We start from the raw sequence: 57,671 nt of genomic DNA on the forward strand, positions 1-57,671 counted from the left end.
TTTTGATGGTTACGCACTCGGATTATGATGCTTCATTTTCTCAAAAAACGATTTTAATGAAAGATGGAATTATACTTTCAGAGAAAGTAAACAATAGAAATGTCGATGTTTTTGCAGTTACTTTAAATAATTAAGATCATGCTAAAGAACTGGACAAACATATTTATTTACCACATCAAAAACAATAAGTTCTTTACGGCGCTGAATGTTTTAGGTTTGAGTATTGGAATCGCAGGATTAATTTTTGCCATTTTATATTGGAATGAAGAACATTCGTATGATGAGTGGAATTCTGAAAAAGATAAAATTTACGTTGTTATGAATGATCTTGGCGGCGGAAATGTTTGGGCAGTAAACTCACCTGTTCCTGCTCCAATCTTAAAATCAACGAATTCGGCACTGCAGGATTATTGTTATTTCAATTCTAAGTATACGAAAGAAACGGTACAATATAATGGCAAAATAGAAGTAGTAGATAAGATTTTCTCTGCACAAAAAAATTTCTTTTCTTTTTTTCCTTATGAGTTTACTCGTGGTAACGCAAAAAGTGCACTTCATGATCGCAACAGTATTGCTTTTTCTGAAGAAGCGGCTTCTCGTATATTTAAGAATGAAAACCCAATGGGAAAGCAGGTTAAATATGCGGATAGATTTTTTGTAGTTCGTGGTATATATAAATTATCACAAAAATCTGCTGTAATGCCTGCTGCAGTTACAACCATAATCGACGAAGAATTAGAAAAAAAGAGGGATAATTGGGGCTTCAATTTTGGCTTAATGCTAAAACTAAAAAATCAAAGTGATACAACTTCGATTATCAAAAATCTAAACGAAATCTATATCGAAAAGAATTTCAAAAGACAGGCGAAAGAAGAAGGAATGACATATGAAGCGTTTTTAAAAATGTATGGAGAACCTACAAAAGCAAAATTACTTCCGTTTCGTGGTTCGAGACTTTTTCAGGGAAATTATGCTTTTCCGGAAGGAAACGGAAATCTGCCTTTTTTAAGAATATTAATGGGATTATCGATACTAATTTTAGTGTTGTCAATCGTAAATTATATTAATCTTGCCACCGCAAATGCCGTAAAACGTGCCAAAGAAGTTGGCGTAAGAAAAATTGTTGGTGCAACAAAACCACAAATCATTGCTCAATTTGTATTCGAAACTACATTAATTACGCTTTTCTCTCTATTAATTGCTTTGGTAATTGTCGAACTTTCATTGCCTTTTTACAATTCGCTTTTAAACAAAAATATTATCCTTCAAGGTTCTCAGTTTTACTTACAATTAATTCTAATATTTATAATTCTCATTTTAGTTTCGGGAGTTTTACCGGCAATCTATGTTTCAAATTTTGAACCGTTGAAGGTTTTGAAAGGAAATTTTTCCCGAAGCAAAAATGGAATTTGGCTAAGAAACGGAATGCTTGTCCTACAATTTGCAATAGCAACTTTTTTTATCATTGGTTCCTTTATCGTTTATCAGCAAGTAAATTATATGGCGGAAAAAGATTTAGGTTTTAAAGGAGCGCAGGTAATGGATATTTCTTTTAAATCGAAAAAAGATCAAAAACAATTTGAAAGATATAAAACAATCAAACAAGAACTTCTAAAAATTAAAGGCGTTCAGGGAGTTTCTGCTGGAGTATTTTCTATTGGAACTGATGTTAATTCATGGTCCGGAATGCATTATAAAGACAATAAAGAAGTCATTACCCAACAAATGGCAATTGATTTTGGAATGTTGGATGTTTTAGGAATTCGATTGCTTAAAGGAAGAGACTTATCTGAAAAATATGCTTCAGATACTCTTTCTAATGCTTTACTGAATGAAGCTGCTGCCAAAACTTTGATGGAAAAAGATCCTATAAATAAGGAAATCGTTTGGGGAGGCAGAAAATTTAGAGTTGTAGGGATTGTAAAAGACTTCAATTATTTTGGATTGCAAAATAGAATTGCGCCAATGATGTTTTTACACATCACTGCTTTTGACTATATGCAAAAAGATTTGCACAATATTTCTGTTAAGATTGCACCAGAGGAAATGCCTAAAACAATTGCTGCTTTGGACAAATTCTGGAGAACAAAAGTCGATGCTGAATATCCATTCGAATATAATTTTGTAGATAAAAATTTCGCCAGAACTTATAAAGAATATCAAAATCAAAGTCAATTATTTTCTCTCTTAAATGGAATTGTAATTCTAATTGCTGTCTTCGGATTATTTGCTTTAGCGTCATTTTCTATGGAAAGAAGATTAAGAGAAATTGCCATCAGAAAAACTTTAGGTGCTGAAACCAATGTTTTACTTAAAGAATTATCGAAACAATATGTGGTTTTCTGTTTGATTGGTTTTACAATCGGGATAGTTCCCGCCTATCTTTTATTGCGAAAATGGCTTGAAGATTTCGCTTTTAGAATTGATATTCCAGTGCTTCCGTTTTTTGTCGCATTAATTGCGTTGATGTTTTTGACTTTAACTATCGTTTTGGCAAAAGCATATCAGGTAACCAAAATCGATGTTTTGAAATATCTGAAATATGAATAAATAAAAAGATAGGTTTCTTTTTATTCTTAACTCCACAACTAAAACTATGATTTTAAATTATATCAACATATTTATTTACCAACTCAAGCACAATAAACTATTTTCATTTCTCAACATTTTTGGTTTGTCCATAGGAATTGCAGGATTAGTTTTTGCCTTGCTTTATTGGAATGACGAACAAAGTTACAATGCCTGGAATCCTGAAAAAGAGAATGTTTATCAGGTTTTGGTTAAACTAAGCGATATGCCCGCCCTGTCTGATTGTGCCTTATTCCTGAAACCGGCTTTAGACCAAGATCCAAATGTCAAATCTATACTTTATGCTGATAGCTGGTATCAAAAGGGTAAAATTATTTACAATGGAAAAAAGGAGTTTGTAGATAAAATTATCAATGTCGAACAAAATTTCTTTTCTTTTTTTCCTTTCAAAATTATTCAGGGCGATGCAATTTCAGCAATAAAAGATGATTCCAGCATTGCTATTTCAGATATTACGGCTAAAAGGATTTTTGGAAATGAAAACCCGATTGGAAAACAAATAAAATGTTTTGACCAGCTGTTTTCTGTAAGGGCCGTGTACCATATTCCAGGAAATTCTTCGATTGCGCCAAATGTCATCATCAATAAAATGAAACAATATACAACTTCCGGATTGACAGGTCCGTTTGTTTTAAAGTTAATACTAAAAGTAAAAGACCCGTCAAAAGTTGATCTGACAAGACAGAAACTCGAAAGAATTTACAACCACGATTTTATTGCGATGATTGCCAAACAAGCAGGTTTTACAGTCGAAGTTATGACTAAAAAAGTGGGGCATTTTACAGTTATTCTTGAACCTTTATCAAAAGCCAGATTACATTCGATAATAGATGGTTATCCTGAAACACGAGGAAATTATCAGTTTTTAATAATCATGATGGGATTGTCTCTTTTGATTCTCGTTTTGTCGATTGTTAATTACATCAATCTTGCAACTGCTAATGCTGTAAAGCGTGCGAAAGAAGTTGGAGTACGTAAAATTTCGGGTGCATCAAAAGGTGATATTGTGAAGCAGTTTCTTTTTGAAACGGTTTTAACCACGACTTTTTCTATTTTACTGGCGTTAGTAATTGTAGAGTTGACTTTGCCATATTACAACAACTTTTTAAACAAGAACATTGTACTTCTTGCGAGTCAGTTTTACATACAATTGATATTGATTTTTATCGTTACAATTTTGACAGCAGGATTATTTCCGGCCATTTATATATCCAATTTCGAAACGTTTAAAGTTTTGAAAGGAAATTTCGAAAGAAGCAAAAACGGTATCTGGCTGCGCAACGGAATGCTTATTTTTCAGTTTGCCATTGCTGCCTTTTTTATTATTGGCTCAAATATCGTATACCAGCAAATTAAATATTTACAGAATAAAGATCTGGGTTTTAAGGGCGATCAGGTAATTTCGGTTTCTTTAAATTTTCCTTCAGTTGATTACCAAGGAGAAAATGCAGCCCAAAATATTTACAATAAATACAACATCATAAAACAGCAACTCAGCAAAATTAAAGGCGTCGAACAAGTCTCCACGGGCCTTATTACGTTTGATGGTTCAGACAATTCTTTATCGGGGGTTTTATACAATGATGAACTGTTTAAACAACGCGTTATCCCTTTAGATTTTGGCATGTTCGAAATGTTGAACATCAAAATAATTAAGGGAAGAAATTTTGACAGAAAACTGGCATCAGACACCATAAATTCTGTGATCATAAACGAAAGCGCATTAAAATTAATGAATATTAAAGATCCTCTTGGCAAGGAACTTTTAATTCGAGAGCAGAAATTAAAAATAATTGGTATTGTACAGGATTTCAGCTTACTAAGTCCTGAATTAAAAGAACCGCCAATTGCTTTTTACAATATCAAAATGTTTGACATGACAAATAACATTAACAAAGTTTATGCAAAACTAAATCGGGATGATCTGGAAAATACTATTGCCAATATCGAAAAATTATGGTCGAAAGTCGATACTGAATATCCGTTTAAATATGATTTTGTAGATAAAGAATATGCGAGAACTTATGAAGCTTACATAAAACAAAAAAACTTGTTTTCACTGCTTAATATCGTTGTTATTTTAATTGCACTTTTTGGATTATTTGCTCTTGCATCTTATTCTATACAAAGACGCATGAAAGAAATTGCAATTAGAAAAACTCTTGGAGCAGAAACAAATACTTTATTAAAAGAATTATCGAAACAATATATCTTGTATTGCATAATAGGATTTTTAATAGCATTGTTTCCTGTGTATTACTTATTAAATAAATGGCTTGAAAATTTTGCTTTCAGGATTGATATAACTCTGCTTCCATTTATTTTAGGTTTTACAACTCTGTTAATTCTGACTTTAATAATTGTTCTTTCAAGAGCATATGCAGCAACAAAAACAGATATTTTGAAATATTTAAAATACGAATAGAAAAATATAATACCAATCCTTTTAAATAAATTGTTAATATTAGTCACGAAAAACTCCTTAATTACTTAAGGAGTTTTTTAGTTTTGATATACTTCAAAAAATTGATCCTTTCACAATACCTCTTTTTGAATTTCTTATAAAATCTAAGATTAAATCACGTTCTGTAGTTTGCTCAAATTGATTTTCAATTAAATTTAAAGCAAGTGCAGTATTTCTTTTTTCCTGAAAAATGATCCGATAAATATTTTTTAACTCTTCAATTTTATCAATTGAAAAACCGTTCCTTTTCAATCCAACAACATTTAACCCAACATAAGAAAGTGGTTCGCGAGCTGCCATAATAAAAGGCGGAACATCCTTAACAATTCGGCTAATTCCACTTATCATACTATGTCTTCCAATAATCGAAAATTGATGTATAGCAGATAAACCACTAATATTCACATAATCTTCTACAATTACTTCGCCAGCCATTCCCACACTAAAACCAATAATACAATGATCACCAATAAAACAGTCATGACCAATATGTGCATTTGACATTATTAAATTATGATTTCCAATTACTGTTTTGCCTTTAGAGGCAGTTCCTCTATTTATAGTTACAAACTCCCGAATGTTAGTGTGATTTCCAATTTCAAGTAACGTATATTCTCCGTTAAATTTCAAATCCTGCGGAATTCCCGCCAACACAGCTCCTGAATGTATTTGACAATTACTGCCTATTCTACAACCGTCTAAAATCGTAACATTATTTCCAATCCAGGTATTATCACCAATTACAACATCATTTTCAATTGTGGTAAAATTACCAATATGAACATTCTTTCCAATAATTGCATTCCGTCCAATTACCCTATTTTTCAAATTAACTATCTTTAAAATTAAGAGCAAATATGGAACAAAATAAAAACCTTTTATTTGACCTAATGTCAATTAATTGAAGCTCTAATTCTGCTTAAAGTTTCCTGACTTACACCAATTAATGATGCAATGTGTTTTAATTTTGCTTTTAAAATAATCTGAGGAAAAAAATCAAGTAAATACAAATACTTTTCCTGAGCATTCATTGCTCGAAATAAATGATGAAACTCATTTATTTTAGAAAGATAAACTCTTAATAGTTTAATATGAAATTTAGCGAATAGCGGATATTCTAATAAAATTTGTTCAGCGTCGTATGTTAACGAATATACAGTTGTTTCCTCACATGTTTGGAAACTTTCAAATGAAGGGTTTTGCTCAAAAAAACTACTCATAGAAGTCACAAATTGATTATCTGTATAAATCCACTTCGTTACTTCTATTCCATCTTCCAGACAAAATCGTCTAACAGCACCGGACTTTATAAAATAAACTTTATTACAGATTCTTCCTTCTTCAATAATCAATTCATTTTTCGTAAGTTTTTCGACAATAAAGTATTTACGGATTACTTGTTCTGTTTCAAAATCCATCACTTGAAAACTATTAATCACATCAATTAGTTCTGTCATACCTCAAATTATTATTCAAACAAATTTATCAATATAATTTAGATCCGAGTTTTAAAATGGTTGTACAAATCGGTCAAAAGTAAAACTGCGAAAAATAATCGATTTAAAGTATTTTTAAATTACTTAAATGCAGAATCATTAAAATTCAAAAACTGGCCTTAAAAGAATTTAAAAATCGCTAAATAACATAAAAATATAGCTCCAAATGAAGTTTGTAATATTTATGGCGTTCCCTTATGGGTCGAGCTGTGCGCTAAATCTTTTGTGATGGTAGTATTAGAAAATAAGAAGTATAGATTATCACAAAAGGACATCGCTCCTACCCCTGACGCGCTCTAAGATAATAGGAACAGCTTTTTGTAAAAAGCTATTTAAAAAAGGTATATAAACAAAAAAATCCTCATCAAGTAAATGATGAGGATTTTTCAAAAGAAAGGCGACGACATACTCTCCCACATAACTGCAGTACCATCTGCGCAGGCGGGCTTAACTACTCTGTTCGGGATGGGAAGAGGTGAGCCCCGCCGCAATAACCACCTTAAGGTCGTTAGTTGCTTTAGGCAACTTCTGCATTTAATTAAAAATTTAGAATTAAAAATTAAAATTGCAGTAATATCTTAACATACTGAGATAAAGAAAAGTACTTTTATTTACTATTTTAGAAAGTTTCTCCCCGCACCTTGCGGTGCGGGAAAAGGGTGTACATAAGCTTACGGATTATTAGTACTACTCGACTATGACATTACTGCCTTTACATCTATAGCCTATCAACGTGGTCATCTTCCACGATCCTTAAAAGAAATCTCATCTTGTGGTGGGTTTCGCGCTTATATGCTTTCAGCGCTTATCCCTTCCAAACGTAGCTACTCTGCGGTGCCCCTGGCGGGACAACAGATACACTAGAGGTTTGTCCAATTCGGTCCTCTCGTACTAGAATCAGATCCACTCAAATTTCTAACGCCCACAGTAGATAGAGACCGAACTGTCTCACGACGTTCTGAACCCAGCTCGCGTGCCACTTTAATGGGCGAACAGCCCAACCCTTGGGACCTTCTCCAGCCCCAGGATGTGACGAGCCGACATCGAGGTGCCAAACCCCCCCGTCGATATGAGCTCTTGGGGGAGATCAGCCTGTTATCCCCGGCGTACCTTTTATCCTTTGAGCGATGGCCCTTCCATGCGGAACCACCGGATCACTATGCTCTACTTTCGTACCTGATCGACCTGTATGTCTCTCAGTCAAGCTCCCTTATGCCATTGCACTCTACGCACGGTTACCAAGCGTACTGAGGGAACCTTTAGAAGCCTCCGTTACTCTTTTGGAGGCGACCACCCCAGTCAAACTACCCACCAAGCAATGTCCCCCGGTTTCCGGGGTTAGGCCTCAGATAAACAAAGGGTTGTATTTCAACAATGACTCCACAACGCCTGGCGACGCCACTTCACAGTCTCCAACCTATCCTACACATCATTTATCCAAGGTCAATACTAAGCTATAGTAAAGGTGCACAGGGTCTTTTCGTCCCACTGCGGGTAAACGGCATCTTCACCGTTACTACAATTTCACCGAGCTCATGGCTGAGACAGTGTCCAGATCGTTACACCATTCGTGCAGGTCGGAACTTACCCGACAAGGAATTTCGCTACCTTAGGACCGTTATAGTTACGGCCGCCGTTTACTGGGGCTTCAATTCAATGCTTCTCCGAAGATAACATCTCCTCTTAACCTTCCAGCACCGGGCAGGTGTCAGGCCCTATACTTCATCTTACGATTTTGCAGAGCCCTGTGTTTTTGATAAACAGTCGCCTGGACCTCTTCACTGCGGCCAGCTTGCGCTGGCGACCTTTCTCCCGAAGTTACAGGTCTATTTTGCCTAATTCCTTAGCCATGAATCTCTCGAGCACCTTAGGATTCTCTCCTCAACTACCTGTGTCGGTTTACGGTACTGGTACTAATTACCTGAAGTTTAGAGGTTTTTCTTGGAAGCCCTTAGGCGCACTATCTCTTTGTCCGAAGACTCCGAGTACTATCGTATTTCCCCAAAAGATGTGGATTTGCCTGCATCTCTTATAGGTAGGTACTTCAACGAACTATTCCGTCAGTTCGCGGCGCTTTCATCACTCCGTCACCCCATCACAGTAATTAGTAGTACGGGAATATTAACCCGTTAGCCATCGACTGTCCCTTTCGGGTTCGCCTTAGGACCAGACTAACCCACAGCTGATTAGCATAGCTGTGGAAACCTTAGTTTTTCGGTGTGCGGGTTTCTCGCCCGCATTATCGTTACTTATGCCTACATTTTCTTTTCTAACCAGTCCAGCATACCTTACGATACACCTTCAACCCTGTTAGAATGCTCCCCTACCACTTACAATTGCTTGTAAATCCATAGCTTCGGTAATACGCTTATGCCCGATTATTATCCATGCTCGTCCGCTCGACTAGTGAGCTGTTACGCACTCTTTAAATGAATGGCTGCTTCCAAGCCAACATCCTAGCTGTCTGGGCAGACAAACCTCGTTCTTTCAACTTAGCGTATATTTGGGGACCTTAGCTGATGGTCTGGGTTCTTTCCCTCTCGGACTTGGACCTTAGCACCCAAGCCCTCACTGTTATGAAACATTATATAGCATTCGGAGTTTGTCAGGAATTGGTAGGCGGTGAAGCCCCCGCATCCAATCAGTAGCTCTACCTCTATATAACTTTAAGCATAACGCTGCACCTAAATGCATTTCGGGGAGTACGAGCTATTTCCGAGTTTGATTGGCCTTTCACCCCTACCCACAGGTCATCCGAAGACTTTTCAACGTCAACCGGTTCGGTCCTCCACTGTGTGTTACCACAGCTTCAACCTGCCCATGGGTAGATCACACGGTTTCGCGTCTAACACTACTGACTAAAGCGCCCTATTCAGACTCGCTTTCGCTACGGATCCGTGGCTTAACCACTTAACCTTGCCAGCAACGTTAACTCGTAGGCTCATTATGCAAAAGGCACGCCGTCACCCCACGAAAGGGCTCCGACCGCTTGTAAGCGTATGGTTTCAGGATCTATTTCACTCCGTTATTCACGGTTCTTTTCACCTTTCCCTCACGGTACTGGTTCACTATCGGTCTCTCAGGAGTATTTAGCCTTAGCGGATGGTCCCGCCAAATTCAGACAGGGTTTCACGTGCCCCGCCCTACTCAGGATACCACTATCTATTATACTCGTTACCCATACGGGACTATCACCCTCTATGGTGTCACTTTCCAGTAACTTCCGGTTCCTTGTACATAAAATATCGTGGTCCTACAACCCCAACAATGCCGTAACATCATTGGTTTGGGCTAATCCGCGTTCGCTCGCCACTACTTACGGAATCACTTTTGTTTTCTTCTCCTCCGCCTACTTAGATGTTTCAGTTCAGCGGGTTTGCCCACCTATCGGTGTACTATGTCTTCAACATAGTGGGTTGCCCCATTCAGGTATCTACGGATCAATCGGTGTGTGCCCGTCCCCGTAGCTTTTCGCAGCTTATCACGCCTTTCATCGCCTCTGAGAGCCAAGGCATCCCCCATACGCCCTTATTTTGCTTATTGTACCAATCATAAAATCAATTATGACCGTTTTTTTTTGTCTTTTGTTACTTGTATTACTACTATAACAAAAAACGCTTTCTACTTTTTATTATTTTCTTATCTCAATATGTCAATGAACTTTTATTTACTATCTTCACAGTAAATCAGTGGAGAATAACGGAGTCGAACCGTTGACCTCCTGCGTGCAAGGCAGGCGCTCTAGCCAGCTGAGCTAATCCCCCATTTTTAAATGATGAGTTATAAATTATGAGTTATGAATGCTCATAAACGCTCAACTTCTAAAATTTCCTTTTTTTTAAGTATCTCAGTCTTTTTAACTTGTTTTTTATAACTTATAATTCATAATTTATAATTAACAATTTAAATAGTAGTCCCGGGCAGACTCGAACTGCCGACCCCTACATTATCAGTGTAGTACTCTAACCAGCTGAGCTACGAGACTCTGTTTTACTTAAAATTTATTATTTGAATTAACAGCAAGAGTAATTGAATCCTTAAATTCAGAATGCACCTTAATAGCATCTTTTTTCCTCAACGTGTTGATAAATCAACTAACATTTGAGGCTCTAGAAAGGAGGTGTTCCAGCCGCACCTTCCGGTACGGCTACCTTGTTACGACTTAGCCCTAGTTACCAGTTTTACCCTAGGCAGCTCCTTGCGGTCACCGACTTCAGGCACCCCCAGCTTCCATGGCTTGACGGGCGGTGTGTACAAGGCCCGGGAACGTATTCACCGGATCATGGCTGATATCCGATTACTAGCGATTCCAGCTTCACGGAGTCGAGTTGCAGACTCCGATCCGAACTGTGACCGGTTTTATAGATTCGCTCCTGGTCGCCCAGTGGCTGCTCTCTGTACCGGCCATTGTAGCACGTGTGTAGCCCAAGGCGTAAGGGCCGTGATGATTTGACGTCATCCCCACCTTCCTCACAGTTTGCACTGGCAGTCTTGTTAGAGTTCCCGACATGACTCGCTGGCAACTAACAACAGGGGTTGCGCTCGTTATAGGACTTAACCTGACACCTCACGGCACGAGCTGACGACAACCATGCAGCACCTTGTAATTTGTCTTGCGAAAGATCTGTTTCCAAATCGGTCAAACTACATTTAAGCCTTGGTAAGGTTCCTCGCGTATCATCGAATTAAACCACATGCTCCACCGCTTGTGCGGGCCCCCGTCAATTCCTTTGAGTTTCATTCTTGCGAACGTACTCCCCAGGTGGGATACTTATCACTTTCGCTTAGCCACTGAAATTGCTTCCAACAGCTAGTATCCATCGTTTACGGCGTGGACTACCAGGGTATCTAATCCTGTTCGCTACCCACGCTTTCGTCCATCAGCGTCAATCCATTAGTAGTAACCTGCCTTCGCAATTGGTATTCCATGTAATCTCTAAGCATTTCACCGCTACACTACATATTCTAGTTACTTCCTAATAATTCAAGTTTAACAGTATCAATGGCCGTTCCACCGTTGAGCGATGGGCTTTCACCACTGACTTATTAAACCGCCTACGGACCCTTTAAACCCAATGATTCCGGATAACGCTTGGATCCTCCGTATTACCGCGGCTGCTGGCACGGAGTTAGCCGATCCTTATTCTTACGATACCGTCAAGCTCCTTCACGAAGGAGTGTTTCTTCTCGTATAAAAGCAGTTTACAATCCATAGGACCGTCATCCTGCACGCGGCATGGCTGGATCAGGCTTGCGCCCATTGTCCAATATTCCTCACTGCTGCCTCCCGTAGGAGTCTGGTCCGTGTCTCAGTACCAGTGTGGGGGATCTCCCTCTCAGGACCCCTACCCATCGTAGCCTTGGTAAGCCGTTACCTTACCAACTAGCTAATGGGACGCATGCTCATCTTTTACCGTTGTGACTTTAATTATAAAATGATGCCATTTCATAATACTATGAGGTATTAATCCAAATTTCTCTGGGCTATCCCTCTGTAAAAGGTAGATTGCATACGCGTTACGCACCCGTGCGCCGGTCTCTAATTCCGAAGAACTATACCCCTCGACTTGCATGTGTTAAGCCTGCCGCTAGCGTTCATCCTGAGCCAGGATCAAACTCTTCATCGTATATTTTAATATTATATATTCGACGCTATCTCTAGTGGTTCTTTTCAAATCTTACGATTCTATTACTCTTATTCTTTTGTTTTAACATCTCTGTTAAAACGGCTGTCAATTCAATATGTCTACGAACGTGTTTCTTTCTTGTTTCGCTTGTATCTCAAAGCGGGTGCAAAAGTAGAAAACTTATTTCTAACTGGCAAATGTTTTTTGAAGTTTTTTTAAGAAAATTTTCTTCTCTCTAACTTCTCAAACCTACCAATCTTTCAATGAACTTTCCCTGTTTTGCCGGGTGCAAATGTAATATCCCTTTTCGAATCTCACAAGCTTTTTTAATCTTTTTTTGAAAATAAATTTTCAATTTCAATTCCTTTGCTTGTCAGTATTTCTGTGAACGTCTATCGCTGTTGCGGGTGCAAAAGTAGGTGGTTTATTCTCTTAAACAATAGCTTTTTCAAACTATTTTTAATCTTTTTCAAAACTTTTTCTTAACACTCTCATAACAGCAAACTTAGCAATTTTACTTTTTTAATAATTTTAAGATTTTACTTACTTACATTGTAGTTATTATAATGCAATCAGCAATAACAACGCCTTTTTTATAGGCTTCTCAGATTTTTACCCGCTTCTTTGACAACTTTACAAAAGCTCACTAAATGGATTTTTACTGAGATTCTAGCCATTCACATGTTTTAATCATTATACTAAGACCGTTTCCTAAAACTCCCAACGTTACACTTTGTACCTATATACAGATACGCTTCTTTTAAAAAACCATACCCTAGCACCGATAGAAACAGAAATCCTTTTGCTTTTTCCTTTAAAAAGCAAGAGATTGAAGTGCATAGCGGTAAATAACTCCATATTAAAACCAAGTTCCAAAACGATCCCTTAAAAACTTCCTATACTATAGTATAATTTCACTCTTATATATAGATACAAAACAAAAAAACCACAAGCTGAACTTGCGGGCTATATAATCTAGATTTGAAATTACTCCCAAAGACAACACTGATTTATCAAATATTTAAAATTACAACCATCTCAAATCTTAAAAGATTACTTTTTAACCTATTTCACATATTAAAAAACATTTCATCCCAGTCTTTAAAAAAAAGACAACCTTATTATTTCCCATTTCGAAACACCAGTATTCTTTAAGCCTATTTACAAAACATCACATAATAGAAATAATGTATTTTTTTTTTAAGAATAAAATTCAATACTACACAAAACTAAAAACACATACATCCAGACCTTGATTAAGCGAAAACAACAAAACACAACCTTAATCAATAACAACTTTCATATACAAAAAAAATCACTTTTAAAACTTTACAAAACAAAACAAAAAAAAAAAAAAAACCAACGCCACAATTTAAATCTTAAATAATAAAAATTGAATCTAACATAAAATCAAAAACTGCAATACAATATTTAAATCTAAAACACAAAGCAATACAAACTCATTTACAATAAACCCGAAATAGAATTTAACAATTCAAAAAAATCTCATCTTTTCAAAAATCAAAAAACATCTTCATAATAATTATTCGAATTTTATCTACATATTCTAAAAGCTCACATTACACAATCAAGACAAGGCACTATAAAATTAGCCAAGGAAAGAATCATTAAAACAAAAACAGAACTTAAAAATCACTAAATAACCCAGAATTGCAGACACAAAAGAAGTTTTAAATATTTATGGGATTTCCCTTTGGGTCGGGCTATACGCTAAATATTTTGCGATAGTGACTTTTGTGGGAAAACAAAAAAGTATAGGTTATCACAAAAGAATATAGCCACCATCCTTAACACAATCTGAGATATAAAGAAGTTCATTTTTCAACAGAAAAAAAGAGAAAAAGGCATAAAACGAAAAATTTAACAGAAACTAGCTGTGGAAATATTCTAATTGATAGTTTTTTTTTGTTGAAAATAAGAAGTGTAGGTTATCACAAAAGGATACCTCTTTTATCTCTAACGCGCTCTAAGAAAAACAGAAGTTCATTTTTCAAAATAAAAAAGATGCTTATTTTAAAAAGTATTATAAACAAAAAAATCCTCATCAAGTAAATGATGAGGATTTTTCAAAAGAAAGGCGACGACATACTCTCCCACATAACTGCAGTACCATCTGCGCAGGCGGGCTTAACTACTCTGTTCGGGATGGGAAGAGGTGAGCCCCGCCGCAATAACCACCTTAAGGTCGTTAGTTGCTTTAGGCAACTTCTGCATTTAATTAAAAATTTAGAATTAAAAATTAAAATTGCAGTAATATCTTAACATACTGAGATAAAGAAAAGTACTTTTATTTACTATTTTAGAAAGTTTCTCCCCGCACCTTGCGGTGCGGGAAAAGGGTGTACATAAGCTTACGGATTATTAGTACTACTCGACTATGACATTACTGCCTTTACATCTATAGCCTATCAACGTGGTCATCTTCCACGATCCTTAAAAGAAATCTCATCTTGTGGTGGGTTTCGCGCTTATATGCTTTCAGCGCTTATCCCTTCCAAACGTAGCTACTCTGCGGTGCCCCTGGCGGGACAACAGATACACTAGAGGTTTGTCCAATTCGGTCCTCTCGTACTAGAATCAGATCCACTCAAATTTCTAACGCCCACAGTAGATAGAGACCGAACTGTCTCACGACGTTCTGAACCCAGCTCGCGTGCCACTTTAATGGGCGAACAGCCCAACCCTTGGGACCTTCTCCAGCCCCAGGATGTGACGAGCCGACATCGAGGTGCCAAACCCCCCCGTCGATATGAGCTCTTGGGGGAGATCAGCCTGTTATCCCCGGCGTACCTTTTATCCTTTGAGCGATGGCCCTTCCATGCGGAACCACCGGATCACTATGCTCTACTTTCGTACCTGATCGACCTGTATGTCTCTCAGTCAAGCTCCCTTATGCCATTGCACTCTACGCACGGTTACCAAGCGTACTGAGGGAACCTTTAGAAGCCTCCGTTACTCTTTTGGAGGCGACCACCCCAGTCAAACTACCCACCAAGCAATGTCCCCCGGTTTCCGGGGTTAGGCCTCAGATAAACAAAGGGTTGTATTTCAACAATGACTCCACAACGCCTGGCGACGCCACTTCACAGTCTCCAACCTATCCTACACATCATTTATCCAAGGTCAATACTAAGCTATAGTAAAGGTGCACAGGGTCTTTTCGTCCCACTGCGGGTAAACGGCATCTTCACCGTTACTACAATTTCACCGAGCTCATGGCTGAGACAGTGTCCAGATCGTTACACCATTCGTGCAGGTCGGAACTTACCCGACAAGGAATTTCGCTACCTTAGGACCGTTATAGTTACGGCCGCCGTTTACTGGGGCTTCAATTCAATGCTTCTCCGAAGATAACATCTCCTCTTAACCTTCCAGCACCGGGCAGGTGTCAGGCCCTATACTTCATCTTACGATTTTGCAGAGCCCTGTGTTTTTGATAAACAGTCGCCTGGACCTCTTCACTGCGGCCAGCTTGCGCTGGCGACCTTTCTCCCGAAGTTACAGGTCTATTTTGCCTAATTCCTTAGCCATGAATCTCTCGAGCACCTTAGGATTCTCTCCTCAACTACCTGTGTCGGTTTACGGTACTGGTACTAATTACCTGAAGTTTAGAGGTTTTTCTTGGAAGCCCTTAGGCGCACTATCTCTTTGTCCGAAGACTCCGAGTACTATCGTATTTCCCCAAAAGATGTGGATTTGCCTGCATCTCTTATAGGTAGGTACTTCAACGAACTATTCCGTCAGTTCGCGGCGCTTTCATCACTCCGTCACCCCATCACAGTAATTAGTAGTACGGGAATATTAACCCGTTAGCCATCGACTGTCCCTTTCGGGTTCGCCTTAGGACCAGACTAACCCACAGCTGATTAGCATAGCTGTGGAAACCTTAGTTTTTCGGTGTGCGGGTTTCTCGCCCGCATTATCGTTACTTATGCCTACATTTTCTTTTCTAACCAGTCCAGCATACCTTACGATACACCTTCAACCCTGTTAGAATGCTCCCCTACCACTTACAATTGCTTGTAAATCCATAGCTTCGGTAATACGCTTATGCCCGATTATTATCCATGCTCGTCCGCTCGACTAGTGAGCTGTTACGCACTCTTTAAATGAATGGCTGCTTCCAAGCCAACATCCTAGCTGTCTGGGCAGACAAACCTCGTTCTTTCAACTTAGCGTATATTTGGGGACCTTAGCTGATGGTCTGGGTTCTTTCCCTCTCGGACTTGGACCTTAGCACCCAAGCCCTCACTGTTATGAAACATTATATAGCATTCGGAGTTTGTCAGGAATTGGTAGGCGGTGAAGCCCCCGCATCCAATCAGTAGCTCTACCTCTATATAACTTTAAGCATAACGCTGCACCTAAATGCATTTCGGGGAGTACGAGCTATTTCCGAGTTTGATTGGCCTTTCACCCCTACCCACAGGTCATCCGAAGACTTTTCAACGTCAACCGGTTCGGTCCTCCACTGTGTGTTACCACAGCTTCAACCTGCCCATGGGTAGATCACACGGTTTCGCGTCTAACACTACTGACTAAAGCGCCCTATTCAGACTCGCTTTCGCTACGGATCCGTGGCTTAACCACTTAACCTTGCCAGCAACGTTAACTCGTAGGCTCATTATGCAAAAGGCACGCCGTCACCCCACGAAAGGGCTCCGACCGCTTGTAAGCGTATGGTTTCAGGATCTATTTCACTCCGTTATTCACGGTTCTTTTCACCTTTCCCTCACGGTACTGGTTCACTATCGGTCTCTCAGGAGTATTTAGCCTTAGCGGATGGTCCCGCCAAATTCAGACAGGGTTTCACGTGCCCCGCCCTACTCAGGATACCACTATCTATTATACTCGTTACCCATACGGGACTATCACCCTCTATGGTGTCACTTTCCAGTAACTTCCGGTTCCTTGTACATAAAATATCGTGGTCCTACAACCCCAACAATGCCGTAACATCATTGGTTTGGGCTAATCCGCGTTCGCTCGCCACTACTTACGGAATCACTTTTGTTTTCTTCTCCTCCGCCTACTTAGATGTTTCAGTTCAGCGGGTTTGCCCACCTATCGGTGTACTATGTCTTCAACATAGTGGGTTGCCCCATTCAGGTATCTACGGATCAATCGGTGTGTGCCCGTCCCCGTAGCTTTTCGCAGCTTATCACGCCTTTCATCGCCTCTGAGAGCCAAGGCATCCCCCATACGCCCTTATTTTGCTTATTGTACCAATCATAAAATTAATTATGACCGTTTTTTTTTGTCTTTTGTTACTTGTATTACTACTATAACAAAAAACGCTTTCTACTTTTTATTATTTTCTTATCTCAATATGTCAATGAACTTTTATTTACTATCTTCACAGTAAATCAGTGGAGAATAACGGAGTCGAACCGTTGACCTCCTGCGTGCAAGGCAGGCGCTCTAGCCAGCTGAGCTAATCCCCCATTTTTCAATCTTAGATTGTAGAATTCAGACTTTAGATTTCTTAATTCTTCTCTAATTTCTTTTGGTGAATTCCAACTTCCAGAATTTCCTTTTTTCAAGTTAAATAGTAGTCCCGGGCAGACTCGAACTGCCGACCCCTACATTATCAGTGTAGTACTCTAACCAGCTGAGCTACGAGACTCTGTTTTACTTAAAATTTATTATTTGAATTAACAGCAAGAGTAATTGAATCCTTAAATTCAGAATACACCTTAATAGCATCTTTTTTCCTCAACGTGTTGATAAATCAACTAACATTTGAGGCTCTAGAAAGGAGGTGTTCCAGCCGCACCTTCCGGTACGGCTACCTTGTTACGACTTAGCCCTAGTTACCAGTTTTACCCTAGGCAGCTCCTTGCGGTCACCGACTTCAGGCACCCCCAGCTTCCATGGCTTGACGGGCGGTGTGTACAAGGCCCGGGAACGTATTCACCGGATCATGGCTGATATCCGATTACTAGCGATTCCAGCTTCACGGAGTCGAGTTGCAGACTCCGATCCGAACTGTGACCGGTTTTATAGATTCGCTCCTGGTCGCCCAGTGGCTGCTCTCTGTACCGGCCATTGTAGCACGTGTGTAGCCCAAGGCGTAAGGGCCGTGATGATTTGACGTCATCCCCACCTTCCTCACAGTTTGCACTGGCAGTCTTGTTAGAGTTCCCGACATGACTCGCTGGCAACTAACAACAGGGGTTGCGCTCGTTATAGGACTTAACCTGACACCTCACGGCACGAGCTGACGACAACCATGCAGCACCTTGTAATTTGTCTTGCGAAAGATCTGTTTCCAAATCGGTCAAACTACATTTAAGCCTTGGTAAGGTTCCTCGCGTATCATCGAATTAAACCACATGCTCCACCGCTTGTGCGGGCCCCCGTCAATTCCTTTGAGTTTCATTCTTGCGAACGTACTCCCCAGGTGGGATACTTATCACTTTCGCTTAGCCACTGAAATTGCTTCCAACAGCTAGTATCCATCGTTTACGGCGTGGACTACCAGGGTATCTAATCCTGTTCGCTACCCACGCTTTCGTCCATCAGCGTCAATCCATTAGTAGTAACCTGCCTTCGCAATTGGTATTCCATGTAATCTCTAAGCATTTCACCGCTACACTACATATTCTAGTTACTTCCTAATAATTCAAGTTTAACAGTATCAATGGCCGTTCCACCGTTGAGCGATGGGCTTTCACCACTGACTTATTAAACCGCCTACGGACCCTTTAAACCCAATGATTCCGGATAACGCTTGGATCCTCCGTATTACCGCGGCTGCTGGCACGGAGTTAGCCGATCCTTATTCTTACGATACCGTCAAGCTCCTTCACGAAGGAGTGTTTCTTCTCGTATAAAAGCAGTTTACAATCCATAGGACCGTCATCCTGCACGCGGCATGGCTGGATCAGGCTTGCGCCCATTGTCCAATATTCCTCACTGCTGCCTCCCGTAGGAGTCTGGTCCGTGTCTCAGTACCAGTGTGGGGGATCTCCCTCTCAGGACCCCTACCCATCGTAGCCTTGGTAAGCCGTTACCTTACCAACTAGCTAATGGGACGCATGCTCATCTTTTACCGTTGTGACTTTAATTATAAAATGATGCCATTTCATAATACTATGAGGTATTAATCCAAATTTCTCTGGGCTATCCCTCTGTAAAAGGTAGATTGCATACGCGTTACGCACCCGTGCGCCGGTCTCTAATTCCGAAGAACTATACCCCTCGACTTGCATGTGTTAAGCCTGCCGCTAGCGTTCATCCTGAGCCAGGATCAAACTCTTCATCGTATATTTTAATATTATATATTCGACGCTATCTCTAGTGGTTCTTTTCAAATCTTACGATTCTATTACTCTTATTCTTTTGTTTTAACATCTCTGTTAAAACGGCTGTCAATTCAATATGTCTACGAACGTGTTTCTTTCTTGTTTCGCTTGTATCTCAAAGCGGGTGCAAAAGTAGAAAACTTATTTCTAACTGGCAAATGTTTTTTGAAGTTTTTTTTAAGAAAATTTTCTTCTCTTTAACTTCTCAAACCTGCCAATCTTTCAATGAACTTTCCCTGTTTTGCGGGGTGCAAATGTAATATCCCTTTTTGAATCTCACAAGCTTTTTTAAATCTTTTTTTTGAAAATAAATTTTCAATTTCAATTCCTTTGCTTGTCAGTATTTCTGTGAACGTATATCGCTGTTGCGGGTGCAAAAGTACACTCTTTATTCGCTTCTGCAAGCTTTTATTTTACTTATTTTTAATCTTTTTCAAAACTTTTTCTTAACGCTCTGATAACACCGACTTTAACTTTTTATCTTTTTCATAATTTATAAGATTTTCCTTATTTGCTTTAAAGTTCTTATAATGCAATCAGCAGTAACAACGCCTTTTTTATTACCTGCGCAGCTTTTTACCCGCTTCTTTGTCAACTTTACAAAAGCCATCAAAATAGATTTTACTGAGATTTTAACTGTTTTATCGTATTCTATCACTAAACCACCCAAATGTTATACTGGGCTTAAACCTATAAAGTCATAAATTTCATTCCCTACTTATGTATAGATAATCTTCTTTTGAAAACTAAAACCATAGCCCCGATAGCAGCGAAAATCCTTTTGTGCCGGGGTTCGGCACAAAAGATTGAAGTGCATAGCGGGAAATAGCTCCATATTAAAACCAAGCTTCAAAACGATCCCTTAAAAACTTCCTATATTATAGTATGATTTTACTCTTATATATAGATAGAAAACAAAAAACCCGCAAGCTGAACTTGCGGGCTATATAAGGTAGATTGAAAATCACTCAAATCGAATTGCTCTGACTGGCGAAATCTTAGTTATAATATAGGAAGGAATTAGCAATACCAAAAAGCAAACAGTAACCGTTAACACATTCAATAAAACAATGTAAGTCCAATTTAAATAAACCGGTGCCTGGTTGACGTAGTAATTTTCAGGATTAAGAGCGATTACCCCAAACTGTTGCTGGATTAACAAAAGTGATATACCTATTAAGTTACCCCAAAACAATCCGCGCATGATTAGATAAAAGGCGTTATACAGAAATATTTTTCGAACTGTCCAATTATTCGCTCCCATTGCTTTTAAAATCCCAATCATTTGCGTGCGTTCTAAAATAAGAACTAATAAAGCTACTACCATATTTATAGTCGCCACTAAAATCATTACAGCTAAAATAACTATTATATTAAAATCGAATAGCTGAAGCCAGTCAAAAATATAACTATACTTCTCAATTATTGTTTTGGTATCTAAGCTTGATGGCGTTTGATCATAAATTTGATTTCCTACTTGCTTAATACTTCCGAAGTCATTTACAAAAACCTCAAATGCACCAATCTGATCCGGACTCCATTTATTGATTCTTTGAATATGGCGAATATCTCCTATTACATATGTAGCGTCAAAATCCTGAAATCCCGAATTAAAGATACCAGCAATTTTGAATCGGCGGATATTTGGTAGTTTTCCTTGTTCTTCTTTTACGAAAAAGGTATTGAAATTGTCTCCAACTTTTAAATTCAGTCTGTTTGCAAGAAATCTCGAAATTAAAACTTCTTGATTCAGATCTTTTGAGAAATTAGGCAATTTCCCTTCAACAAGGTATTCTTTTATATTGCTCCAATCGTAATCTGCTCCGACACCTTTGAAAATAATTCCTTCAAAAGCACTTTCGGTTCTTATGATTCCGGCTTTGCTTGCGATTGCCTGAATATGTTTTACTTCGGGAACTGATTTGAAATTGGGATAAAAATCTTGTTTTTTGGAAATTGGCACTAAAGTTACTTCCGAATTATTGTTGTCGTAATTGGAAATAATTACCTGCCCATTGAAAGCAGAAACTTTATCACGTATTTTTTGCTGCAGTCCAATTCCGGTAGCAACCGAAACCAGCATCATTATAATACCAATAGCAATCGCCGAAATAGCAATTTTAATAATAGGTGATGAAATACTGCTTTTATAATCTTTTGCAGTAATTAGTCTTTTGGCTATGAAATATTCTAAATTCAAATTTTCAGTTGTCTTTTATTAATCACAATAACATTATTCAATTCTCGTAATCAAAATTACATTTAAAAAAACAAAAATGATTTGCTTCTAAAAACAATTACAAAAACTTTAATCCTTATAAAGGAAGTTTCTTTTTCATTTCTTCTACAATATTATAAGCTGCTGGACAAATAGCAACATTTTTAAGCGTAAGATCTGTTATTTGATGGAATTTTTTTCGGTCTGTGTGCGGAAATTCACGACATGCTTTTGGGCGAACATCATAAATCATACAGTAATTCTCATTATCCAGAAAAGTACATGGAACACTTTTTAAAACATAATCTTTGTCTTCATCGATTCGAAGATATTGCTCAATGAATTGCTGTGGCTTTTGTCTGAAAGATTTTGAAATTCTTTCGATATCTGCCAAAGTAAATAATGGCCCAGTTGTTTTACAACAATTGGCGCATTGCAAACAATCCGTTTTTTTAAATTCAGCATCATGCAAATCCTGCATAACATAATCCAAGTTCTTGGGTTGTTTCTTTTTCAGCTTATCAAAATACTTTTTGTTTTCGATATGCTTATCTTTGGCTAACTTATTTAAGTTATTTAAAATTTGTTTCAAGTTTAAAATTTAAAGTTGATCTGCAAAATTAAACAACTTTAAACTTGAAACCTTAAACTTTGAACTAAATTACGATGAAAGATCTATTTGGGAAGGCGATGTTCGACTTTCACACCAATAATTCGCCGGAAAACATAATTACAGAAACTTCAATTTCTGAGGAGGACGAAATGAGCGTTGATTATTTGTTCCGTTCTTATGATGAAATGCCAAAACTAGAGCAAAAAGCACTGCAATTAGCAACGGGAAAAACGTTAGATGTTGGTTGCGGAGCGGGAAGTCATAGTTTATCATTACAAAATGATCGTAATTTAGATGTAACTGCTATCGATATCTCAGAAAAAGCAATCGAAACATGTAAACTTCGTGGCGTAAAAAACACAAAAGTTCAAAATATATTAGATTTTGAAGGAGAAAAATTTGACACTATTATTCTTTTGATGAACGGAACTGGAATTTTTGGTAAACTAGAAAATTGCAATGAATTTCTAACTAAACTAAAATCTCTTTTAAATCCGGGAGGACAAATTTTACTGGACAGTTCTGACATCATCTATATGTTTGATGAAGATGAAGATGGAGGAAAATGGATTCCGTCTAATAATGATTATTATGGAGAACTTGTTTTTAATATTTCTTATAAAGGCGAAAAAGAAGAACCTTTTGATTGGCTTTATTTAGATTATAATACATTGCAAAATGCTGCAATCGCAAACGGACTTAAATGCGAACTTATTTTAGAAGGCGAGCATTATGATTATTTAGCTAAACTTTCTATTTAAAATTAAACATTGAAATCATGGAAAAATTAGATTTAGAAAAATTAAAGTATCCTATAGGGAAATTTCAAGCTCCGCAAGAATATTCTATTGAATATATTGCTGATAAAATTGCAGAAATCGAGTCTTTTCCAGAAAAATTAAAAAAAGAAACGATTCATTTAACTGATGAGCGACTAGACACACCATATCGTCCCGGCGGATGGACTGTTCGACAAGTGATTCATCATTGTGCAGAAAGTCACATGAATTGTTATATAAGATTAAAATGGGCTTTGACCGAAAATAATCCAGTGATAAAAGCGTATGATGAAGTATTGTGGTCTGAATTAAATGACAATTTAAATATGCCAATTCAACCCACTTTAACTTTATTAGAAGGTTTACATTTTAGACTTGGCTACATAATGAAAAATTTATCAGAATCGGATTTAGAAAAATCATTTATTCATCCGGAAAACAATTCGGAATATCGAATAAAACAAATCATTGGGAGTTACGCCTGGCACGGAAATCATCATTTGGCACATATTACGACTTTAAAAAAACACAAAAACTGGAAATAAACAGAAACTGTTCCTTTTTTATACAGTGTATAATTCTTTACCAAAAACGAAAAATCTCTTCAATTGAAGAGATTTTTTTATAGTCCTTAAGGAATATTTAAATATTTATGCGTTTGAAGTGAAACTCTCCACTTTGGATTATTCATTACATAATCAACAATAAGCGGTGTCATCTCTTCTTTTTTACTCCATTCTGGTTGAAGAAATAAAATTGCTTTATCATTTACAAGTTCTGCTTGTTCTTCAGCAAAAATAAAATCATGTTTGTTGTAAATTATCACTTTCAACTCATGCGCATTATCATAAACCGTTTGAGTTGGTAATTTATTTTTTTTAGGCGAAAGACAAATCCAATCCCAAGTTCCTGTTAACGGATAAGCTCCTGAGGTTTCTATATGAACTTTTAAATTTTTATTCTTTAATTGTTGCGTTAAGAATGTCATATCCCAAGTTAATGGTTCTCCACCTGTAATTACGACAGTATCAGCCGCACTTGAAGCATTTTTCACAATTAAATCAACACTTGTTGGCGGATGTAATTCAGCATTCCAACTTTCCTTCACATCACACCAGTGACAACCTACATCACAACCTCCAATTCGTATAAAGTACGCAGCAGTTCCTGTATGAAAACCTTCTCCCTGAATCGTGTAAAACTCTTCCATCAAAGGTAACATCGCTCCTTTATTAACTTCTAATTGTATTTCTTTTGATAACATTATTTTATTTTAAAGTGCAAAGATAGTCAATTAAATACGGAACAAAAAAAACCGATAGCATTGAACTATCGGTTTTAATATTTAATTAAAAGTCTTTATTTATTTTAAAGCTTTTATAGATTGTGTTGCGTAAGCATTCGCTGGATCTAAAACTAAAGTTTTATTGAAATACTCAATAGCTTTAGCTTTATCAGTGTTAGCATAACTTGCTGCAATACTATTATAAGATTCTACGATCTTTTTAACAGTTGCAGGTTTTGCAAGTTCCTCAGCTCCTTTAGCAGATGTTCTAGTGATATACTCTTGGTAGTTTTTAATGATTAAATCATCTTTCTCTAACAAGTTATTGATTCTTCCTTTGTATAAGTAAGCTTCATCGTATGTTGGAGAAGCAACCAAAACTCTGTCGAATGCAGCATCAGCTTTCGCTAAAGCAGCAGCATCAATAGCCGTTTTCTCTTTATTTGCATTTGCATAGTAAAGTGAAATACCGTAGTATACATTATCGTTTAAATAATTTTTAGATTCTGTATTAGTTGCGCTTAACTCATATAAAGCTGCAGCTTGATTGTATTGTTTTTTAGTAAACAATTCTTTTCCAAAATCTCCAAGATCTTCAACAGCTAAAGGCTCCATAGCAACTGCTTTTTTAATATCAGCTAAACCAGCTTCAAAAGCAGCAGGATCAACTACACCATCAGCAGCAGTTCCTTTTTTAATTTTAGCAAATCCTAAATACAAGTAATCTTTTGCAATTACTTTATTTGTTGGAACTTTTACGTAATCTTCTAATGATTTAATAGCAATCTCAACGTTTCCATTTTCATAAGCTGAATATCCTAAATATCTAAAAATTCTAGGATTAACTTTATCCAACTCAATCATTTTGTTAGCTTCAGCTTCAAGAGCTTTGTAGTCTTTTACTAAGATCAAGAAATCTGCGTGACGCATTCTTGAATCAATAGAACGATCAGTAAGACTTAAATATTTCTCATAGTTAGAGATTGCTTTTTGATAGTTTACTTGTTGAGTAGAAGGTTTATTTCTAGCCCATTTGTAATATGTCTCAGCTAATTCTCTGTAAACTGGTCCGTAATTTGCGTCTAAAGCGATAACCTCATTAAATGCTTTAATAGCTTCTTCATAAGATTTAGCACCTTTTAAAAGAACACCTAATTGCATTTTTGCTCTCAAAAGTGTTGGATCTGCAGTAAATGCATCACGGTAAGATTTGTAAGCATCGTTTTGATTGTTTGCTCCATGATAAGCATCTCCAATAGCCAAAAGTGCAGTAGCATTTTGAGGCTCAATTAACAAAGCTCTTTTCAAAACTGCAATAGCATTTGTGTAATCAGGATTTGTAGAATTCATGTAAGCTCTACCAATGTAAATAAATTCATTTACATCTTTACGTTTCATATCTTTTGCCGCCAAATCAAAGTTAGCTTTAGCTCCAGCTGCATTTTTAGCATCAAGATCTAACTGACCTAATCCGATATAATTTAAGTTTTTCTTATCAGCCGCTTCTAATCCATTTAAGTAATAAATTTTAGCAGAATCAACAATAGCTTGATTTAAGTAAATATTACCTAAAACAAAATTAGCTTCTCCATCAGAAGGTTTCGCTTTGATGATTGATTTTAATAATGACTTTGCTTTATCAAATTGCTCAGCATCGATTGCTTTCTTAGCTTGGTTGATATCTTGCGCTTTTGCTACAGAAGCTGAAGCAACTAAGGCAAGACTAAAAATTTTAAATTTATTCATCTTTATTGTAATTAATTTATTCTTTATCGTTTATAATTTGACTTCTAATCTTAAGTTTTCTACCTGGTGTTCTAACTGGCATTAATCCAGATTTCAAAACAATACGTTGACCAATATCTCCGGCAATGAATGAAGCAAATCCCATTCCTAAACCTGAATACCCCTGACAATTGATAATAAACAAATCACGTGCCAAAGGATATTTTTTTAATGCAATGTCACTTTGACTTGGATCATAATACTTATCATCATTTAAACCTTTTACACTTAAAACATGAATTTTTTTAATCGTCTCTACCATGTTTGCAGAAGGTTGTGACAGCCAATTTACTCCCACTACTCCAATCATCCCATCGTTTTCAGAAACAAATTTAATTACTTCATCATTGGTCTTGAAAGAAAAAACACCTTTTGTTGGTACTTCTTTTACTTTGGCAAGTTCCTTCATATAACGAACTGTACTTGAATTTGGATTATCAAAAACAAGACCTTTAATTTTTGAATCTGCCTTGCCTTGCATAAAATCAATTACAGATTTCAACGCAATTAATGTGTCATTATTGTTCTTGTTCGAAATTAAAGCAATTGCATCTGTAGCAAATGGAGTAACTCTAGGATTTACTTTACTTTTTTCAAATCTTTGCAATTCTTCTTTAGTTAAATCTCTGGTTGTAACAACCACTTTAGCTTTTTGATTTAGCAAATCATTTATAACTTCTGCTTCAGATTTTGGTTTAACAGTAATCTTAGCATCATAGTAAGTTCCTTCAAACACAGCAACCTGATCATCAACAATTGGTTTTACAGTTTCATCAACTGTAATATCCATTTTTCCTTTTAAGATCGTTTCTTTATCAGATTCATTTTTGCTTTTTTGGTTACACATGGCAAACAAAAAGACAAAAACAACTAAACCAAAAACTTTACTATACTTTAACATAATTACTCTGCGTTTGAATTAATTAATCTCAAAAAACGTATTGCCGAATATACTATCAGCAAACCTCCAAAAGCATATCTGTATTTCGGTTCCATGTCTAAAGGAAGCTTTTCCCAAAACATGATCATTAAACCTAGCACAAGATATATTAAAAAAAACAGTATTCCTAAAACAAGAAGAAATCGCTCTTTGAGCGATTTCTTCTGAATATTATTAAGCATATCTTTTAACATTATTCTGCAGATTGAATAGTAATAGGAAGAGAGTAAAGAACCCTAACTTTTTTACCATTTTGCTCGCCGGGAGTCCATTTTGGACATTTTTTAAGAACACGAATTGCTTCTGCTCCTGTACCGTAACCGATATCCCTTAAAACTTTAATGTCGGTTAATGAACCGTCTTTTTCAACTACAAACGTAACGTAAACTTTACCTTTTAAACCTTCTTCTTCCGGAGTCTTGTAATTGTTTCCTACGAATTTGTAGAATTTCTCAATTCCTCCAGGGAAGTCTGGTTTTACTTCGATACCAGCTGTGTTATATACTTGGTTATCTTCTTCTACTACTGCAGCAGTTCCAGTACCTACTGGCTCATCAACAGTTAAAACTGCATCTGGATCTCCTTTGATAGTTTCAGAACCAACTTTTTTATCTTTAAGTTCCTCAATTTTTGGAGGATCTTCAGTTACTTCATTCGCCTTAGCAACAACCGGTTTCACGAACTTCACTTGATCCACTTTTGGTGGCGGTGGTGGTGGTGGTGGTTGATTTGGCTTTACCTCTTCTTTTTTAGGAGGTAATTTTACTGTTGCAATCTTGATATCTTTATTCGCATCTTCTTCACTAGAATCTGGCAAAAAGCTTGCAATAAGAGGAGCTGCTACAGCAAAGCTAAAAATAATCGAACCAATAATAAGAGCTCTAACAGTAGTCTTATTATTCGATTTTCTTAACTCATATGCACCATATATCTTATTACGTCCTTCGAATACGATATCAAGCCACTGATTTTTAATTATATCTAATTTCATTTTTCTTGATTATTAGGATGTTAAAAACAAGATACTTCTTATTTTTTCTCTATCAATTTAGTTTCTTCTGGACTAAACTCAGGAACAATTGCATAAGTATCAACTCCCGCAATCGCCATTTCATCCAACATATCAACTAAATTACGATAAGTTGATTTTTTCGTTGGTTTGATAATAACGATAATTCCGTTTTTAGGTTTCCCTAAAGCTGTAGAATATTCTAAAACAGATTTTTTTCTTTTTAGAACTTCTCTACGGATTCCATCTTTACCATATGTAATATCTTTAGGCCCAGCAATAGGAGACGCTAATAATCCCATATAATAGATCATTTTATTGTTCTCTCCTAATATTACTGTCATCGTACGATTCTCATCTACTTTGATATCTTTATTCTTAGTAGGATCATCGTCTTTATCAGGCAACGACAAATCCATCGATTGAGGTTTTGACAACGATGTGGTTAACATAAAGAATGTGATCAATAAGAACGCCAAATCCACCATCGCCGTTAAATCGACCTTAGAATTTTGCTTTTTACTTCTTACTTTACCACCTTTTCCGCCACCACCGTCGCCGGTATTTAATTCAGCCATTTTAGTGTATCTTTTTTAATTAAAAGTCTTTTCCTCTCGTACCTGTAACTAAGTTAAAGGAATTGATTTTCTGATCTTGTAAAATATCCATAATCTTTTTGATTTGTGGATATTGTTCTTTAGCATCTCCTTTAATTGCAATCTGCAATTCTTTATCATCAAGGTCAATTGCAGCTCTTCTTGAAACTAACAACCATTCTTTTAATTGATTATCTAAAGAATCGATTGGAATTCCACTTTGATCCGCCTTAACTCTCTCAGACGCTTTCATTCCAATGATACTTTTCAATTCTGCAACTGGAACACCGAAGTCATCCATTAAAGCAAATTTAGTTTTATCATCTTCTGAAAAAGTCACACCGAATTTTGCACCCATTCCTTCAAGAGTTCTTTTACGAATCTCTCTTCCTTTGATGTCAAAAAACACTTTGCTTTTTCCGTCTGCTCCTTTACCTATTGTAATAATTGCCAAATCTGCATCTGGTAATTTAGTTTGTACAGTAGAAGAAGGCATATCTACAGGAAGTGCTTCAGGCACCTTAGCAGTAGCGGTCAAAATAAAGAACGTAAGCAAAAGGAACGCAACATCACACATGGCAGTCATATCTGTCGATGTTGACTTTTTTTTCATTTTTATTTTAGCCATTCTCTTTTATTTTTATTTTGATATAATTAATTGTAATTATTAATATCAAAAATTAATTATTGTTTCAAACTTCCTCTGAATCTTCTGTAAGTATTAACGATTGTAGTACCAGCCTCATCGATAGAGTAAGTTAAATCATCAATCTTAGCAGTAAAGAAGTTGTAAGAAACGATAGCTAAGATAGAAGTAGAGATACCTGTTGCAGTGTTGATAAGTGCCTCAGAAATACCTGTTGCAAGAGCAGCTTGGTCAGGAGTTCCAGCAGAAGCTAACGCACCAAACGCTTTAATCATACCTGATACAGTTCCTAATAATCCTCCTAAAGTTCCTAATGATACTAAAGTAGAGATAATAGTCATATTTTTTTCTAACATTGGCATTTCTAATGAAGTTGCCTCTTCGATTTCTTTGTGGATTACTTCAGAAGCTTCTTCACTGTTGAAACCTTCTTTTTTAACATCTTGATATTTAATCAAAGCAGATTTAATTGCGTTTGCAACTGAACCTTGTTGTTTGTCACATGAAGCGATAGCAGCCTCGATGTTTCCTTCTTTAATACTTCCTTGTACATTTTTCATAAATGCATCTAAGTTAGATTTACCAGCAGCTTTACCGATAACAATGAATCTTTCAATAGAAAAAACAACAACCATTAAAAACATACCTAATAATACTGGTACGATGAAACCTCCTTTATATACTTGACCTAATGTATTGATCGGATGACCTGTTTCTGGATTACCTCCCTCGAAGTTAGACGCATCTCCCATGATTACTTTCCAAATAAACACCCCAACTAAAATACACGCAACAATAATGATTCCAGTAATCATTCCTCCTCCATTTGAAGTGCTTTCTTTTTTAACTTTAACGTTTGCCATTTTTTTTAATTTTAATAGTTTTAAATAATTTTATTTTTTAGTTATATTTAACTTGTAGAGGAGCAAATTTATACGTTTAGTTTAAATAAAAAAACTTTTTTTAATTTTATTGAAGGAAATTTAACGTCAATTTAAAAAATATCTCATTAAATTGCTCACTTCATTTTTTAGATAAGACAAAAAATAGGACGATTAATGGGAAAATTACAACGTTTTAGTAAATATTCAAACATTCTTTTGATATCTTCTTAAAAAGTTGCGAAATAATTTTTTGTATTATTTTCAAACTAAAAAAGCTTTTTCTTACTAAAAAAAACAATCTAAAAATGTTAAAAAACAGAGCAATACTCTTATAATCATCTAAATTACAAATAAAAACATGAATAAAAAAGAGAATTTCATTGAAGATATAAACAAAGGGTATTTATCAAAAGGTGATAGTATTATTTTGGGAGGCGCCATTTTAGACGGAGAACCTATTGCCGAGGCACACGTCAAAATTCCCCTAAAAACCTTAAACCGCCACGGATTAATCGCAGGCGCAACCGGAACTGGGAAAACAAAAACGATACAAGTTTTTTCTGAGCAATTATCAAATGCAGGAATTCCGGTTTTAATGATGGACATAAAAGGTGACTTTAGCGGAATCGCAAAAGAAGGAAAAGAGGAAGGCTTTATTACTGAGCGACATGCAAAAATAAACATACCTTATAATGTAGCTTCTTTTCCGGTTGAACTAATGTCTTTATCCAAACAAAACGGAGTTCGTCTGCGCGCCACTGTTTCTGAATTTGGACCTGTATTATTTTCCCGAATTTTAGATTTAAACGATACTCAGGCCGGAGTTGTTTCTGTTATATTCAAATATTGTGATGACAACCAAATGCCTTTATTAGATTTAAAAGACATTAAAAAAGTCATTAATTATATTACTGAAGAAGGCAAAGATGAAATAGCTGCGAGTTATGGTAAAATTTCAACTGCAACGACCGGAACTATTTTAAGAAAGATAATCGAACTCGAACAACAAGGCGGAGATTTGTTTTTTGGAGAAACTTCTTTCGAAACTGATGACTTAATGCGTATTGACGAAAACGGAAAAGGATACGTAAATATCATTCGCTTGACGGATATTCAGGACAAACCAAAGTTATTCTCGACTTTTATGTTGAGTTTATTGGCTGAAATCTATCAAAAAATGCCCGAAAAAGGAGATGCGGAACAACCAGAATTAGTCATTTTTATTGACGAAGCACACTTGATTTTTAATGAAGCCAGCAAAGCACTTTTAGAACAAATTGAGACTATTGTAAAACTGATTCGTTCAAAAGGTGTTGGTATTTATTTTGTAACCCAAAATCCAATGGATGTTCCAAGTGGTGTTTTGGCACAATTAGGATTAAAAATTCAACACGCACTTAGAGCTTTTACAGCAAATGACAGACAAGCGATAAAGAAAACTGCAGACAATTATCCGACTTCTCAATACTATAAAACAGATGAATTGCTAACCAATTTAGGAATTGGAGAAGCTCTTGTTACAGCTTTGAACGAAAAAGGTATTCCAACGCCACTTGTAGCAACGATGATGCGTGCGCCACAAAGCCGAATGGATATTTTGACTGCTGACGAAATTGAAGCCATAAACAGCAAATCGAAGCTTGTAAAAAAATACGTTGAAGAAATAGATCGCGAAAGCGCCTATGAAATTCTAAACAAAAAAATTGCAGATGCAGTGCAAGCCAGCGCAGAGCAAGAAGAGCAAGCGCCAACAAAATCATCAAAAGCAGAACCAAGCACAGCAAGTGTTGTTGGTAAATCTGTATTGAAAGTTGTAACGAGTGCTACCTTTATAAGAGGTGTTTTTGGAGTTTTGACAAAAATATTCAAGAAATAAAAAAAACTAAACCATATAAGTGATATAAGTTCATTTAATTTATGTGTCGAATTACATCGCGTATTTAAATATCAAACCCGACAGATTTTAAAAACCTGTCGGGTTTATTATGTGTAACCGTATTAAATGAACTTATACACTTATATGGTTTAAAAAATTATGCGTTTTGTAACAATTCAAGAATCTTATTTTCGATTTCAGGAGTATTCCAGATATTTTCGATATTATCAGTTCGTAAAACCTGTTCCATAATTTCGTTTTGGAAATCTCCAATTGCCAAAGCTTCAGTATATGGACGATCACTAAAAGTCACACGACTATAAAGCGGAATCCATTTATCAGGATGTTTATCAGAGAATGCTTTTTCGATTTTCTTTTGTAATAAGAATTTCTCATCAGCGGTTTTTGTACTCATTTCCATGAAATTTCGATACGAAAGTTCTGCAATAGCATCAGCATTTGGTTTACGAGAGATTTCATATTCAGAAAAAATTTTCTTCCAATCGTTTCCGTATTTCTCAATCATTTCATTTAAAACCGTGATATCTTCGAAACCAGCATTCATTCCTTGTCCGTAAAACGGAACAATAGCGTGACAAGCATCTCCAATTAAAGCGATTTTATTTTCATATGTCCACGGAAAACATTTCATCGTTACCAAAGTACTCGTTGGATTCTTAAAGAAATCCTCTGCTAACTTCGGAATCACTTCGATAGAATCCGGGAAGTTTTTCGTAAAAAAATCTTCAACCATTTTGCGATCTGTTAAAGACGCAAATGAATTTTTCCCTTCAAAAGGCATGAATAAAGTACACGTAAAACTTCCATCTAAATTAGGAAGTGCAATTAACATATATTCGCCTCGAGGCCAAATATGAAATGAGTTTTTATCTAATTTATGAGTAGCGTCAGCATTTGCCGGAATATTCAATTCTTTATATCCCATATTCAAAAATTCCTGCGAATAATTAAACATGCTTTGACGTTGCATTCTGTGTCTGATTCTCGAAAAAGCGCCATCGGCACCAAAAACCATATCGTATTTTTTCTCCTCCCACTCGCCTCTTTCGGTTTCGCCAATATGCAAAGTCGCATCACTTAACGTTACATCCCAGATTTTTTGGTCAAACAAAAATTCGGCTCCGGCTTCTTCAGCAAGATCGATCATTTTCCGATTCAAAGTTCCCCTAGAAATCGAATAAATAGACTCGCCTTCTTGTCCGTAATTCTGAAAATTGAGTTTATCAACCAAATGAATCGCGCGTTTATCCATTGGAATTGCGATTTCGCGAACCGAATCGCCAACGCCAACAGCATCAAGAGCTTTCCAACCACGATTAGACATAGCCAGATTAATAGAACGACCCGAAAAATTAATTTTGCGAATATCAGGACTTCGATCATAAACATGAACGGTGTGACCTGCTTTTTTAAGATAAATTGCCAATAGCGATCCTACTAATCCAGAACCAACAACAGCAATTTTTAGTGAAGTTTGCATCAAGAAAAATCTAAATATAAGATCGTAAAAATAAGTAATAATTATACAAGAGCTTAAAAATAAAGGAAATATTTATGATAAATCTGGGCATGACCCGCAGAAAAAGCGGGTCGGGCTTTCGGCTATATTCCAGATTAACAAAAACTACGGCTAAAAAGCCTTGTTTTTCTAAATCGGGAGATACCGCCTTTATCCCTCATGCAACTCTTGGTTTCATAACAAATTTTGGTTTTTATTGATTTATTAGAAATCCGAAAAAGCCTACTTTCGCTTGAAACTAAAATTAATTCACCCACAGATTTAACGGATTGAACGGATTTTCACAGCTATTACTATAAAACTAAAGACGGCGTTGATTAAAAATCCGCGCTAATCTGTTCAATCCGTTAAATCTGCGGGCAATAAACGAACTACTTCACTCAAATAAATAACAATGAAAAGCGAACTATTACAATCCGACATCATTTTAGAAAACGAACGAGTTTTATTAATTCCATTCGAAAATGAAAGAAACATCGAACTCAAAGAAATTATTTTTGACGACGAAATCTGGAAATACATGGGAATATATGTAAGAAATGATTCTGACTTCGAGAATTACATCAAAAACACCTTAAAACAAAAAGCCGACGGAATATGTTATCCATTTTTAATAATTGACAAAACAACGAACAAAGTTGCAGGAAGCACGCGTTACGGTTATCTAAATCATGCAAGTCAAAAATGCGAAATTGGCTGGACTTGGTACGGAAAAGATTTCCAGGGAACAGGTTTAAATAAAGCCTGTAAATATGAATTACTAAATTTTGGTTTCGAAAAAATTCAATTCAGAAGAATACAATTCAGCGCAGATCTTGAGAACAAAAAATCACAACGAGCAATCGAAAAACTTGGTGCCGTAAAAGAAGGAATCTTTAGAAATAACTATGTCGATTCTGAAGGAAAAAGTAAAGATGACGTTTATTATAGTGTGATTTTGGAGGAATGGAAGAATACTAAAAGAGATAATTTCTCAGAGTATAGCTAAAAATACTATTTTAGTGTTGTATAAAAACAATCAATCTTTTAATAAACGAGCTAGCTTATGGTCTTTACAATAAAAAAAACAATTGCTTTCATAATCATTTTAGCTTTTGTTAGTTGTGTTAATAAAGATCCTTATCCATATAAAGTTTCCGACTTTAGAACTGAATTGGAAGAACCGCTTAAAAAACTAGCACAAGAAAAAGAATTACCCGTTCGAGATACAATTGCAAGAAATTATGTAAGAGACCATAGTTCGAAAGAAGAACTATTACAATTATTAAACTGCAACAATCCATTACTAAGAGTTGTTGCTTACAGAGCAATTGTGAATAGAAAAGAGAAAGATTATTTCAAAATTCTTTTGGGTCATCTCAATGACACTACAAAAGTCACGTGGTGGTATTATGAAGATGCCGCTGGAGAATTTACAGTTTCAGATTTATTAGTAAGAAAAGCTGAGGAAGCAAATAAACTTTCGAAACAAGAAAAAAAGATTTTAGTTGATAGTGTTTTACTTAAACATGCTTATTTAGAAACATCAATTTGGATGATACAAGATATTGAGCCCCAAGAAAAATATTATTCCATTATAAAAAATAAATCCAAAATAAAAACAGACCGATGTGGAGACCATTTAAGCGCTTGTTATGCTCTTTCAAAATTTAAGAAAAAAGAAGATTTGGTTTTCTTAAAAAATACATTTAACGATTTAGAAAGTCCATGTGAAGACTGGATTTTTAAAGCAATAGAAAACAATCCTAACGAAATTTATTTTCCAGTACTTGAAAAATATTTTAAAGAAGTAATCAGGAAGAAAAAGCCATCTTCATACGAAGATTTAAAATACTATTGTAGAGCGGTTGCAGTTTATAAAAATGAAAAAAGCTTAGCATTGCTTACAGAATTACTAAAAAAATCAAATTATCCTGATCCGTGGTATTTTACAGACAATCAAGAATATACATTTAAAGCAATTCACAAATATAAAAGTCCTGTTTATCAAAATCTCTATAAAGAACTAAAACCTAAAATGAGCGATTTTGTTTTTAAATACCTAGATGAGCCAGATTACGATGATCGAAAAACATGGTGAAATAATTAAAATCAAAAAGTATATTACTTTAGCCAAGAAGTAAGAAACAAATTACTTCTTTAGAACACAACATAAACCTCAAAATGAACCTATATTCAGAATATTATGTCAGCAAAAACTGCGAACGGTTTGTCAATAAAATTTGGTATCTTGATAATAGTATCGGCGAAAGCCTGATCGAAAACAAACTTGTTTTACCAAATGGTTGTTTTAATCTGGCAATTGTAAGCGGAAATGCAATAGAAGTTCATACGAGCAAAAATAAATACACGATGAACGAAGGTTTTTACTTTTGTTCGCAAATGACTAATAAGGTTTTGGTTAATATTCAGCCTAAAACCAAGGTTACAATAATTCAATTGCACGCCTGGACACTTTCGATGTTTCCGAATTATGATTTGAGCAATTTTTCAGATTCTATTCTAAAAATTGATCAAACGGAATTGCCTTTTGCAACCAAAATTGATTCGGGATTAAATAGTGATGTTTTAGAATTACTAAATATACTCAACATTTATTTTGAAGAATTAAACCTTTTAAATCCAACTAAAAATACAATCGAAAAGATCTGTGAGATTATAAAACTTCATCATGAAGAAATTACAGTTTCGGAAATTGGAAAGAGTTTAAAGGTTTCACAACGATTATTACAGATTAAATTTAAAACGGCAACCGGACTTACGATTAAAAATTATATTCAGATTCTGAAATTCAGAAAGTCAGTTGATCAAATGGTGAATTCCAATCTGGACAAACTCAGTTTGACGGATGTAGCGCTTTATAATAAATATTTTGATCAGTCTCACTTTATAAAAAAGTTTAAAGATGTGACCAAAACAACTCCAAAAATGTTCAATTCAAATTTGTATTTTCTTTCAAAAAAAAGATAAGATTTCGCATTTGTACAATTTTGTGAATTCCGATTAAACTAATATTGCAAAATCATTAATCAATCAAATCAATCACAAAATGAATATTAACAAATCAATTTTCCGGTTAAAAGCAATCTTAGTTGGAATACTTCTTTTCCAATTCCAAATTGGCTTTTCACAAGAAGAAAAAAACTCAGAAATATACAAAACCATAATGTCAAGAGACAGCCTTCTGTTTAATGTTGGCTTTAATACTTGCGACATTTCACAGTTTGAGAATCTTTATAGCGACAAATTTGAATTTTATCATGATAAAGACGGTCCTTCTGATAAAGCTCAATTTTTATTCAACCTTAAAAAAGGTCTTTGTGGTTCTCGCGAAACTTATAAAGCTCGAAGATATTTAGTCCCAAATAGCACCGAAATATATCCGCTATATAACAAAGGTGTTTTATATGGCGCTGTACAAATAGGAATCCATCAATTTTATGAGAAATCAATTGGTAAAAATGAATCTTTTGAAAACGCTAAAGAAAAATTTGGAAGCACAGCAAGATTTACACATTTATGGACTCTGGAAAATGGTGTCTGGAAATTAACCAGATCTCTTAGTTACGATCATCAAAGTACTAACACTGCCGGAACAAAATCAGATATTTTTGATAACGATCAGGAAATTGAAAAATGGCTGACTCAAAATAATATTCCAACATTAGGAATTGGCGTTATCAACAACGGAAAACTACAAGAAGTAAAGGTATTTGGAGAACTTCAAAAAGGAGTTTCGGCGCCTTATAACACAATTTGGAATGTTGCTTCCTTGACAAAACCAGTAACTTCAATTGTAGCATTAAAATTAGTAAGTTCCGGAAAATGGGATCTTGACGAACCGCTTTATAAATATTGGACTGATCCGGATATTGCAAATGATCCAAATACGAAACTTCTAACAACAAGAATTATTTTAAGCCATCAAACTGGTTTCCCAAATTGGAGATTTATGAACGAATCCGGCAAATTGGATTTTAAATTTAAACCCGGAACAAAATACCAATATTCAGGTGAAGGATTAGAATATTTGAGAAAAGCATTAGAAAAGAAATTCCATAAAACATTGGATCAATTAGCAGATGAATTAATTTTTCAGCCTCTAAAAATGACTGACACTAAATTTTTATGGAAAGACATAACTGATGTTTCAAGATATGCAATTGGATATGATAATAAAGGAAATGCCTACGAACCAACTAAAAACAAAACAGTAAACGCTGCCGATGATTTATTGACAACAATTGGAGATTACGGAACATTTTTATGCAGCATAATGAATAGCGATGGATTGAGTAAAAAAGTTTTTGACGATATGACATCGCATCAAATAGAGACTAAGAAAAACAAATACTTTGGATTAGGTTTTGAGATCTACGATTTAGGAAACGATAATTATGCGTTGTCGCACGGTGGCGCGGATAAAGGTGTTCAAACTATATTTTTATTGCTTCCGAAAACAAAACAAGGATTAGTAATTTTTACTAATGTTGACGACGGTTATAAAGTTTATGAAAAAATAGTTACGCATTATTTGGGTGAAAACGGTCAAAAAATAATCGATATCGAAACGAAATAAACATGAGTCAAAAGTAAAACATTAATAAAATCATAATTATGAAACTCATGATAAAACTATTTATTCTTATACTACTATTTTTAACGCAAGCGGCTTTTGCCCAAACGAATAAAGATGTCTTAAAAATGGCTGCGTTGAGAACCGAAATTATCAAAATGGATAGTTTACTTTTCACAGTTGCCTTCAATCAATGTGACACTACACTTTTCAAAAAAATAATTGCTGACGACATCGAATTCTATGATGATCGTTCCGGACTAAATGCTTCTAAAGCAAATGAGATAAAATCTTTAATGTCTAAATGTGCGATGTCTAAAAAATTAATCCGAAAACTAAATTCTACTACAATTGATAAATTGGGTGATTTTGGTGCAGTACAATTAGGCGAGCATACCTTCTATTTTGACGGTAAACCAGAAGGAACCGCAAAGTTTATTCATATCTGGGAACGAAAAGAGAATGAATGGCACTTAAAACGAATTGTGAGTTATGAGCACAGACCTATTAAAAAATAACTTCCAGAATTTGTTCTGATACTATTGTAATTAAAGGAATTTGAAAAAAAATTGATTAAATGTGAAACCAAATGAAATTTTTGTCGTCTATTAAGATTACAGCATAGTTCAAAGCATTGCTTTAATTTGTAATTTCGTTTAAAAAATTAAATTACAGATGTTTATAAAGTTTCAATCATCAAATCAAAAAATCAAATAACATTTTAATTAACCTTAATTACTAATCATCAATCAAAATGAAAAATTCAATCAAACTAATTGCTGTTTGCCTTTTTGTGCAACTGTTTTCTCTTGCTGTTTCTGCGCAGGACAAAGCAAAACAAATTGACCAATTATTAACCAAATACAAGGAATACGGACAATTTAACGGATCTGCATTAATTGCTGAAAACGGAAAAATTATTCTAAAAAAAGGATATGGTTTAGCGAATATGGAATGGGATATTCCGAATCAGCCGAACACAAAATTTAGATTAGGTTCAATAAGTAAACAATTTACAGCTTTGCTAATCGTTAAATTGGCAGAAGAAGGCAAACTAAAACTTGACGTGCCAATTACCACTTATTTACCGGATTATCCGAAAGAAACTGGTGATAAAATAACGATTCATAATTTATTGACGCATACTTCCGGAATTCCAAATTATACTTCTTCTCCAAATTTTCTTAGAGACAAAAGCCGTAATCCTTATACTCCGGAAGATTTTATAAAAACATTCAATAAATTACCTCTTGAATTTACTCCTGGCGAAAAATTCAGATACAGCAATTCAGGTTACTTTTTATTAGGATATATTATCGAAAAAGTTTCGGGTAAAACATACGAGCAATATTTACAGGAAATTATTCTTACTCCGCTAAAAATGGCTAATACAGGTTATGATCATTTTGAAGTTATCATAAAAAACAGAGCTTCAGGTTATGAAAAAAATGGAAAAAATATTAGTAATGCTTCATTTATCGACATGAGTATTCCGTATGCAGCAGGTTCTTTATATTCTACTGTAGAAGATTTATATCTTTGGGATCAGGCACTTTATACCAATAAATTACTTTCGGCAAAATCAATGGATTTATTATTCAAACCTTATATCACAACAGGTGGAAATGATTTTTATGGCTACGGATGGTTTACAAGCGAAGAAACCGTTGGAAAGAAAACAGATAAAGTAAAAGTAATAGAACATGGCGGAGGAATCAATGGTTTTAATACCGTTATTTCGCGTATGCCGGCAGATAAAAACCTAGTTGTTTTATTGAATAATACTGGCGGAACTGTTTTAAGCGAAATGAACAATAGCGTCAGAGCGATTCTATACAATCAGTCTTTTGATGAGCCTAAAAAATCACTGGCATTTGAACTTTTAGATGTTTACACTGAAAAAGGTGCAACAATTGGAACAAATACTTATAAGAAATTAAAAAGCGATCCTACTTACGGAATCAAAGAAAACGACATAAACCAAGTTGGATATCAATTATTACAAACCGGAAAAAAGAAAGAAGCTATCGAAGTTTTTAAAATCAATGTAGAAACTTTTCCAAAATCAGGAAATGCTTATGACAGTTTAGGCGAAGCTTATCTTGCTGATGGCGATAAAACGTTAGCCATTGTAAATTATAAAAAATCAGTAGAACTTGATCCAACAAACGAAAACGGCAAAAAGGTTCTTGACGAAATTTCCAAAAAATAATACTTCTAAGTTTTAGCATTCAGAAACAGTAATCCTAATCTTACCAACTCCTAAAGTTCTGGTTTATGACCAAAACTTTAGGAGTTTTTTGTTTGAAATTGCATTTTCCGATTCCATATTTACTATAAAAAAACTACTTTAGCGCTGCCCAAACAAATCTAATTTTTATAGCTGAAAAAGCTGTATTTGATACCAAATTATAACCTATGAAAAAATTAAAGAAGCAAACTCTTTTAGTGTTATTAGTATGCATGTTTATTCCGGTTGTTGCTATTTCTCAGACTTCTGCACCAAAAGTAGCAATGCCAACACAACAAAATAAAATTATAATTGACAAAATTGTTGAAGCAGCACATTACAAAAACTACGTTATTGATTTTTGCTTAGCTACCATAAACGAAGCCGCTAGTGCAGAAAAATGGAACGATCAAAAAACACTTGAAACTACAGAAAGCATCAATTACAAAAACTTCAGAGATGCCGTTTATAATATGTTTGCCTTTTATAATGAAATAGATCTGGAGACTTTATTAAAAGCGTATCAAAACGACACCGCATTTCAAACTACAAATGCAATGACAACAAATGATGCACTTGCCTATAATCTTGAAATATTTGCAAATGATATTGTTCGCGGAAGATATATTTCTAAGTAAGGTTCAAAGTTGCAAAGATTAAAAGGAACAGAGGCTTTTCTTTTAGGTGCTAAGACACTAAGTTACTAAGGCTCTAAGTATTCAAAACTTTGATAAAGATCATACTAAATAATTAATCCGTCAATTCTATGGGAAATCAAATTAAAATTACTTTTTTACTTCTTGTTTTTGCTTTTATTAGTTGCAATCGAAACACAGAAAAGGCAGATAATCTTATAGTTAAAAACACTGCAAACGTTGTTGAAAGTTTTGATGAATTTAATATCAAATTTCACAAAGATTCTATTTTTCAGCTTTCGAGAATAAATTTCCCAATTGAAGGAAAATCAATTGATGGTTTTGATAAAAACGAATGGACTTCGAAAAACTGGGAAATCCTTAAAACTCCCGTTGTCGAAAAATCTGAAAACAAAGAATACGAACATTCTCTTGTAAAATCAGACACTATGGTTATCGAAAAATATTGGATAAAAGACAGTGGTTTTCTAGTTGAAAGAAAATTTAAAAGAGTCAAAAACAAATGGTTTCTGACTTATTATAATGATGTCAATTTGTAAACTATACTTTTAGGTATTCAAATCTTTGTCAAAGTTTAAAACTTTGACAAAGATTACGCAAGATGAGAACCTGAAATTCCAAAAAACCTGAAACAAAAACTTTACTCTCCTTTCGGTTTCAGAACTAATTTTGTCGAAGTTTTTATAATTTCCTCTTTATTTAATTTCATTTTTCTGAATTTTCCGGCATTGTACATTTCTGCCTGATCATCATAATGTTTGCTAAACGGATTTCCTGATTGTCCGGTTGGCAAAATACTCCAACTGTTTTCAATATCTGAGAAATCGACAATTCTTCTCGTCGAAGGCCCGCCTTTTACATGATAATTCCCTTCTTTATTAAATCCAAAGAACTGATTGTTTATCACTTCATTTGAACCCGGATCAGCAAAAGGTCCAACATTAAATAGTTTACGTAATGCAGCCACTTTTCCTAACGGATGTTCGTGTTCTACAGTATGCGCTTTTCCCCAATTCCAATCATTAATCTGATTGCCAAATTGTTTCTCAAGTGCAGCAATAGCTTCGTGAAAAGATTTCGAAACAATATCGCTTCTATTTTCTTTTACGTTTTTGGTTTTAATATTATCCCACCAAACGGAGTTTTCATTTTCAATTTGTCTGGCAATAATTTGTTTTCCTAAAGAGGTATCCAGAAATAAATTAAAATTGTCCTCGCCCATTTCGTCTTCAAAAGTATTTTTCAGATACAAATAAACCCATTTGTTGTAAATCGTTGGCGCAACATCTTCCAGATTATTCGTTCCTTTCCATGATTTCAAAATATTGATCGCTTCTTTTTCTTTTGCTGAAGCAGAATTAATATTTACATTCGAAATCAAACTCTGAACCACGCCCGGCGCAATTGGAGAAGTATTATCAAAAATCATTTTACTGATTGCTTCTTTATCCCAATCAGATTTCGCGTCCATTAAACCCGAAATTCTCTTTGCGCGATCTTCCGGCAAATAATACCCAGGATATAAAAAACCATCTATCGCTTCCGGTTGATTATTTGCCGAATAAACATAACCCCATTTTGGATTTTCGGAAGACGGATTCTTAGAAAAATCTAGATATTCCTTAATATCATCTTTGCCGCTGGCGCCATCTAAAATAAGAAACGTGTTAACACCTTTATCATGTTTATAAAGTTTTCCCGTTGCCCACCAAGCAACATTTCCTTTAGCATCGCCATACATTACATTCAATCCTGGTGCGGCAACCAATTGTACTGCTTTTCTAAAATCGTCTTTGCTTTTAGCATGCGAAAGTCCATAAATTGCATCAAGAATCTGAATTGGCTGTTGTGTATAAGTCCACGACATCGCAATTGGATTCTTTTTACCTAAACGTTCTAATAAATCGTTCATTATTGGTCCGTGTCGGCTTGATTTAACCGTCAAAACCACATCCGAAGTATCTTTTACTTTTATTGTCTTTTTTATCGATTCATAAGTTGCAAAACCAGTTGGAGTCTGATATTGATTTGCATCTCCAGCTTTATTCTTTTCTTCATAAAAATCAATATCATCATTTTCGAACATTGTCAATCCATAAGCATAATTGCGATTATGAGCCAATAACGGATATGGAGTTCCAGCCAAATAACAACCATACATTTCAAAATCAGGCGTTACCAAATGCGCTTCGTACCAAGTTGCCGGTTGCGAAAATCCAATATGCGGATCATTTGCAAAAATCACTTTCCCACTTTTGGTTTTATTTGGTCCGGCAACCCAACTATTACTTCCCACAAATGGAGGAATTGGAGAATTATCCAACAGCGCTGCCACAGATTTTGAAATCGAAGTATATTCTTCAATATTCTCTTTTGAAATCTTAATTCTCGTAGTATTAAATTCGCTGTTAATTCCTAAATCTTTCAAATATTCAGTTCCATATTTGTTTCGAACAAAAGTCAATAATGGATCTGTTTTTTGAGCCATTGCAAAACTAAAAGACATATATCCAAAAATATTGTAGACGTCTTTTATCGTGAACTTTTCCTTTTTCACGCCAACCACAGTAAACTCAACCGGTGTTGGTCCTTCGTCTAAATATTGATTAATTCCGTCCAGATAAGCCATTGCCATTTTATAACTCTGACTGTTTTTATCTAACTTGGCAATCGCTTTATCCGAAGCTTCTTCGATACCAATTCCCGAGAAAAACTTATCATTTTTAAGCGCTACAGAACCAAAGATTTCAGACAATCTTCCAGGCGCAATTCTTCGAAGTAATTCCATTTGCCATAATCTTTCCTGCGCATGAACATAACCCAAAGCTGTCATTGCATCCTTTTCAGAATCGGCATAAATATGAGGAACACCAAAATCATCAAAATAAACAGTGGTTTCTTTCTGGAGATTTTTCAATTGAACTTCACCTTCATATTTAGGCTTCAAATGAAAAATATAGGCACATAAACCTATTCCAAGAATAACAATCAACAAGAATAAAACCAGCAGAATTTTTTTAATTTTTCTCATATTTATAAAAAAGTATAATGATAAATGATTCCGTAATGATGTAACTTAAAGCTAAAATCCTGTAAGAAACATCGCTTTTAAAAGTCTAAATTTATGTATTTAAAATCAATACTATAAATGTCTGTCTATAAAAAAATAGCAATCTGCATAATTTCTCTGTTTCTTTTTGTGATTTTAGTCAATATTGGTCTTAATTATTGGATAAAAAAACAATTACCAATTATTATCGATCAGAAAAATAAAACAGCGTATAACATTCAATACGAAAAAATCGAAGTGTCACTTTGGTCCAGAAATATTTATGCCCAAACTTTATTGGTTCATCCAAAAAATCAATTGGAAAACAGTAAAATAAAAACCGGAATCTTTTCGAAAATTGAATCCATTACAATCAAACATTTTAATATTTGGGATTTAGCTTTTCGTGATATCATTCAAGCCGAAAGTATCACGATTAACAAGGCCAGAGTAATCTTGTACAAAAAAGATGAAAAACTGATAAACAATCGTAAAAGTATTAAAACCGAAATAATCGAGCCTTTTAGGAAAATAATTGCTGTTTCGAATATTTATTTAAATGAAGGAAGTGTCGATGTCGTTTCGTTAAAAAATGACAAACCAATCCTTAGCATCAAAAATATTATTTTGAAATTGGAAGGTATTTTAATTTCTGATGCTACGCTGAAAGAGAAAATTCCAATGCATTTTGAAAAATATGTTTTGATCTGCGATAGTTTATATTATAAACCAAATGCATTTTATCATTTGAATATTGGCAAAATCAGCACTGAAAATAACTTTTTAAGAATCCGTAATTTCTCTTATTTACCTGAATTTAATCGTAAGCAATTTGTTCAGAAACTTGACAAAGAAAAAGATATTTACACGATAAAGCTAGATTCGGCAGATATTGAAAAAATGGATTGGGGATTTAAAAATGAGCGTTTCTTTTTTAAAGCAAATTCAATTGTTGCCAATCATGTTGACGCTAATATCTATCGAAATAAAATCCCTAAAGATGATTTGAGCAAAAAATATCTTTATAACGCTTTATTGCGAAAAATTAAATTTCCGCTTCAAATCGATACTATTCAAATTCTTAAATCAAAACTGGTTTACGAAGAAGAAATTGATTTCTCAAAAGGTCCAGGAATTTTGAATTTCGATCATTTCAACATGCAAGTTACTAATCTCAAAAGTGGATTTGGCTTAACAAAAACACCAGACGTTAAGATAAAAGTGAATTGTCAGTTTATGAAAACATCACCTTTAAATGTCAATTGGAGTTTTAATGTATTGGATCAAAAAGACAGTTTTCATATTCAGGGAACGATCTCTAATTTTAATGTTGTGGCAATGGAAAGATTTACAAAGCCATACATAAACACTTCTTTTACAGGAAAATTCAATAAATATCATTTTAATTTTTATGGAAATGATAACAGCGCCAAAGGAAATGCAACGCTTGATTACGAAGATTTAAAAGTAAAATTATTCAAAAAGAAAGACCGCGAGAAAGAGGCCAAATTAAAAACTGCTGTTGCTAATTTATTGCTAAAAAATGACTCTGGCGATAAAAGCAAAAAAGCAGATGTCGAACTCGAACGTATTCCTGAGAAATCATTTTACAACTTTTTATGGAGAAGTATCGCTGAGTCTTTGAAGAAAATTTTGATTTGATTTTTTTCGTCACGAATATTTTTGTTGCCAAGAATTCACGAATTAGAACGAATTAATTTTTATGTTATTCCTTGTTGTCTTTGTCATTTCGAAGAATGAGAAATCACACAAGTAGCTCGACAAAGATTGGCGACTTAAATTGCGGAGTTTCTAGTGTGATTTCTCATTCTTCGAAATGACAAGATTGAGGCTAATAGCATTACGCAAACCTTTGTCAAAGTTTAAAACTTTGACAAAGGTAACTACACGACATCTCACATATAACAGGATTTAACAGAAGTGCAGTTATTCAAAAATAATTCGTGAATTCGTGGCAAAAAACATCGCATAACTTTTTACAAACCTGACAATTATCAGGTTTTAAGTAATTTCTTTTTCTAACATTTGTTTCTATTTTAATTTTAAAACAAATGACAAAAAAGCCTTTACACACTTTTCATATTCCAGTAATGGGACTCGCATATACAATTGACAGCCCGATTAGAGTGGCGCAATACGGTATTTCATCTGTTGTTTCTATTGCAGATGATGATTTGATTGAAAAGATGCGTAATTTTTATAGTACGAAATTCAATTTTCCGTACGAAGAAATCAGCCAGAAATTTCAGGATTACAGAGCGCAAAGAATTACTTCTTATCTTAATTTAGTAGACAAAATTGTAAAACAAAAATTCGACACTTTTAAAGCGGAATTAATCGAAAGCAAAACTGCCGTAGAAAATTATATTGCGATGTTGCCTAATACATCAGACATCAAAAAAGGTTTTCAGAATTTATTGGATGATGGAATTTCTTTTAAAGAAAACATTCAGAATTATATTGAATCTCATCTTTCGCCAGGTTTAATTGATGTAAATATCATGACAAAACTTGATAAAGATAATTTCGATAAAGACGAACAACTTCCTATTGAATTTAATGATGCGCACGCAGCTTTAAGAGGTTTTGCAAATAGCAATCTTGAATCTTCTGTTGTTCTTTCTGCGGGAATGAATCCGAGATTATATAGTTATTTCGAAAATTTTTCCGATTTCTTTCCAAATCCAAATAATGAACTTAAGAAGAAAATTATCTTAAAAGTAAGTGATTTTAGATCTGCAATGATTCAGGGAAATTTTTTAGCCAAAAAAGGACTTTGGGTTTCGGAATATCGAATTGAATCCGGACTAAATTGTGGCGGACATGCTTTTGCTACAGACGGACTTTTATTAGGTCCGATTCTGGAAGAGTTTAAACAAAAAAAAGATCAGCTTATTTCATCTGCACACGAATTGATGAAAAAAGTATTACAGCAAAAACAAGCTTACGCGCCTGAGAATCCTTTACCGCTTAAAATTACTGTTCAGGGCGGCGTAGGAACTTCTGAAGAACATGAGTTTTTATTAGAAAATTACAAAGTAGATTCTGTTGGTTGGGGATCTCCATTTTTATTGGTTCCGGAAGCAACTTCTGTAGACAAAGCGACTCGTGAATTATTAATGAATGCCAAAGAAGAAGATTTATATTTGAGTCACATTTCTCCTTTGGGAGTTCCGTTTAATACTTTAAGAGGAACCACGAATGAAATCGTAAAACAAAAAAGAATTGAACAAAATAAAGCCGGAAGTTCTTGTCCGAAAAAATTTCTTGCTTTAAGTAAAGAATATGATCCCCACGGAATTTGTACAGCGTCTAAAAAATTTCAGGATCATAAACTTGAAGAATTAGAAATCATAAAAAATACACTTTCTCATGAAGCTTTTGAAAAGGCAAAATTTGATATCACTGAAAAATCATGTTTATGCGTCGGTTTAGCAAATGCTGCTTATTTAGAAAACGATATTAAGATCAAAGGACAAGCGCAAGGTGTTGTTATTTGTCCAGGGCCAAATATGGCTTATTTTGACCACGAAGTTTCTTTGTCTGATATGTTGGGTCATATTTATGGAAATAAATCGATTCTGAGAACTGAAAACAGACCAAATGTTTTTGTGAAAGAATTAAAAATGTACATTGACTACTTCAAAAATGAAATTGATTCTATTTCTGGAGAAATCACCAATGCACAACTAAAAAAATGGAATACTTTTAAAGCGAATATTCTGGAAGGAATTGAATATTATCAAACGTTACTTTCTCCAGCTATTTACTTTAAAGAAGATTTAAATAAGATAAAAAGAGATTTTGAATTTTATAAATCAGAATTAGCTCAAATTACTATTCCAATTTTAAAAGTGGCATAAAACAAAAATCCCGATTCAAGATTCTGAATCGGGATTTTTATTATTATAAACTTAAGACTTAAATGTCTATTCTTTTTTCTTTTTACTTCCGTCAAGGATTGCTCCTGTTCCGGTACCAACCGCAGCTCCGGCCAAACCACCAATTATGGCACCTTCACCTTTTTTCTTACTGATCACGGCTCCGGTAACAGCTCCAACTCCGGCACCAATTACGGCTCCTTTAGCTGTATTACTCCAACCTTTCTTTTTGGTCGTAGTTGTTGTTGCAGTTCCATCAGCTTGTTGGTGTACTACTACAACTTTTTGAGATTCGACTTTTCTCTCTTCTCTTAAATTGGCCATTTCTGTTCGCATTGAATCAATAACTTTTTGTCGGTTTATTTCAACTTTCATTGAATCAATACTAGCTTGTTTTGCTTTATTGATATCTTCTTTCCCTTGTCCTTGGTTTTGACAAGAAACGATTGATAAAGCGGCGAATAATATGTATATGGCTTTCATGATTGTAGTTTTTAAATTATTACACTACAAAGTAAAGAAGATATGTTTTGTTGAAGTTACATGATTTTGTTTAATGGTTACAGAATTTGAAGATTGTAATGTTTTTTCACGCAGATTATTTTTAAAAACTATGAAAAATATCTCGCAAAGACGCAAAGTCGCTAAGTTTTATTTAGCCACGGATTAAATAATTAAAATGATTAAGAATCAGCTTAAATCTGTAAAATCTGCGTGAAACAAAAAAAACTTTGCGACTTGGCGTCTTTGCGAGATTAATATTTATTAACCTAAAATTCCTTTTTTAAGGATTTGTCCAAAATCAAACATATCTTCATAAGAACAATAAAGAGGAACTGGAGCTAAACGAATTACATTTGGTTCACGCCAATCTGTAATTACTCCATTTTTCATTAGATAATCAAATAAACTTCTTCCTTCTCCATGTAAAAAAACAGACAATTGAGAAGCTCTTTCTATTGGATTTGAAGGTGTGATAATTTCGAAATTACCTTTTACTTCTTTATCAATTTCGTGTAATATGAATTCTAAGTATGACGTAATATGATCTCTCTTTTTGATCAAAGCATCCATTCCAACTTCTGCAAACATTTCTACAGATGCTAAATAAGGCGCCAAAGAAAGTACGGGTAAATTACTAATCTGCCAGCCATCAGCTCCGTGAACAGGATCAAAATTAGGTTCCATTTTAAAACGGCGTTCTTTATTGTGTCCCCACCAACCTGCAAATCTTGGCAAGTCAGGATTATTATGATGTTTTTCGTGAACGAAACATCCAGAAGCATTTCCTGGTCCTGAATTCATATATTTATAACTGCACCAAGCAGCAAAATCCACATTCCAATCATGAAGTTCAAGTTTGATGTTTCCAGCAGCGTGCGCCAAATCCCAACCTACTTTTGCTCCGGCTTTTTGTCCTGCTTCGGTAATTGTTTTAATATCGAAAACTTGTCCGGTATAATAATTTACTCCTCCAATTAAAACTAAAGCCAGTTCATCACCAACTTCTTCAATTTTTGCAAGAACATCTTCAAGGCGAATGTTATGTTCTCCTTCGCGACGTTTTATTTCTACAATTGCATCTTCGGTTTTATAACCATGAAAATGAACCTGACTCTGAAACATATATTGATCTGAAGGAAATGCTTTTTCTTCGCAGATAATTTTATAACGTTTCCCTTTTGGCTGATAAAAAGAAACCATCAATAAGTGAAGATTTACAGTCAAAGTATTCATTACCGTAACTTCTGATGGCAAAGCACCAACTATTTTACTCAATGGTTCTGCAAATCTTTCCTGATAATCCCACCATGGTTTATTAGCATAAAAATGTCCTTCGACTGCAAGATCTGCCCAATCCTTCATTACTTCATCGATGTAAGCTTTGGTACGTTTTGGCTGTAATCCAAGTGAATTTCCTGTAAAATAAATAACTCGTTTGTCATTTACTTTCGGAAAAATAAATTGATCCTGATAATGATTTAGTGTGTCTTGCGAATCAAGCTCTCGTGCAAATTCGCGTGTATTTTGAAAAGTCATTGTGTTTTTGTTTTGTCTGCTAAAATAACAAATTTTGTTTGTTTTGTTTCATGTTTCAAGTTTTACATTGATATACTTTGGAGATTTAACCGCAAAGTTCGCAAGGATTTTTATCTAGGTTAACGTTTACAAACGCAAAGTTCGCAATGCTTTGCGTTTAATATTTCATAATGAACTTGAAACAAAACTATTAAAAAACAGAAAACCCGACAGGTTTTAAAAACTTGTCGGGTCTCTTTATAAGATAAATTCTAATTAAAGAATTAACATCGCATCTCCGTAAGAATAGAATTTATATCCTTCTTTGATTGCTTCTTCGTATGCTCTTTTCATTAAATCATGTCCACAGAAAGCAGAAATCATCATTAATAATGTTGATTTTGGTGTGTGGAAATTTGTAATCATACAGTTTGCAATACTAAAATCATGAGGAGGGAAAATAAATTTATTTGTCCATCCTTCATAAGGATTTAAAGTATTTTGAGAAGAAACAGAACTTTCAATTGCACGCATTGAAGTTGTTCCAACAGCGCAAATACGTTTTCTGCTTGCTTTTGCAGCATTTACAATATCACAAGCTTCCTGATTAATAATCAATTCTTCAGAATCCATTTTGTGTTTAGATAAATCTTCAACCTCAACTGGATTAAAAGTTCCTAAACCAACGTGTAATGTTACTTCAGCAAAATTAACTCCTTTGATTTCTAATTTTTTCAAAAGGTGTTTTGAGAAGTGTAAACCAGCAGTTGGTGCAGCTACAGCTCCTTCTTCTTTTGCATAAATAGTTTGGTATCTTTCAGCATCTTCTGCAGTTACTTCTCTATTGATGTATTTAGGAATTGGAGTTTCTCCAAGTTCTGTCAATTTGTTTCTGAATTCTTCGTAAGAACCGTCATATAAAAAACGTAAAGTTCTACCACGAGAAGTTGTATTGTCAATTACCTCAGCAACTAATGAATCGTCGTCACCAAAATAAAGTTTGTTTCCAATACGGATTTTTCTAGCCGGATCAACTAAAACGTCCCAAAGACGTTGCTCTGAATTTAATTCTCTTAATAAGAAAACTTCAATTCTTGCTCCTGTTTTTTCTTTGTTTCCGTACAAACGTGCAGGGAAAACTTTAGTATTGTTAAGAATCAAAACGTCTCCGTCATCAAAATAATTGATAACATCTTTAAACATTTTATGTTCTATAGTTTGTTTTTGACGATCGATTACCATTAAACGAGATTCGTCTCTATTTTCTGCCGGGAATTCCGCTAAAAGTTCTTTCGGTAAATTAAACTGAAAATGTGATAATTTCATTTGAGAAAGTTATGAGTTATAGATTTCAATCAGGATTATTTGAATACCTGATTTTTAATCGTGTGCAAATATACGACTGTGAGATAGGCGTTGTCAAGTGTTTTGATGTTTATTTTCAAAAGTCGTTGATTTAGTGGAGTTTCGGCAACACAAAAAAGGCGTTTTTAAACCATATAAGATATATAAGTTCATTTAATTTGGATTCTTAAAAATTTAGAAGCGTTTTAATTTGGCTAAAGCCGAAAAAATATCAACAAAAAACCCCTAGTTAAAACTAGGGGCTATTTAAATTATGCTCATTTATTTAAATGAACTTATATATCTTATAAGATTTAAAACCTACAATTCAGAAATTTGGAAATTTAATTCTTTCAGGTCATTCCAGAAATCAGGGTATGATTTAGAAACTACTTCAGCATTTTCAACAATAATTGGCACTTTCAAAGCTAAAGGTGCGAATGCCATTGCCATGCGGTGATCGTTGTAAGTGGCAATTTTTACATTATGATTAATATTTTCTGATTCAACTAAAGTCAAACTATCATTGGTAACAGAAATATTCGCTCCCAATTTTGTCAACTCAATTCTAAGCGCTTCCAGTCTATCTGTTTCTTTAATTTTTAAAGTATGAAGGCCTGTTAAATGGCAACCAATTCCTAAACCTAAACAAGTTACAACAATAGTTTGTGCAATGTCTGGTGTATTATTTAGCTCAAAGTTTACAGTTTCAAATTTAAAATTTTCTTGTTTTACCAAAGTCATTTTATTGTCCTGGAAAGTAGTCTTCACTCCTAATTTTTCATAAAGTGAAACTAATTCTGAATCTCCTTGTAAACTATTTTCTTTATAACTGCTTAAAGTAATTGAAGCTGTATCTGCCAAAGCTACCAAACTAAAGAAGTAAGATGCTGAACTCCAATCTGATTCTACTACCATTTCTTTGGTTTCAACTTCAGATTTTGGATAAACTTTAATCACGTTTCCTTCAAAACTAGTTTGAATATTTAAATCGTTTAGCAAAGCCAAAGTCATTTTAATATATGGAATTGAAGTAATTTCTCCTTCTAATGTCAATTCTAAACCATTTTCTAATTTTGAAGCTACAAGTAAAAGTGCCGAAATATATTGACTGCTTACATTTGCTGCCAAAGTAACTTTTGAAGCGGTTACTTTTTTTCCTTTAATTCGAATTGGCGGATAACCTTCTTCTTTTTCATAAGAAATCTCAACTCCCAATTGTCCTAAAGCTTCCACTAGAATTTTTATCGGGCGTTCCTGCATTCTGCTTGAACCTGTCATCACCACTTCGCGACCTTCATTTACAGCAAAATATGCTGTCAAAAAACGCATTGCAGTTCCTGCGTGATGAATGTCTACAATTTCGTCATTTCCAATTAAGGCTTTTTGCATTACTTCGCTATCATCAGAATTTGAAGTATTTGCCAATGTAATATTTGGAAATAATGCTTTTAACAACAATAAACGATTTGTCTCGCTTTTTGATCCTGTTACTGCAATTTGTCCTTGTAAATTATGTTGAGTTGTCTGGAGTAGTAAATTCATTTTTTAAATTGTAAATTGTATATTATGAATTAGGAATGATTAGAAACGTAATTCGCCTCGCAATTTACCACTCCACACTCATAATTCAAAATTCAAAACTCATAATTCAAAGCTTATGAGCGATATTTCACAATTATTTTAATTTATCGTTGTTTTTATGACGGTCTTTATCTCTAACCGATTTCAAATCCATTTTTTTATCAAAAGCAGCTTGTAAATCAATTCCCGTTTGGTTGGCAAGACATAAAACCACAAAAACAACATCGGCTAATTCTTCTCCTAAATCTTTATTTTTATCACTTTCTTTTTCAGATTGTTCGCCATATCTGCGCGCAATAATTCTGGCAACTTCACCAACTTCTTCTGTAAGTTGCGCCATATTTGTCAATTCGTTAAAATAGCGAACTCCGTGTTCTTTTATCCAGGTATCAACATCAAGTTGTGCATTTTTCAAATCCATGATTAAATTTTTTTAAGAATAATTTTTTCGTTCTGACTCGCAATCATTTTCTGAAAGAGATCTTTTAATCCCTGATATGCGTCAGGCGCAAAAATACTACTGTTAATTTCTTTTGTGCTCAAAATTTGAATTTTATTTCCATCACTTGAAGTGTTTAATGAAAATACGATTTCTTTATCTCCTAAAGTAACACGAACGGGAGCAGGTAAAGACTCTACCATATATCCTTCAGGAATTTCTAAATTTATAGCAAATCTTTCCATTGTAAGATAGCCAAAATAAATAGCCATTTGTCTATTTTCCTGTTTAAAAGGATTCTTGCTTCTAGTAAAAAACAATAACGGATTGATAAAAATTTTATCTTTTATAATATCCGATTGATTCTCTGACGTAAAGGCAAAAGTCTCTAACACCGGACCTGCTAAATTTGTCTTTTTATTCTCAACGGTATAATTTGAAATCTTTAAGCTTCCTAATTCTTCTTCAAACTTTTCAAGATAGCTTTCTTCGTTCTTGTCTGCATTTCGAACTCTAAAATTATAAGCATCATAATCTGTTCTTTGAATTCTGACTTTCCCTTCCATTTTTCCCTTGGCATCCATCTTAACCATCAAACTTGATATTTCGCGAGATTGAGTAACGGGATCTAAATTAATTTCTTGGGAAGTACCATCTTTCTTAATTAATCGCCCTTTCCAATTTAAAACATTTAATGGCAAAATATTAGGCGCAGTAAATTTATGAGTTGCATCCAGAAGTATTTGTTTTCCGTCGATTTCGGCAGCGGCAATTACATAATTAAATCCGGTACGTGTTGGATAAACCGGAACTCCGTTTTCGATTGTACTAACCAAAACTGGATTTGCATCTATGCCGGCTATTTTAAGCATATCAATCAAGATGAAATTAATTTCGGCAACATTTCCTGTCTGATCTTTATAGGCTTTTACAACACCTTTATCAGTATAACATCCTCTGGTTTCGTCCCAATTCATTTTATTCTGAACAAACTTGAAGATGATATCTAATCTTTCGCTTGGCGCTTCAACATTTGCCAATAATCGCTTTACATCTTCCAGCAAAAAACTTCTTTCATTAAGTTCTTTTCCGAAATTTTCATCTTTAAAAATTGTTGTCGCTACGCCTTCCCAAGTAACCGTGTAATCTTTATCCGGTTGATCGACATATCTAATTCTTTCTAATTCATGCTGAATCGATCCTCTGTAATTAATAGGATTGTTTACATAAGGTTCTTCTGTAAGCGCCGGAATATCTTTTCCTGAAAAAATCGAATTAATTTGTCTGTACGAAAGTCTAGCGGTTTGATTATGTTCGTTTTCAAAACTCTGACCACCATTAATCAATTTAGAATCAGTAACTATTGGAAGTCTGCCTATCAAAATTGGTTTATAAATATACATCTCCGGAATTTCGGTTTTATACTCAAAATAATTTAACGGAACATCATACTGAATTTGAAAATCCGGAAGCTTAACAATGTTTTCGGATCTAAGAACATATTTGTATTCTATTATCGAGCCTTCTTTTACATTTGGCAACGTTATTATTTTTTCGCTCCAGTATTTATTTATATTTTTTGTAAAACTCCCTTGATTGTCAAGTTTCGTTTTTACAATTTTTCCGTTTTCCAGATTATACGTTACGGCATCTGAAAAGTCAACTCTGTCTTCGTTTAAATTTTCATATCCAATGTAGAAACGTGCTTTTTGATTGGCCCAATATAATCCTTCTTTTTTATAAATTTTGATCTTAAATTCATAAACGTTATTTACTGAGAACCCTCTGTCTTTATTATAAGTTAAAAACGTTTTTCCTTTTTTGAATAAAATTGCTGCGGGAGCGGTAGTGTCTTTTGGATGTACTTTTTCCTGTAATTCAGCAATAGTAACTTTTCCTAATTCCTGATTTTGTGCATTTATTTTGGAAACACTTAAAATTGAAAATAAAAAAACGATTACTATACTACTTTGGAATTTCATGTTATATTCTTTTTAAAACGATCTTTTCTGTTTCTTTTGCAATCATTCCTTGGTAATATTCTTTTAACATCTCATATTTTTCAGCAGAAATAATTGCTTCATTTATTTGATGTGCAATACTTAATTGTAGCACATTCGCATTAGCAGCAATATTAAACTTAAAACTCCCCAAATTATCTTCCATGTTAATGACTGCTGAAACAGGTAAAGTTTCAACAACAAAACCTTCAGGAATTTGAATTGTAATTTTATATTTATCTAAAAATGGATAACTAAAATCAACCGGATATTCTCGAACTTCCTGCTTGAATGGGTTTTTATCTTCCGTAAAAAACAACATTGGACTTACATAAATTTTACCTCCAATTACTTCGCATAAATTATTTCCTGAAAACGAATAACTCTCTATAGTTGGCAACAAAATATCTTTTTCGTTTGTTCTGGAATACTCGCTAATTTCAATTTTACCATGTTGATTTTCGAGTTTTTCAAGATAATCTTCTTCTTTTACACCAACAATATTATCTCTGGTTATCATTGCATTATAATCCGTGCATTGTCTTCTGGTCTTTCCTGTAACTTTACCTTCAGCATCAATACTATAATTCATAAAAACAGTATCCTCTGATGTTTTGGCTGGCATTAAATTAATTTCTTCAGATGTTCCGTCTTTTCTAATCAATCTTCCTGACCAGTTTAAAACTCTTAAAGGCAAGATATTTGGTGCCGAAAATTTTTCAGTAGCATCGATTAAGACATTTCCATTTGGTGTTTCAACCGCTGCAATTACATAATTAAAAGCTGTTCTGTTAGGAAATAAAGCAATTCCGTTTGAACGTGTACTTACCAAAACCGGATTTGCTGTTAAACCAGAATAACGCAACATAGCAGTTAGCATTAAATTGATATCTGCACTATTTCCTGTTTTTTCTTTATATGCTTTTTTAACTCCACTATCACAACTGTAACTCATGTAGCCGTTCCATTTTACATTGGCTTTTACATAATTTAAAATAACGGCAATCTTTTCTTCAGTAGTGTTTTTTCCTGCAAGAAGTATTTTAAGATCATCTTCAAAATATCCTGTTTTGTTCAATTCAGGCCCAAAATCTTCGTATTCGTAGATTGTTTTTGTAACCGAACTCCAATCAGTTGAAAAATTCTTCAAAGCTGAATTTGGAAATTTAATCGAAGACAATTCATATTGAATACTTGAAACGTAATTATCAATGTTATTTACAAAAGCTTCTTCTTTCATTGCTGGAAAGTCTATCGCTTTGTACGTTGTTTGAGTCTCTATGTAATCTATTTTATCTGTCGAAAATGTAGTTTCTGCAACACGGCCATCTGATCTTTCCTTGCTCGTTAAGATTACTGACTTAGGCTTTTTTTCTGTTACACTTTTAGGAAAGATATATCCTTTTTGTCTTAAATTAAAATCATAATACTCAGGAATAAAAGTCGAAAACTCAGAATAATTCACAGGAATAGAAGTTTGAAAATCCCATTCTCTAATAATACTAGGTCGCGGACATTTAATCGTATATCTAAATTCTATAACAGATCCTTCTTTGACATTGGGCATTGTAATCTTTTTTTGCCCTCTGTATTTATTTAGAACTTCATCAAATGTTCCATCGCTTTTAAGTTTTGTTTTTTCAATTTTTCCATTTACTAAATTATAAGTTACAGCATCATTAAAAAATACACGCTCTTTTAAATCATAGTAGTTATAATACCAAACTTTTTGTGTAGCCCAATCATAACCCTCTTTTTTATAGATTTTAATTCTTGTTTCAACATCTGTCAGAGCAACAAATCCTTCACTAGGATCATATTCAATTCTTACTTTGCCTTTTCTATACAATATTGCAGCAACCGCAGAAGAATCTTTTGGATGCACTTTTTGTTCTAATTCGGCAATTGAAACTTTCCCTAATTCATAATTTTGCGCATTGCTTTTTGAAACACTAAAAATAAAAAATAAAAAAATTGCTATTCTAATTTGGGCTTTCATGTTATATTCTCTTTAAAACAATTTTATCTGTTTCTTTAGCGATCATTCCTTTGTAGTACTCTTTTAGCATTTCATATTGTTCAACAGAAACAATTGCCTCATTAATTTGATGCTGAATACTTATTTGCAATACATTTCCGTTAGCCATAATATTAAATTTAAAGCTTCCTAAATTATCCTGCATGTTATAAACAACTG

The 57,671-nt window shown here is 34.6% G+C and carries 38 protein-coding genes, 4 tRNA genes and 6 rRNA genes (2 of these 48 running past the window's edge); 16 read left to right on the forward strand and 32 right to left on the reverse strand.

Features of this window, described 5'->3' with window-relative positions:
* The 3 genes in view from WN975_RS16645 to WN975_RS16655 are tightly spaced (at most 46 nt apart) and all read left to right on the forward strand, a layout consistent with a single transcriptional unit that may run on beyond the window.
* A protein-coding gene (locus WN975_RS16645) for an ABC transporter ATP-binding protein (RefSeq protein ID WP_337967496.1) crosses the window boundary here: on the forward strand, positions 1-134 show its end. The gene continues 580 nt to the left of window position 1, outside the view; only the last 134 of its 714 coding nucleotides appear in the window; its start codon lies beyond the left edge, outside the window; its stop codon occupies positions 132-134.
* 4 nt (positions 135-138) lie between these two features.
* Positions 139-2,550, forward strand: coding sequence for an ABC transporter permease (locus WN975_RS16650; protein ID WP_337967497.1), 2,412 nt, complete (start codon positions 139-141; stop codon positions 2,548-2,550).
* A 46-nt stretch (positions 2,551-2,596) separates the two neighbouring features.
* Positions 2,597-5,014, forward strand: a complete 2,418-nt coding sequence (locus WN975_RS16655) for an ABC transporter permease (protein ID WP_337967498.1) — start codon at positions 2,597-2,599, stop codon at positions 5,012-5,014.
* A gap of 93 nt (positions 5,015-5,107) precedes the next feature.
* Here the strand turns inward: WN975_RS16655 and lpxA are convergent, their stop codons facing one another.
* The 14 genes from lpxA to WN975_RS16725 all read right to left on the reverse strand — a co-directional run bounded on the left by lpxA (position 5,108) and on the right by WN975_RS16725 (position 22,314).
* The gene (lpxA, locus tag WN975_RS16660) at positions 5,108-5,881 is read right to left on the reverse strand and encodes an acyl-ACP--UDP-N-acetylglucosamine O-acyltransferase (protein WP_337967499.1); all 774 of its coding nucleotides are present in this window, start codon (positions 5,879-5,881) and stop codon (positions 5,108-5,110) included.
* A gap of 65 nt (positions 5,882-5,946) precedes the next feature.
* Positions 5,947-6,510, reverse strand: a complete 564-nt coding sequence (locus WN975_RS16665) for a Crp/Fnr family transcriptional regulator (RefSeq protein WP_337967500.1) — start codon at positions 6,508-6,510, stop codon at positions 5,947-5,949.
* A 431-nt stretch (positions 6,511-6,941) separates the two neighbouring features.
* Positions 6,942-7,051 (reverse strand): 5S ribosomal RNA (rrf, locus tag WN975_RS16670).
* Positions 7,052-7,210: 159 nt separating this feature from the next.
* Positions 7,211-10,092, reverse strand: a 23S ribosomal RNA gene (locus tag WN975_RS16675).
* Positions 10,093-10,239: 147 nt separating this feature from the next.
* Positions 10,240-10,313, reverse strand: a tRNA-Ala gene (locus tag WN975_RS16680).
* Between the two features lie 147 nt (positions 10,314-10,460).
* Positions 10,461-10,534, reverse strand: a tRNA-Ile gene (locus WN975_RS16685).
* 128 nt (positions 10,535-10,662) lie between these two features.
* Positions 10,663-12,176, reverse strand: a 16S ribosomal RNA gene (locus WN975_RS16690).
* Together the 16S, 23S and 5S rRNA genes with 2 tRNA genes alongside form the textbook arrangement of a ribosomal RNA operon.
* A 2,093-nt stretch (positions 12,177-14,269) precedes the next feature.
* Positions 14,270-14,379, reverse strand: a 5S ribosomal RNA gene (rrf, locus tag WN975_RS16695).
* Positions 14,380-14,538: 159 nt separating this feature from the next.
* Positions 14,539-17,420, reverse strand: a 23S ribosomal RNA gene (locus WN975_RS16700).
* A 147-nt stretch (positions 17,421-17,567) separates the two neighbouring features.
* A tRNA-Ala gene (locus WN975_RS16705) sits at positions 17,568-17,641 on the reverse strand.
* 108 nt (positions 17,642-17,749) lie between these two features.
* Positions 17,750-17,823: transfer RNA gene (locus WN975_RS16710), tRNA-Ile, on the reverse strand.
* Between the two features lie 128 nt (positions 17,824-17,951).
* Positions 17,952-19,465: ribosomal RNA gene (locus WN975_RS16715) — 16S ribosomal RNA — on the reverse strand.
* Positions 19,466-20,468: 1,003 nt separating this feature from the next.
* A complete protein-coding gene (locus tag WN975_RS16720) occupies positions 20,469-21,704 on the reverse strand; it encodes an FtsX-like permease family protein (protein WP_337967501.1) in 1,236 nt (411 codons plus the stop codon).
* A gap of 115 nt (positions 21,705-21,819) precedes the next feature.
* Positions 21,820-22,314 carry a YkgJ family cysteine cluster protein gene (locus WN975_RS16725; protein ID WP_099709641.1) on the reverse strand — a complete coding sequence of 165 codons (495 nt, stop codon included), beginning with the start codon at positions 22,312-22,314 and terminating at the stop codon, positions 21,820-21,822.
* 74 nt (positions 22,315-22,388) lie between these two features.
* Between WN975_RS16725 and WN975_RS16730 the strand changes: the two genes are divergently transcribed.
* Positions 22,389-23,096 carry a class I SAM-dependent methyltransferase gene (locus WN975_RS16730; RefSeq protein ID WP_337967502.1) on the forward strand — a complete coding sequence of 236 codons (708 nt, stop codon included), beginning with the start codon at positions 22,389-22,391 and terminating at the stop codon, positions 23,094-23,096.
* A gap of 17 nt (positions 23,097-23,113) precedes the next feature.
* The gene (locus WN975_RS16735; protein ID WP_337967503.1) at positions 23,114-23,659 is read left to right on the forward strand and encodes a putative metal-dependent hydrolase; all 546 of its coding nucleotides are present in this window, start codon (positions 23,114-23,116) and stop codon (positions 23,657-23,659) included.
* Between the two features lie 86 nt (positions 23,660-23,745).
* Here WN975_RS16735 and WN975_RS16740 read toward each other — a convergent pair whose 3' ends face one another.
* The 8 genes from WN975_RS16740 to WN975_RS16775 all read right to left on the reverse strand — a co-directional run bounded on the left by WN975_RS16740 (position 23,746) and on the right by WN975_RS16775 (position 30,238).
* Positions 23,746-24,378: a 7-carboxy-7-deazaguanine synthase QueE gene (locus WN975_RS16740; RefSeq protein WP_099709644.1), complete on the reverse strand. Its 633-nt coding sequence runs from the start codon at positions 24,376-24,378 to the stop codon at positions 23,746-23,748.
* Positions 24,379-24,477: 99 nt separating this feature from the next.
* Entirely contained in the window at positions 24,478-26,145 is a 1,668-nt protein-coding gene (locus tag WN975_RS16745; protein WP_337967504.1) for a tetratricopeptide repeat protein, read from the reverse strand.
* Positions 26,146-26,161: 16 nt separating this feature from the next.
* Positions 26,162-27,085 carry a substrate-binding domain-containing protein gene (locus WN975_RS16750; RefSeq protein ID WP_337967505.1) on the reverse strand — a complete coding sequence of 308 codons (924 nt, stop codon included), beginning with the start codon at positions 27,083-27,085 and terminating at the stop codon, positions 26,162-26,164.
* Between the two features lie 2 nt (positions 27,086-27,087).
* A complete protein-coding gene (locus WN975_RS16755) occupies positions 27,088-27,318 on the reverse strand; it encodes a hypothetical protein (RefSeq protein WP_089054243.1) in 231 nt (76 codons plus the stop codon).
* Positions 27,318-28,115 (reverse strand): energy transducer TonB, encoded by a 798-nt coding sequence (locus WN975_RS16760; RefSeq protein WP_337967506.1) that lies wholly within the window; start codon positions 28,113-28,115, stop codon positions 27,318-27,320. Before WN975_RS16760 ends, WN975_RS16755 begins: the two co-directional genes overlap by 1 nt.
* 38 nt (positions 28,116-28,153) lie before the next feature.
* The gene (locus WN975_RS16765; RefSeq protein WP_337967507.1) at positions 28,154-28,711 is read right to left on the reverse strand and encodes a biopolymer transporter ExbD; all 558 of its coding nucleotides are present in this window, start codon (positions 28,709-28,711) and stop codon (positions 28,154-28,156) included.
* Between the two features lie 19 nt (positions 28,712-28,730).
* On the reverse strand, positions 28,731-29,357 hold the full coding sequence (locus WN975_RS16770; protein WP_337967508.1) for a biopolymer transporter ExbD: 627 nt from the start codon (positions 29,355-29,357) through the stop codon (positions 28,731-28,733).
* Positions 29,358-29,413: 56 nt separating this feature from the next.
* Positions 29,414-30,238, reverse strand: coding sequence for a MotA/TolQ/ExbB proton channel family protein (locus WN975_RS16775; RefSeq protein WP_099709650.1), 825 nt, complete (start codon positions 30,236-30,238; stop codon positions 29,414-29,416).
* A gap of 379 nt (positions 30,239-30,617) precedes the next feature.
* Here WN975_RS16775 and WN975_RS16780 point away from each other — a divergent pair, with 379 nt between their 5' ends.
* Positions 30,618-32,135 (forward strand): DUF853 family protein, encoded by a 1,518-nt coding sequence (locus tag WN975_RS16780; protein WP_337967509.1) that lies wholly within the window; start codon positions 30,618-30,620, stop codon positions 32,133-32,135.
* A 157-nt stretch (positions 32,136-32,292) separates the two neighbouring features.
* Here the strand turns inward: WN975_RS16780 and WN975_RS16785 are convergent, their stop codons facing one another.
* On the reverse strand, positions 32,293-33,636 hold the full coding sequence (locus WN975_RS16785) for an NAD(P)/FAD-dependent oxidoreductase (RefSeq protein WP_337967510.1): 1,344 nt from the start codon (positions 33,634-33,636) through the stop codon (positions 32,293-32,295).
* A 433-nt stretch (positions 33,637-34,069) separates the two neighbouring features.
* On the opposite strand from WN975_RS16785, the gene WN975_RS16790 reads away from it, so the two are divergent.
* The 8 genes from WN975_RS16790 to WN975_RS16825 all read left to right on the forward strand — a co-directional run bounded on the left by WN975_RS16790 (position 34,070) and on the right by WN975_RS16825 (position 41,676).
* Positions 34,070-34,663 carry a GNAT family protein gene (locus WN975_RS16790; protein ID WP_337967511.1) on the forward strand — a complete coding sequence of 198 codons (594 nt, stop codon included), beginning with the start codon at positions 34,070-34,072 and terminating at the stop codon, positions 34,661-34,663.
* A 57-nt stretch (positions 34,664-34,720) separates the two neighbouring features.
* Positions 34,721-35,755 (forward strand): hypothetical protein, encoded by a 1,035-nt coding sequence (locus tag WN975_RS16795; RefSeq protein ID WP_337967512.1) that lies wholly within the window; start codon positions 34,721-34,723, stop codon positions 35,753-35,755.
* 83 nt (positions 35,756-35,838) lie between these two features.
* Positions 35,839-36,645, forward strand: coding sequence for an AraC family transcriptional regulator (locus WN975_RS16800; protein WP_337967513.1), 807 nt, complete (start codon positions 35,839-35,841; stop codon positions 36,643-36,645).
* Positions 36,646-36,724: 79 nt separating this feature from the next.
* Positions 36,725-38,254, forward strand: a complete 1,530-nt coding sequence (locus WN975_RS16805) for a class A beta-lactamase-related serine hydrolase (protein ID WP_337967514.1) — start codon at positions 36,725-36,727, stop codon at positions 38,252-38,254.
* A 47-nt stretch (positions 38,255-38,301) separates the two neighbouring features.
* Complete coding sequence (locus WN975_RS16810; RefSeq protein WP_337967515.1) at positions 38,302-38,769, forward strand: nuclear transport factor 2 family protein; 468 nt, start codon at positions 38,302-38,304, stop codon at positions 38,767-38,769.
* 236 nt (positions 38,770-39,005) lie between these two features.
* Positions 39,006-40,463: a serine hydrolase gene (locus WN975_RS16815; protein ID WP_337967516.1), complete on the forward strand. Its 1,458-nt coding sequence runs from the start codon at positions 39,006-39,008 to the stop codon at positions 40,461-40,463.
* A gap of 206 nt (positions 40,464-40,669) precedes the next feature.
* The gene (locus tag WN975_RS16820) at positions 40,670-41,119 is read left to right on the forward strand and encodes a hypothetical protein (protein WP_337967517.1); all 450 of its coding nucleotides are present in this window, start codon (positions 40,670-40,672) and stop codon (positions 41,117-41,119) included.
* Positions 41,120-41,247: 128 nt separating this feature from the next.
* Positions 41,248-41,676, forward strand: a complete 429-nt coding sequence (locus WN975_RS16825) for a hypothetical protein (RefSeq protein WP_337967518.1) — start codon at positions 41,248-41,250, stop codon at positions 41,674-41,676.
* A 101-nt stretch (positions 41,677-41,777) separates the two neighbouring features.
* Here WN975_RS16825 and WN975_RS16830 read toward each other — a convergent pair whose 3' ends face one another.
* Entirely contained in the window at positions 41,778-44,168 is a 2,391-nt protein-coding gene (locus WN975_RS16830; protein ID WP_337967519.1) for a penicillin acylase family protein, read from the reverse strand.
* A gap of 117 nt (positions 44,169-44,285) precedes the next feature.
* Here WN975_RS16830 and WN975_RS16835 point away from each other — a divergent pair, with 117 nt between their 5' ends.
* Both WN975_RS16835 and WN975_RS16840 read left to right on the forward strand, forming a co-directional pair.
* Positions 44,286-45,848 (forward strand): hypothetical protein, encoded by a 1,563-nt coding sequence (locus WN975_RS16835; protein ID WP_337967520.1) that lies wholly within the window; start codon positions 44,286-44,288, stop codon positions 45,846-45,848.
* A 410-nt stretch (positions 45,849-46,258) separates the two neighbouring features.
* The gene (locus tag WN975_RS16840) at positions 46,259-48,070 is read left to right on the forward strand and encodes a hypothetical protein (RefSeq protein WP_337967521.1); all 1,812 of its coding nucleotides are present in this window, start codon (positions 46,259-46,261) and stop codon (positions 48,068-48,070) included.
* Between the two features lie 66 nt (positions 48,071-48,136).
* On the opposite strand, the gene WN975_RS16845 is transcribed toward WN975_RS16840, so the two are convergent.
* The 8 genes from WN975_RS16845 to WN975_RS16880 form a co-directional block, all read right to left on the reverse strand.
* Positions 48,137-48,571, reverse strand: a complete 435-nt coding sequence (locus WN975_RS16845) for a YMGG-like glycine zipper-containing protein (protein ID WP_337967522.1) — start codon at positions 48,569-48,571, stop codon at positions 48,137-48,139.
* A 282-nt stretch (positions 48,572-48,853) separates the two neighbouring features.
* On the reverse strand, positions 48,854-50,128 hold the full coding sequence (gene kynU / locus WN975_RS16850; protein WP_337967523.1) for a kynureninase: 1,275 nt from the start codon (positions 50,126-50,128) through the stop codon (positions 48,854-48,856).
* A 255-nt stretch (positions 50,129-50,383) separates the two neighbouring features.
* Positions 50,384-51,433 carry a tRNA preQ1(34) S-adenosylmethionine ribosyltransferase-isomerase QueA gene (queA, locus tag WN975_RS16855; RefSeq protein ID WP_099709666.1) on the reverse strand — a complete coding sequence of 350 codons (1,050 nt, stop codon included), beginning with the start codon at positions 51,431-51,433 and terminating at the stop codon, positions 50,384-50,386.
* A gap of 339 nt (positions 51,434-51,772) precedes the next feature.
* Positions 51,773-52,996 carry a 3-phosphoshikimate 1-carboxyvinyltransferase gene (gene aroA / locus WN975_RS16860; RefSeq protein ID WP_337967524.1) on the reverse strand — a complete coding sequence of 408 codons (1,224 nt, stop codon included), beginning with the start codon at positions 52,994-52,996 and terminating at the stop codon, positions 51,773-51,775.
* Between the two features lie 133 nt (positions 52,997-53,129).
* On the reverse strand, positions 53,130-53,456 hold the full coding sequence (locus tag WN975_RS16865) for a nucleotide pyrophosphohydrolase (protein ID WP_012022600.1): 327 nt from the start codon (positions 53,454-53,456) through the stop codon (positions 53,130-53,132).
* Between the two features lie 2 nt (positions 53,457-53,458).
* Positions 53,459-55,456 (reverse strand): DUF3857 domain-containing protein, encoded by a 1,998-nt coding sequence (locus WN975_RS16870; RefSeq protein ID WP_337967525.1) that lies wholly within the window; start codon positions 55,454-55,456, stop codon positions 53,459-53,461.
* Position 55,457: 1 nt separating this feature from the next.
* Complete coding sequence (locus tag WN975_RS16875) at positions 55,458-57,473, reverse strand: DUF3857 domain-containing protein (protein ID WP_337967526.1); 2,016 nt, start codon at positions 57,471-57,473, stop codon at positions 55,458-55,460.
* A gap of 1 nt (position 57,474) precedes the next feature.
* Positions 57,475-57,671 carry the end of a DUF3857 domain-containing protein gene (locus tag WN975_RS16880; RefSeq protein ID WP_337967527.1) on the reverse strand. It continues 1,825 nt past the right edge of the window, so only the last 197 of its 2,022 coding nucleotides appear in the window; its start codon lies off the right edge, out of view; its stop codon occupies positions 57,475-57,477.

This window comes from uncultured Flavobacterium sp. (genome assembly GCF_951805225.1).
GTDB lineage: Bacteria > Bacteroidota > Bacteroidia > Flavobacteriales > Flavobacteriaceae > Flavobacterium.

Excerpts from the sequence above, each read along its gene's own strand:
- WN975_RS16650 (WP_337967497.1), top strand. The coding sequence starts at position 139 with ATGCTAAAGAACTGGACAAACATATTTATTTACCACATCAAAAACAAT.
- WN975_RS16655 (WP_337967498.1), top strand. The coding sequence starts at position 2,597 with ATGATTTTAAATTATATCAACATATTTATTTACCAACTCAAGCACAAT.
- WN975_RS16665 (WP_337967500.1), bottom strand. The coding sequence starts at position 6,510 with ATGACAGAACTAATTGATGTGATTAATAGTTTTCAAGTGATGGATTTT.
- WN975_RS16730 (WP_337967502.1), top strand. The coding sequence starts at position 22,389 with ATGAAAGATCTATTTGGGAAGGCGATGTTCGACTTTCACACCAATAAT.
- WN975_RS16735 (WP_337967503.1), top strand. The coding sequence starts at position 23,114 with ATGGAAAAATTAGATTTAGAAAAATTAAAGTATCCTATAGGGAAATTT.
- WN975_RS16740 (WP_099709644.1), bottom strand. The coding sequence starts at position 24,378 with ATGTTATCAAAAGAAATACAATTAGAAGTTAATAAAGGAGCGATGTTA.
- WN975_RS16745 (WP_337967504.1), bottom strand. The coding sequence starts at position 26,145 with ATGAATAAATTTAAAATTTTTAGTCTTGCCTTAGTTGCTTCAGCTTCT.
- WN975_RS16750 (WP_337967505.1), bottom strand. The coding sequence starts at position 27,085 with ATGTTAAAGTATAGTAAAGTTTTTGGTTTAGTTGTTTTTGTCTTTTTG.
- WN975_RS16755 (WP_089054243.1), bottom strand. The coding sequence starts at position 27,318 with ATGTTAAAAGATATGCTTAATAATATTCAGAAGAAATCGCTCAAAGAG.
- WN975_RS16760 (WP_337967506.1), bottom strand. The coding sequence starts at position 28,115 with ATGAAATTAGATATAATTAAAAATCAGTGGCTTGATATCGTATTCGAA.
- WN975_RS16765 (WP_337967507.1), bottom strand. The coding sequence starts at position 28,711 with ATGGCTGAATTAAATACCGGCGACGGTGGTGGCGGAAAAGGTGGTAAA.
- WN975_RS16770 (WP_337967508.1), bottom strand. The coding sequence starts at position 29,357 with ATGGCTAAAATAAAAATGAAAAAAAAGTCAACATCGACAGATATGACT.
- WN975_RS16775 (WP_099709650.1), bottom strand. The coding sequence starts at position 30,238 with ATGGCAAACGTTAAAGTTAAAAAAGAAAGCACTTCAAATGGAGGAGGA.
- WN975_RS16780 (WP_337967509.1), top strand. The coding sequence starts at position 30,618 with ATGAATAAAAAAGAGAATTTCATTGAAGATATAAACAAAGGGTATTTA.
- WN975_RS16785 (WP_337967510.1), bottom strand. The coding sequence starts at position 33,636 with ATGCAAACTTCACTAAAAATTGCTGTTGTTGGTTCTGGATTAGTAGGA.
- WN975_RS16790 (WP_337967511.1), top strand. The coding sequence starts at position 34,070 with ATGAAAAGCGAACTATTACAATCCGACATCATTTTAGAAAACGAACGA.
- WN975_RS16795 (WP_337967512.1), top strand. The coding sequence starts at position 34,721 with ATGGTCTTTACAATAAAAAAAACAATTGCTTTCATAATCATTTTAGCT.
- WN975_RS16800 (WP_337967513.1), top strand. The coding sequence starts at position 35,839 with ATGAACCTATATTCAGAATATTATGTCAGCAAAAACTGCGAACGGTTT.
- WN975_RS16805 (WP_337967514.1), top strand. The coding sequence starts at position 36,725 with ATGAATATTAACAAATCAATTTTCCGGTTAAAAGCAATCTTAGTTGGA.
- WN975_RS16810 (WP_337967515.1), top strand. The coding sequence starts at position 38,302 with ATGATAAAACTATTTATTCTTATACTACTATTTTTAACGCAAGCGGCT.
- WN975_RS16815 (WP_337967516.1), top strand. The coding sequence starts at position 39,006 with ATGAAAAATTCAATCAAACTAATTGCTGTTTGCCTTTTTGTGCAACTG.
- WN975_RS16820 (WP_337967517.1), top strand. The coding sequence starts at position 40,670 with ATGAAAAAATTAAAGAAGCAAACTCTTTTAGTGTTATTAGTATGCATG.
- WN975_RS16825 (WP_337967518.1), top strand. The coding sequence starts at position 41,248 with ATGGGAAATCAAATTAAAATTACTTTTTTACTTCTTGTTTTTGCTTTT.
- WN975_RS16830 (WP_337967519.1), bottom strand. The coding sequence starts at position 44,168 with ATGAGAAAAATTAAAAAAATTCTGCTGGTTTTATTCTTGTTGATTGTT.
- WN975_RS16835 (WP_337967520.1), top strand. The coding sequence starts at position 44,286 with ATGTCTGTCTATAAAAAAATAGCAATCTGCATAATTTCTCTGTTTCTT.
- WN975_RS16840 (WP_337967521.1), top strand. The coding sequence starts at position 46,259 with ATGACAAAAAAGCCTTTACACACTTTTCATATTCCAGTAATGGGACTC.
- WN975_RS16845 (WP_337967522.1), bottom strand. The coding sequence starts at position 48,571 with ATGAAAGCCATATACATATTATTCGCCGCTTTATCAATCGTTTCTTGT.
- kynU (WP_337967523.1), bottom strand. The coding sequence starts at position 50,128 with ATGACTTTTCAAAATACACGCGAATTTGCACGAGAGCTTGATTCGCAA.
- queA (WP_099709666.1), bottom strand. The coding sequence starts at position 51,433 with ATGAAATTATCACATTTTCAGTTTAATTTACCGAAAGAACTTTTAGCG.
- aroA (WP_337967524.1), bottom strand. The coding sequence starts at position 52,996 with ATGAATTTACTACTCCAGACAACTCAACATAATTTACAAGGACAAATT.
- WN975_RS16865 (WP_012022600.1), bottom strand. The coding sequence starts at position 53,456 with ATGGATTTGAAAAATGCACAACTTGATGTTGATACCTGGATAAAAGAA.
- WN975_RS16870 (WP_337967525.1), bottom strand. The coding sequence starts at position 55,456 with ATGAAATTCCAAAGTAGTATAGTAATCGTTTTTTTATTTTCAATTTTA.
- WN975_RS16875 (WP_337967526.1), bottom strand. The coding sequence starts at position 57,473 with ATGAAAGCCCAAATTAGAATAGCAATTTTTTTATTTTTTATTTTTAGT.